This is a genomic window from Bradyrhizobium sp. KBS0727, assembly GCF_005937885.2.
Taxonomy (GTDB): domain Bacteria; phylum Pseudomonadota; class Alphaproteobacteria; order Rhizobiales; family Xanthobacteraceae; genus Bradyrhizobium.
Window position 1 is genome coordinate 3,497,514 of record NZ_CP042176.1, and the last position, 55,313, is coordinate 3,552,826.

General features: G+C 63.1%; 56 protein-coding genes (2 of these 56 cut by a window edge). 36 read left to right on the forward strand and 20 right to left on the reverse strand.

The genetic code is table 11. The features are described from left to right. Window positions 1-206 carry the start of a DUF1501 domain-containing protein gene (locus FFI89_RS16115; RefSeq protein ID WP_138838135.1) on the reverse strand. 985 nt of this gene lie to the left of the window's left edge, so 206 of the gene's 1,191 nt are visible here — the first part of the coding sequence; the start codon lies at window positions 204-206; its stop codon lies off the left edge, out of view. 34 nt (window positions 207-240) lie between these two features. Then, a complete protein-coding gene (locus FFI89_RS16120) occupies window positions 241-1,776 on the reverse strand; it encodes a DUF1800 domain-containing protein (RefSeq protein ID WP_138838137.1) in 1,536 nt (511 codons plus the stop codon). Window positions 1,777-1,985: 209 nt separating this feature from the next. Here FFI89_RS16120 and FFI89_RS16125 point away from each other — a divergent pair, with 209 nt between their 5' ends. After that, the gene (locus FFI89_RS16125; protein ID WP_138838139.1) at window positions 1,986-2,333 is read left to right on the forward strand and encodes a hypothetical protein; all 348 of its coding nucleotides are present in this window, start codon (window positions 1,986-1,988) and stop codon (window positions 2,331-2,333) included. Here the strand turns inward: FFI89_RS16125 and FFI89_RS16130 are convergent, their stop codons facing one another. Next, window positions 2,334-2,741 carry a globin gene (locus FFI89_RS16130; RefSeq protein ID WP_138838142.1) on the reverse strand — a complete coding sequence of 136 codons (408 nt, stop codon included), beginning with the start codon at window positions 2,739-2,741 and terminating at the stop codon, window positions 2,334-2,336. It lies immediately after the preceding gene. A gap of 499 nt (window positions 2,742-3,240) precedes the next feature. On the opposite strand from FFI89_RS16130, the gene FFI89_RS16135 reads away from it, so the two are divergent. From FFI89_RS16135 to FFI89_RS16190, 12 genes are all read left to right on the forward strand, one after another. Beyond that, window positions 3,241-3,609: a DUF2946 family protein gene (locus FFI89_RS16135; protein WP_138838144.1), complete on the forward strand. Its 369-nt coding sequence runs from the start codon at window positions 3,241-3,243 to the stop codon at window positions 3,607-3,609. A 63-nt stretch (window positions 3,610-3,672) separates the two neighbouring features. Then, complete coding sequence (locus FFI89_RS16140) at window positions 3,673-4,671, forward strand: hypothetical protein (RefSeq protein ID WP_138838146.1); 999 nt, start codon at window positions 3,673-3,675, stop codon at window positions 4,669-4,671. Window positions 4,672-4,673: 2 nt separating this feature from the next. After that, window positions 4,674-5,066 carry a copper resistance CopC family protein gene (locus tag FFI89_RS16145; RefSeq protein WP_246669505.1) on the forward strand — a complete coding sequence of 131 codons (393 nt, stop codon included), beginning with the start codon at window positions 4,674-4,676 and terminating at the stop codon, window positions 5,064-5,066. A gap of 16 nt (window positions 5,067-5,082) precedes the next feature. After that, a complete protein-coding gene (gene copD / locus FFI89_RS16150; protein WP_138838148.1) occupies window positions 5,083-6,042 on the forward strand; it encodes a copper homeostasis membrane protein CopD in 960 nt (319 codons plus the stop codon). Window positions 6,043-6,144: 102 nt separating this feature from the next. Beyond that, complete coding sequence (locus tag FFI89_RS16155) at window positions 6,145-6,519, forward strand: DUF2946 family protein (RefSeq protein WP_138838151.1); 375 nt, start codon at window positions 6,145-6,147, stop codon at window positions 6,517-6,519. 84 nt (window positions 6,520-6,603) lie between these two features. Further along, window positions 6,604-9,108: a TonB-dependent receptor gene (locus FFI89_RS16160; protein WP_138838153.1), complete on the forward strand. Its 2,505-nt coding sequence runs from the start codon at window positions 6,604-6,606 to the stop codon at window positions 9,106-9,108. A gap of 49 nt (window positions 9,109-9,157) precedes the next feature. Further along, window positions 9,158-9,667 carry a copper chaperone PCu(A)C gene (locus FFI89_RS16165; protein ID WP_138838155.1) on the forward strand — a complete coding sequence of 170 codons (510 nt, stop codon included), beginning with the start codon at window positions 9,158-9,160 and terminating at the stop codon, window positions 9,665-9,667. Further along, the gene (locus FFI89_RS16170) at window positions 9,664-10,185 is read left to right on the forward strand and encodes a YcnI family protein (RefSeq protein ID WP_138838157.1); all 522 of its coding nucleotides are present in this window, start codon (window positions 9,664-9,666) and stop codon (window positions 10,183-10,185) included. The genes FFI89_RS16165 and FFI89_RS16170 overlap by 4 nt, the downstream gene beginning before the upstream one ends. Window positions 10,186-10,192: 7 nt before the next feature. Next, a complete protein-coding gene (locus tag FFI89_RS16175; RefSeq protein ID WP_138838160.1) occupies window positions 10,193-11,770 on the forward strand; it encodes a copper resistance CopC/CopD family protein in 1,578 nt (525 codons plus the stop codon). A 328-nt stretch (window positions 11,771-12,098) separates the two neighbouring features. Further along, window positions 12,099-13,427 (forward strand): proline--tRNA ligase, encoded by a 1,329-nt coding sequence (gene proS / locus FFI89_RS16180; protein WP_138838162.1) that lies wholly within the window; start codon window positions 12,099-12,101, stop codon window positions 13,425-13,427. Window positions 13,428-13,505: 78 nt separating this feature from the next. After that, window positions 13,506-14,786 (forward strand): lipoprotein-releasing ABC transporter permease subunit, encoded by a 1,281-nt coding sequence (locus FFI89_RS16185; RefSeq protein WP_138838164.1) that lies wholly within the window; start codon window positions 13,506-13,508, stop codon window positions 14,784-14,786. 7 nt (window positions 14,787-14,793) lie between these two features. Then, complete coding sequence (locus tag FFI89_RS16190) at window positions 14,794-15,492, forward strand: ABC transporter ATP-binding protein (RefSeq protein ID WP_138838166.1); 699 nt, start codon at window positions 14,794-14,796, stop codon at window positions 15,490-15,492. Window positions 15,493-15,573: 81 nt separating this feature from the next. Here the strand turns inward: FFI89_RS16190 and FFI89_RS16195 are convergent, their stop codons facing one another. From FFI89_RS16195 to FFI89_RS16205, 3 genes are all read right to left on the reverse strand, one after another. After that, a complete protein-coding gene (locus FFI89_RS16195) occupies window positions 15,574-15,834 on the reverse strand; it encodes a DUF3551 domain-containing protein (protein ID WP_138838168.1) in 261 nt (86 codons plus the stop codon). Continuing rightward, on the reverse strand, window positions 15,834-16,118 hold the full coding sequence (locus FFI89_RS16200) for a DUF3551 domain-containing protein (RefSeq protein WP_138838170.1): 285 nt from the start codon (window positions 16,116-16,118) through the stop codon (window positions 15,834-15,836). Before FFI89_RS16200 ends, FFI89_RS16195 begins: the two co-directional genes overlap by 1 nt. Window positions 16,119-16,263: 145 nt before the next feature. Further along, window positions 16,264-16,557: a DUF3551 domain-containing protein gene (locus tag FFI89_RS16205; protein WP_138838172.1), complete on the reverse strand. Its 294-nt coding sequence runs from the start codon at window positions 16,555-16,557 to the stop codon at window positions 16,264-16,266. 305 nt (window positions 16,558-16,862) lie between these two features. On the opposite strand from FFI89_RS16205, the gene FFI89_RS16210 reads away from it, so the two are divergent. From FFI89_RS16210 to FFI89_RS16225, 4 genes are all read left to right on the forward strand, one after another. Continuing rightward, entirely contained in the window at window positions 16,863-17,609 is a 747-nt protein-coding gene (locus FFI89_RS16210; protein ID WP_138838174.1) for an outer membrane protein, read from the forward strand. 640 nt (window positions 17,610-18,249) lie between these two features. Further along, window positions 18,250-18,492 carry a histone H1 gene (locus FFI89_RS16215; RefSeq protein WP_138838176.1) on the forward strand — a complete coding sequence of 81 codons (243 nt, stop codon included), beginning with the start codon at window positions 18,250-18,252 and terminating at the stop codon, window positions 18,490-18,492. A gap of 84 nt (window positions 18,493-18,576) precedes the next feature. Next, window positions 18,577-19,068, forward strand: coding sequence for a hypothetical protein (locus FFI89_RS16220; protein ID WP_138838178.1), 492 nt, complete (start codon window positions 18,577-18,579; stop codon window positions 19,066-19,068). 276 nt (window positions 19,069-19,344) lie between these two features. Then, window positions 19,345-20,358 carry a helix-turn-helix domain-containing protein gene (locus tag FFI89_RS16225; RefSeq protein ID WP_246669472.1) on the forward strand — a complete coding sequence of 338 codons (1,014 nt, stop codon included), beginning with the start codon at window positions 19,345-19,347 and terminating at the stop codon, window positions 20,356-20,358. 4 nt (window positions 20,359-20,362) lie between these two features. Here the strand turns inward: FFI89_RS16225 and FFI89_RS16230 are convergent, their stop codons facing one another. Then, window positions 20,363-21,310 (reverse strand): hypothetical protein, encoded by a 948-nt coding sequence (locus tag FFI89_RS16230; RefSeq protein ID WP_138838180.1) that lies wholly within the window; start codon window positions 21,308-21,310, stop codon window positions 20,363-20,365. Window positions 21,311-21,481: 171 nt separating this feature from the next. Further along, the gene (locus FFI89_RS34365; protein WP_168212727.1) at window positions 21,482-21,847 is read right to left on the reverse strand and encodes a hypothetical protein; all 366 of its coding nucleotides are present in this window, start codon (window positions 21,845-21,847) and stop codon (window positions 21,482-21,484) included. On the opposite strand from FFI89_RS34365, the gene dnaE reads away from it, so the two are divergent. Together dnaE and FFI89_RS16240 are read left to right on the forward strand one after the other, a co-directional pair. Beyond that, the gene (dnaE, locus tag FFI89_RS16235) at window positions 21,812-25,321 is read left to right on the forward strand and encodes a DNA polymerase III subunit alpha (RefSeq protein ID WP_138838182.1); all 3,510 of its coding nucleotides are present in this window, start codon (window positions 21,812-21,814) and stop codon (window positions 25,319-25,321) included. The genes FFI89_RS34365 and dnaE overlap by 36 nt on opposite strands. Window positions 25,322-25,456: 135 nt before the next feature. After that, window positions 25,457-27,856 carry a caspase domain-containing protein gene (locus FFI89_RS16240; RefSeq protein WP_138838184.1) on the forward strand — a complete coding sequence of 800 codons (2,400 nt, stop codon included), beginning with the start codon at window positions 25,457-25,459 and terminating at the stop codon, window positions 27,854-27,856. A 239-nt stretch (window positions 27,857-28,095) separates the two neighbouring features. On the opposite strand, the gene FFI89_RS16245 is transcribed toward FFI89_RS16240, so the two are convergent. The 5 genes from FFI89_RS16245 to FFI89_RS16265 are packed head-to-tail and all read right to left on the reverse strand — an operon-like array spanning window position 28,096 to window position 32,154. Beyond that, window positions 28,096-29,241: an acyl-CoA dehydrogenase family protein gene (locus tag FFI89_RS16245; RefSeq protein WP_138838186.1), complete on the reverse strand. Its 1,146-nt coding sequence runs from the start codon at window positions 29,239-29,241 to the stop codon at window positions 28,096-28,098. A gap of 11 nt (window positions 29,242-29,252) precedes the next feature. Then, window positions 29,253-30,080 carry an SDR family NAD(P)-dependent oxidoreductase gene (locus FFI89_RS16250; RefSeq protein WP_138838188.1) on the reverse strand — a complete coding sequence of 276 codons (828 nt, stop codon included), beginning with the start codon at window positions 30,078-30,080 and terminating at the stop codon, window positions 29,253-29,255. Window positions 30,081-30,090: 10 nt separating this feature from the next. After that, window positions 30,091-30,507 (reverse strand): MaoC family dehydratase, encoded by a 417-nt coding sequence (locus FFI89_RS16255; RefSeq protein WP_138838190.1) that lies wholly within the window; start codon window positions 30,505-30,507, stop codon window positions 30,091-30,093. 9 nt (window positions 30,508-30,516) lie between these two features. Further along, on the reverse strand, window positions 30,517-30,960 hold the full coding sequence (locus FFI89_RS16260) for a MaoC family dehydratase N-terminal domain-containing protein (RefSeq protein ID WP_138838192.1): 444 nt from the start codon (window positions 30,958-30,960) through the stop codon (window positions 30,517-30,519). 9 nt (window positions 30,961-30,969) lie between these two features. Further along, window positions 30,970-32,154, reverse strand: a complete 1,185-nt coding sequence (locus FFI89_RS16265) for a lipid-transfer protein (RefSeq protein ID WP_138838194.1) — start codon at window positions 32,152-32,154, stop codon at window positions 30,970-30,972. Between the two features lie 110 nt (window positions 32,155-32,264). On the opposite strand from FFI89_RS16265, the gene FFI89_RS16270 reads away from it, so the two are divergent. Together FFI89_RS16270 and FFI89_RS16275 are read left to right on the forward strand one after the other, a co-directional pair. Next, entirely contained in the window at window positions 32,265-32,957 is a 693-nt protein-coding gene (locus tag FFI89_RS16270) for a TetR/AcrR family transcriptional regulator (RefSeq protein ID WP_246669473.1), read from the forward strand. After that, a complete protein-coding gene (locus FFI89_RS16275; protein WP_138838196.1) occupies window positions 32,954-34,510 on the forward strand; it encodes a long-chain fatty acid--CoA ligase in 1,557 nt (518 codons plus the stop codon). The genes FFI89_RS16270 and FFI89_RS16275 overlap by 4 nt, the downstream gene beginning before the upstream one ends. 79 nt (window positions 34,511-34,589) lie before the next feature. Here FFI89_RS16275 and FFI89_RS16280 read toward each other — a convergent pair whose 3' ends face one another. The 3 genes from FFI89_RS16280 to FFI89_RS16290 form a co-directional block, all read right to left on the reverse strand. Beyond that, complete coding sequence (locus tag FFI89_RS16280; RefSeq protein WP_138838198.1) at window positions 34,590-35,018, reverse strand: EVE domain-containing protein; 429 nt, start codon at window positions 35,016-35,018, stop codon at window positions 34,590-34,592. Then, the gene (locus FFI89_RS16285) at window positions 35,015-35,386 is read right to left on the reverse strand and encodes a VOC family protein (protein WP_138838200.1); all 372 of its coding nucleotides are present in this window, start codon (window positions 35,384-35,386) and stop codon (window positions 35,015-35,017) included. The genes FFI89_RS16280 and FFI89_RS16285 overlap by 4 nt, the downstream gene beginning before the upstream one ends. A gap of 135 nt (window positions 35,387-35,521) precedes the next feature. Beyond that, on the reverse strand, window positions 35,522-36,211 hold the full coding sequence (locus tag FFI89_RS16290; RefSeq protein WP_138838202.1) for a YafY family protein: 690 nt from the start codon (window positions 36,209-36,211) through the stop codon (window positions 35,522-35,524). A 123-nt stretch (window positions 36,212-36,334) separates the two neighbouring features. On the opposite strand from FFI89_RS16290, the gene FFI89_RS16295 reads away from it, so the two are divergent. The 12 genes from FFI89_RS16295 to fabZ all read left to right on the forward strand — a co-directional run bounded on the left by FFI89_RS16295 (window position 36,335) and on the right by fabZ (window position 48,784). Continuing rightward, window positions 36,335-36,526 carry a hypothetical protein gene (locus FFI89_RS16295; protein WP_138838204.1) on the forward strand — a complete coding sequence of 64 codons (192 nt, stop codon included), beginning with the start codon at window positions 36,335-36,337 and terminating at the stop codon, window positions 36,524-36,526. Between the two features lie 362 nt (window positions 36,527-36,888). Further along, window positions 36,889-37,887, forward strand: coding sequence for a 30S ribosomal protein S2 (locus tag FFI89_RS16300; protein WP_138838206.1), 999 nt, complete (start codon window positions 36,889-36,891; stop codon window positions 37,885-37,887). Between the two features lie 131 nt (window positions 37,888-38,018). Continuing rightward, entirely contained in the window at window positions 38,019-38,942 is a 924-nt protein-coding gene (gene tsf / locus FFI89_RS16305) for a translation elongation factor Ts (protein WP_138838208.1), read from the forward strand. 71 nt (window positions 38,943-39,013) lie between these two features. Beyond that, complete coding sequence (pyrH, locus tag FFI89_RS16310; protein WP_138838210.1) at window positions 39,014-39,730, forward strand: UMP kinase; 717 nt, start codon at window positions 39,014-39,016, stop codon at window positions 39,728-39,730. A 72-nt stretch (window positions 39,731-39,802) separates the two neighbouring features. Continuing rightward, window positions 39,803-40,366, forward strand: a complete 564-nt coding sequence (frr, locus tag FFI89_RS16315) for a ribosome recycling factor (protein ID WP_138838212.1) — start codon at window positions 39,803-39,805, stop codon at window positions 40,364-40,366. Between the two features lie 69 nt (window positions 40,367-40,435). Continuing rightward, the gene (locus tag FFI89_RS16320) at window positions 40,436-41,191 is read left to right on the forward strand and encodes an isoprenyl transferase (protein ID WP_138838214.1); all 756 of its coding nucleotides are present in this window, start codon (window positions 40,436-40,438) and stop codon (window positions 41,189-41,191) included. Continuing rightward, the gene (locus tag FFI89_RS16325) at window positions 41,188-42,057 is read left to right on the forward strand and encodes a phosphatidate cytidylyltransferase (protein ID WP_138838217.1); all 870 of its coding nucleotides are present in this window, start codon (window positions 41,188-41,190) and stop codon (window positions 42,055-42,057) included. Before FFI89_RS16320 ends, FFI89_RS16325 begins: the two co-directional genes overlap by 4 nt. A 4-nt stretch (window positions 42,058-42,061) precedes the next feature. Further along, a complete protein-coding gene (gene dxr, locus FFI89_RS16330; protein WP_138838219.1) occupies window positions 42,062-43,285 on the forward strand; it encodes a 1-deoxy-D-xylulose-5-phosphate reductoisomerase in 1,224 nt (407 codons plus the stop codon). A 43-nt stretch (window positions 43,286-43,328) separates the two neighbouring features. Then, window positions 43,329-44,483 carry an RIP metalloprotease RseP gene (rseP, locus tag FFI89_RS16335; RefSeq protein ID WP_138838221.1) on the forward strand — a complete coding sequence of 385 codons (1,155 nt, stop codon included), beginning with the start codon at window positions 43,329-43,331 and terminating at the stop codon, window positions 44,481-44,483. Window positions 44,484-44,655: 172 nt separating this feature from the next. Continuing rightward, on the forward strand, window positions 44,656-47,226 hold the full coding sequence (bamA, locus tag FFI89_RS16340) for an outer membrane protein assembly factor BamA (protein WP_138838223.1): 2,571 nt from the start codon (window positions 44,656-44,658) through the stop codon (window positions 47,224-47,226). Window positions 47,227-47,258: 32 nt separating this feature from the next. Then, entirely contained in the window at window positions 47,259-48,326 is a 1,068-nt protein-coding gene (gene lpxD / locus FFI89_RS16345) for a UDP-3-O-(3-hydroxymyristoyl)glucosamine N-acyltransferase (protein ID WP_138838225.1), read from the forward strand. After that, a complete protein-coding gene (fabZ, locus tag FFI89_RS16350; RefSeq protein ID WP_138838227.1) occupies window positions 48,323-48,784 on the forward strand; it encodes a 3-hydroxyacyl-ACP dehydratase FabZ in 462 nt (153 codons plus the stop codon). Before lpxD ends, fabZ begins: the two co-directional genes overlap by 4 nt. A 17-nt stretch (window positions 48,785-48,801) precedes the next feature. Here fabZ and FFI89_RS16355 read toward each other — a convergent pair whose 3' ends face one another. Continuing rightward, window positions 48,802-49,143 carry a KTSC domain-containing protein gene (locus FFI89_RS16355; RefSeq protein WP_138838229.1) on the reverse strand — a complete coding sequence of 114 codons (342 nt, stop codon included), beginning with the start codon at window positions 49,141-49,143 and terminating at the stop codon, window positions 48,802-48,804. A 211-nt stretch (window positions 49,144-49,354) separates the two neighbouring features. Continuing rightward, a complete protein-coding gene (locus tag FFI89_RS16360) occupies window positions 49,355-49,594 on the reverse strand; it encodes a hypothetical protein (protein WP_138838231.1) in 240 nt (79 codons plus the stop codon). Between FFI89_RS16360 and lpxA the strand changes: the two genes are divergently transcribed. The 3 genes from lpxA to lpxB are packed head-to-tail and all read left to right on the forward strand — an operon-like array spanning window position 49,587 to window position 52,451. Then, complete coding sequence (gene lpxA, locus FFI89_RS16365) at window positions 49,587-50,390, forward strand: acyl-ACP--UDP-N-acetylglucosamine O-acyltransferase (protein WP_138838233.1); 804 nt, start codon at window positions 49,587-49,589, stop codon at window positions 50,388-50,390. The genes FFI89_RS16360 and lpxA overlap by 8 nt on opposite strands. A gap of 19 nt (window positions 50,391-50,409) precedes the next feature. Beyond that, window positions 50,410-51,267: an LpxI family protein gene (locus FFI89_RS16370; protein WP_168212909.1), complete on the forward strand. Its 858-nt coding sequence runs from the start codon at window positions 50,410-50,412 to the stop codon at window positions 51,265-51,267. Next, window positions 51,264-52,451 (forward strand): lipid-A-disaccharide synthase, encoded by a 1,188-nt coding sequence (gene lpxB / locus FFI89_RS16375; RefSeq protein WP_138838237.1) that lies wholly within the window; start codon window positions 51,264-51,266, stop codon window positions 52,449-52,451. Before FFI89_RS16370 ends, lpxB begins: the two co-directional genes overlap by 4 nt. A 68-nt stretch (window positions 52,452-52,519) precedes the next feature. Here the strand turns inward: lpxB and gltA are convergent, their stop codons facing one another. Both gltA and gltX read right to left on the reverse strand, forming a co-directional pair. Next, window positions 52,520-53,824, reverse strand: a complete 1,305-nt coding sequence (gene gltA, locus FFI89_RS16380; RefSeq protein ID WP_138838239.1) for a citrate synthase — start codon at window positions 53,822-53,824, stop codon at window positions 52,520-52,522. A 172-nt stretch (window positions 53,825-53,996) separates the two neighbouring features. After that, window positions 53,997-55,313: the 3' portion of a glutamate--tRNA ligase gene (gene gltX / locus FFI89_RS16385; protein ID WP_138838241.1), read on the reverse strand. 108 nt of this gene lie beyond the right edge of the window; 1,317 of the gene's 1,425 nt are visible here — the last part of the coding sequence; its start codon lies off the right edge, out of view; the stop codon is at window positions 53,997-53,999.

Here is a 55,313-nt window from a genome sequence, read left to right on the forward strand (position 1 = left end):
GCATCCGGCCGGGCGATCGCGAGCGTCGGCCGCGAGGCATAATAGAAATCGCTTCCCGTCGGCACCACGACATTGGCGGCGTCATAGGCGCCGCGCAGGAACACCACCAAAAGCCGCGCGTCGGTGGACGGCGCCGCCCAGACTCTTCCGGCGACCGTCAGCGAGGCGGTGGCGGCAAAGGCCTTGATCAGTTCGCGACGATTCATTAGCAGGCTCCTTTTCGCAAACGCGGCGTGCTTCTCAGTGCATGAATTCCGGCGACGACAGGAACAGCGTATTCCAGTCCTGTGGCGACACCGCCTGGTCCAGCGCGGCTTGCGTGGTGGCGCTCAGCGTCTGCCGCAGGCTGCCGAAGAACAGCGCGTTCTGAATCAGCGGAAACGCCGGCTGGTCCGTCGCATTGGGAACATCGGGCTTGAACAGCCCTGATGATCCCGAGCCGATCTGACGGGCGATCTCGAACCGCACCATCATCTGTCCCGGTCCGTTCCAGGTCGCCGAGGTCAGCGGATAGCCGTCCGGCGTCGGACGGTTGAACAGGCCTTCGGCCAAACGATTCAGCCAGTTCTGGATCGGGTTGGTGTTGAGAATGACCTTGTCGTCATAGGCCATGCGCACGGCCGACAACACGTACTGGACGCTGTCCTTGAACTTGGTGCCTGACTTCAGCGATGTCGTGAATTCGGGAGCGTGGACCATGGTCGACAGCACGGCTGCGATGTCGCCGTCGGTCTTCTGAAAGGTCTGTGCCATGCGCTGGACCAGCGGGGCGGGGGGCGTATCGCTGACGAAATAGGTCGCGAGCTTCTGCGCGATCCGGGTTGCCGTAGCCGGCTGCCGGCACAGAATGTCGAGTGCCTCGTCGACCTCGGCGAGGCCGCGGCCCTTGATCGGGTGACCCAAAAACATCTTGTCGCCGTAGTCGTGCCGCGCCGGGTTGAACTCGAACGCGCCTTCGCGGAACAATTGCGGCTGCAGCTCCGGCTTGAGTTTCGGATCCTCGCCCTTGAGGTCGATGCCGACGCCGGTCAGAATCCGCGCCAGTTCCTCGACGTCGGTTTGGGTGTAGCCGGAGCTGACGCCCATGGTGTGCAGTTCCATGATCTCGCGCGCATAGTTCTCGTTGAGATGGCCGGCGGCGTTGTCGGCATTGTCGAGATAGCGCAGCATCGCCGGATGACGCAGCGTCGCCGACAGCAGGTCGCGGAAGCGTCCCATCGCAAACGGCCGGATCGCGCGATCCTCGTAGTCGCCGATCATGACGCGGATGTTGGCCTTGTAGAGATGCACATTGAAGTGGTTGAACCAGAACCAGACCATCCGTTCCCGCAACTGGTCCGGTGCGTACAGCGCCCGCAGGATGCTGCGCGCCGCCGCCTGCCGACCGCGATCGTTCATGGCCTGCTGAAAAGCCTGCTGCGCCGCCTTCTTCTGTTCGGGGTCGGAGAGCTGATTGGCCGTGCGGCTTTGCTTGTCGAAGGCATTGGCGACGTCGAACGGCAACCGGTGCACGTCAGGCATCGCCTCGATCTGCGACTGCACCGATGGCGGCAGCGCCGGCCGTTCCTTCGGGTGCAGTTGCTCGTCGAGCCAGCGGTCGGTTCCAACAGCCCTAAGATGTTCGGCTGCCGTCGTGGTGACGCCCCATGTCAGCCGGTCCATCAAGGCAAAATCGACTGGCTTCAATTCGCCGGCGGCAGCGGATGCCGCCGACAGCGCCAGCGCCGCACCGCATCCGCAAACGGCAATCCGGAATGATCGTTCGGCTCGGCGCATGTCACTGTCCCGGTAACGGCAGGGCGGCAGTAGAGCGAGTTCCTTCTGAACAAATTCTGAATGGTCGCATCGCAAATCAAACGCAGAACTTGCTGGAAACATGACCTGTTGGGAAATGTGGTGTGATGACGGCCGGCCGCATTCCATTCACAACGCGTTCAGGACCGGGGCATTAAGAAAACGCCGCTCAACATCCGGGGATCCCGACCATGAGAATTTTTGCCGCCGCCATCGTCGCCGGTTCGCTCGCGCTCGCGACTGTCGCCACAACGGTTGCGTTGGCCCAAACCACCGGCGCGCCGGCACCCGCCGGTTCCACCGCGGCAATGCCGCCGGCCGCAGCAGCACCTGCAAGTCCGGCGACCGCTGCGGCGCCTGTGCCGGGCGGAAAAAAGCTCGCTTGCCAGACCGCGTCGCAGGCGGTGAAGGGGCAGGCCAGGAACGACCAGATGCAGCTCTGCATGATGCAGGCGCGGCTCGATTGCCTCAAACAGGCGATCGATCAGAATATCGTCGGGCCGCAGCGCAAGGATTTCATGAAGAGCTGCGTCGAGTAATTACGCCGGTACGGTTTGGGCGACCAGCGCCTCGATCTCGCCGAGCAGGCGACGCCACGCCGCATCGATCTCGGGCGACCAATCCTCGCCCAGGATTTCGCGCAGCGTCCGGGCGACGATGCCGAAGAAGGCGATGAACAGGTCGCGCGGCGTGCCGTAGGCGTCGTGCGAGGAGATCTCGCATTCGATCATGCGGAAATGCCCGGTGCGGGCGCCCGCGAAATCCAGGATCGCGTCGATCGTCAGCGCCAGCATCGAACCCTTGACGGGTTCGCTGCCCTCGGTCCGGAACATGGTCAGCGTTTCCGGGTGCTCGCGATGCAGACGGTCATAAACCAGCGGCGTGATGTCCTCGCAGCGCTCGGCGGCAATCTCGAAACTTCGCTCGATCGGATTCGACGCAGGCATGCTTGTTCGGAGCATCTCTCGATTTTTTTAAAGCGTCGTCTTCGCTCGAAAACGTTATCGAAAAAAAAGAGCAGGGCGCTAGCCCTGCTCAAAAATTGTGTCGACCCTTAATTTCCTCGAAGATTTGGATTTGATCTTGATGACCGAGGCGACGCTGCTTGTGCGCGTCAGGGCTCCTCCCGAGACTTGGACCACCAGACTAAGACCTCTCGGCCAGCCTGAGCCCGCACTGTTAGACCATCTCGTTCGTCTTGTCATCATTTTCAGCAACGATTGTTCAAAATTCCAGCAATCTGCGAAATGATTGAGATTTCACCACTATTGGTTGCGGGTCGTCGGCGATACTTCAAAAAGGCGGTAATTCGGTAGGCTGTTTTCATGGGCGCCGCCGACACCAAAGCGGGCCGGTTAATCCCGGGAGGAGGAATTAAAAACCCGGGAACCTGATCTCGACTTCGGACTCCCTAGGTGATTAGGTTCTGCTTCGGATGGGCTGGTGATGCGCGCACGGCTGAAGAATTTTCTGCCAATCGTTCTATTGGCGCTGGTGGTGCAGATTTTCGCACCGATCGGTGCTTGCTGGGCTGCCAGCATCGCCGCGTCCGATCCGCTTGCCGCCGCCGTAATCTGCCACGGCAATGGCGCTGCCCCGAGCGGGCAGTCCGACCAGACCGGCCATCGCGCCCACGACGGGTGCTGTTCGGTTTGCAGTGTCTTGCAGACCGGGGCGCCGGTCGATGTGCCGCAAATCGCGGCAGCGATCACTTTTGCTCCCCTGGCCGCGCATGTGGTCTGGACCGAGTTTACGCCCGCGCGGTTTGCTTCCCGGGCCGGCTCGCATGCGCAGGCGCGCGCGCCCCCCTGTTGACGTGAACCTGCCGGCCGATAGGCCGTTCCGATGCGTTCACGCCTCAGATTGCGGAGAATTCTCATGTTTATGCGCTTCCTGCGCGCGGGCCTGCCCGGGCTCGTGGTTGCACTCGTTCCAGTTGGGGAAGGTGTTGCTCACGAAATCGTCGGCAATCGTTTTTTTCCGGCGACGCTTGAAATCGACGATCCCGGCGTCAACGACGAATTGTCCATCCCCACCGTCTCGTCTTTCAAGACCGGCGACGATCCTTCCTTCCGGCAACGCGATATCTCGGGGGAGTTCTCAAAGCGCATTACCGAGGCGTTCGCAGTTTCGTTCGGCGTCACGCACAGCCATCTCAGCGCGCCAAGCGGGCCGACCGGGATGGGAGCGGACGGATTTCAAAATCTGGAGACGACCTTCAAATACCGCCTGTTCAAGGACCCGGTGCACGAGTTCGTCATGTCGGTCGGCCTCAACGTCGAATGGGGCAGGACCGGCGCGCAACGCGTGGGCGCGGAACAGTTCAACACCTACACGCCGACCCTGTATTTCGGCAAAGGGTTCGGCGATCTTCCGGACACACTGTCGTGGATACGGCCGGTAGCCGTCACCGGTCAGGTCGGCTACGCGATTCCGGGCAGAAATTCGACCACGACCTTTGGAATCGACCCCGACAGCGGGGATCCAACCGTAGATACCGAATTTCATCCGCGCGTGCTGAATTGGGGTGGGACGATCCAGTACAGCATGCCCTATCTGAAATCGGCCGTGATCGATCTCGGCCTGCCGGATTTTCTCAACCGCTTCATTCCGCTGGTTGAAGCAACCATGCAAACCCCCGTCTCGAATACGTTTACGTCCGGCACGTTGACGACGGGCACCATCAACCCGGGCTTCCTCTGGATCGGAAGCGGTTTTCAGATCGGTGTCGAGGCGCTGATACCCATCAACCGGCAGAGCGGCACCAATGTAGGCGTCATCGGCCAATTGCACTTCTATCTCGATGACCTCGATCCACGCGGGATCGGCAGGCCGATATTCGGCAACGCCGTGTCGCCTTCCTTGGTTCGAAATTGACGATGAAACAGGAACCCGCCATGCCCATAAAATCGACAACGCGTCGCGCGATGCTCGCCGCGATCACCCCAATGCTGCTTCTGCTGGCAACGAACAATGCCACCGCACATGCGCTTCTCGATCGCGCCGAACCGCGCGTTGGTAACACCGTTGCGACGGCGCCGAGCGAGGTGACGCTCTGGTTCACCCAAAAACTTGAGGCTTCATTCAGTTCCGTCACCGTGACCAACGCCGCGGGAAAACGGGTTGATACCGGCAAGCCCCGCGTCAGCGGCAACCAGATGTCGATTTCGCTGACAGCGGGGGGCACCGGGACCTATCGTGTCATCTGGCGCGTGCTCTCGGTGGACGCGCACCGGACCGACGGCAGTTACTCGTTCCGGGTCGGCCAGTAGAGCCGCGGGCAAACCAATGGATGGGCTGGGCGCGGAGATCGACGATCCCCTGGTTGTGATTCGTGCGCTGCACTTCGCGGTGACCGCGATGACAACGGGGATTTTGGTTTTCCGCGCGATGGCAGTCGACACGGCCTTTTGCCTGCAGACGCCGTCCGGGCCGAGGGTCAGGGTGCAACTCCTGCGCCTGGCCCGGATCGGTCTTGCGCTATCGGTGGCCTCGGGCCTGATTTGGCTGCCGCTGGTGGCGGCCAGCATGAGCGGTCTTTCGCTTGAGGACGCCGCGACCTCCGAGGTTATGCTGGCCGTGTTGAACCAGACGCAATTCGGGCAGGTCGCGGAAATCCGCTTTGCACTGGCGATCATTCTGGCCGGCTGTCTGAGGTATGACCGGGTTCCGTCGGCGCGCTGGCTTGGGTTGGCGATGTCCCTATGCCTGACTGCGGCCATCGCGTGGACCGGACATGCGGGATCGACCGCCGGCTCCATGGGGATTGTGCATTTGGCAGCCGATACCCTCCATCTGGGCGCCGCAGCCATCTGGATCGGGGGCCTTGTTTCGCTGGTGGTGCTGTTATCGGCGAGCACGCAGGACCGCACGGTCGCAAGCGCTTCGTTTGCGTCTGAGGCCACCCGGCGTTTTTCAACCCTCGGCGTCGCGGCTGTCCTGGCGATATTCGTGACGGGTTTCGTCGACTCGTGGATTTTGGTCGGCTCTCTTCACGCCTTGACCGCTACCGGCTACGGGAAGCTGCTGTTGCTGAAGATCGCGCTGTTTGTTGCCATGCTTTCGGTTGCGGCGGTAAATCGGTTTTGGTGGACGCCCCGGCTCGCCTTGCCGCTATCGCCTGCGACCGAGGGCGATGCGCGTCGCAAACTTGCACGCAACAGCGTGATCGAGATCGCTCTGGCGTTGATGATTTTTACGATTGTCGGGGTACTGGGTACGCTGCATCCCGCAATCCATTCTTCGTAGGTACTGAGATTTGTTGGCGCTGAGGAATGAGAGAGATAGCTCGGCCTCGATCTGGACTGGGAGCTTGCGCGGTGATTGGGTGGGGATCGGAATAGGTTTGTGATGCGCAAGCGGCTGAAGAATTTTCTGCCAATCGCTCTATTGGCGCTGGTGGTGCAGATTTTCGCACCGATCGGCGCTTGCTGGGCTGCCAGCATCGCCGCGTCCGATCCGCTTGCCGCCGCCGTGATCTGCCACGGCAATGGCGCTGCCCCGAACGGGCAGTCCGACCAGACCGGCCATCGCGCCCACGACGGGTGCTGTTCAGTTTGCAGCGTGCTGCAGACCGGCGCGCCGGTCGATGTGCCGCAAATCGCGGCAGCGATCACTTTTGCCCCCCCGGCCGCGCATGTGGTCTGGACCGAGTTCACGCCCACGCGGTTTGCTTCCCGCGCCGGCTCGCATGCGCAGGCGCGCGCCCCCCCGATCGTTTCCTGACGACCTCGCGACCGGAGCGATCTTTCGCGCCGGTCAATGCCATTGAGTGGGCCGGCTTAACTGCGCCGGTGTCAGGACAATTCCATGTTTCGTTATCATGCCCTCGCCGGTGTGAGCGCGATTGCAATTCAGGCGGCGCTGCTGGCGTCCGCCGGCGTTGCACGTGCGCAAAGCGGTGACGCCAAAGTGTTGCCGCCCGTCACGGTCGACGCGCCGCGGACGCAGGCCCGGCGCGCCGTCGTTAATCCCGCCACGCGCGCTGCGACCCGACGGCCGTCGCAGGCAGTTGCGGCACCGGAGCGGCAGCGGCCGGTGGTCGTCGTCGATACCACGGGCGCCGGCGCCAATGCGTCGCTGGGGCCGCCGGCCGCGGTCGCGCGGTTTCAGCTTCCGCAACAGTCCTACAGCGTCACCGCCAAGCAGATCGATGAAACCATCAATCTCAAGGACCCTGAGGATGCCGTCAAATACATGCCGAGCCTGTTCGTGCGGAAACGCAACGACGGCGACAACCAGGCGGTGCTGGCAACCCGGAGCTGGGGCCTCAATTCGAGTGCGCGCACGCTGATCTACTACGATGATCTCCTGATTTCCGCGCTGATCGGCAACAACAATTCCGGCGCCTCGCCGAAGTGGAACCTGATCTCGCCGGAAGCGATCGGCCGCGTCGATTTCCTCAACGGGCCGTTCGCGGCTGCCTATCCCGGCAATTCGATCGGTGGGGTGCTGCTGATCACCTCGAAGATGCCGGACAAGCCGTTAGCGGTCGCCAAGGAGACGGTGTCGGTCATGCCGTGGAACCAATACGGCACCAAGGACACCTATGTGACCAGCCAGACCAGCGCGGCGGCGGGCGACCGCAAGGGGCCGCTATCGTGGCTCGTCAGCGCCAACTATCTCGATTCCTATCAGCAACCGTTGACCTACACGACCAACGGTACGATTCCGGCAGGGACCAGCGGAACGTTTCCGGCGCTGAACAAACAGGGGATCCCTGCAAACGTGGTCGGCACCGGCACGCTCGCCCATTCCCAGCAGACCTCAGCCAATCTGCGGCTGGCCTACGATGTCTCGCCGCTGGTGCAGGCGACGTATTCGCTGGGGGTCTGGAATAACCACCAGACGTCGGACCCGCAGACCTATCTGCGATCGACGGCGACGGGTGCGCCGACCTTTGCCGGCATCGTGGGCTTTGCCGGCAGCAAATACACTTGGGACCAGACCCATCTCAGCAACGCCGTTTCGCTCAAGAGCGACACCAAGGGTGTGTTCGATTTCGACCTGTCGGCGTCGACCTACAATTATTTGCAAGACATCATGCTCAACCCGTTCACGGTCGCCCCAGCGGGCGTTGGCTATTCGCTGAACGGCAAGATCACGCGCAACGACGGCACCAACTGGCAGAACGCCGACGCCAAGGGCATCTGGCGGCCGTTCGGCGTCGATGGTCCGCACCAGGTCAGCTTCGGCGTCCATGGTGACCGCTATCGTTTCGAAAATCCGGTCTACCTGTCGTCGGTCTGGTACGCGACATCCTCGACCGGCACCGGCCAAATATTCTCCACCGGGGTCGGCGAAACTCGCACCGGCGCACTGTGGGTGCAGGACGCCTGGAAAATCGCTCCCAATTTGAAACTGACATTGGGCGGGCGGCTGGAGGACTGGCGGGCGCTCGATGGTTTCAACATCAACCCCAACACCGCGGCGGGCACCGGGACGCCGGCTGTGCCGATTCCCCAGTTGACGCTGGTACCCAAAAATCAACCGGAACTGAGTTCGACGAACTTCTCGCCAAAGGCATCGCTCTCGTTCGATCCGAACAAGGATTGGAATGTCACCGCGAGCTTCGGCGAGGCCTATCGCTATCCGACCGTCACCGAACTCTATCAGAACGTCACGGTTGGCGGCGTCGCGACCTTCGCCAATCCGTTTCTGGCACCAGAGCACGATTTCACAGGCGAATTGAACGTCGAGCGCAAATGGAGTGACGGGCGGGTCCGGCTGACGTTGTTCAAGGAAAAAACCTACGACGCGATCATCTCGCAGACCAACCTCGTGACCAATCCGATGACGCAGGCGCAGACGCCAACCACCACAATCAGCAATGTCGATGCGATCCGGATGCAGGGCGTCGAACTGTCGGCCGAAAAGGACAATGTCGGGATCAAGGGACTGCAACTGTTCGGCAGCGTTACCTATGTCGATTCACGGATCCTGTCCGACCCGAGCTGGGCCGGCCTCGATCCCCTGACGAACAAGCCGACGACGGTGGTCGGCAAACGGGTTCCGTTCGTTCCGGACTGGCGGTCCAAGTTCGGGGTGACTTACCGGCCGAATGAAAGCTGGGCCTATACGGTCGCGGCGCGCTACAGCGGCAAGCAGTATTCGACGCTCGATAACACCGACAGGATTCCCCACGTCTACGGCGCCTTCGACAACTTCTTTGTGGTGGACATGAAGGTCCACTACAATGCGACGAAGAATTTCGCCTTCGATTTCGGGATCGATAATCTCTTCAATCAGCAGTACTTCCTGTTCCACCCGTTCCCGGGCAGGACGTTCGTTCTCGCCGGGAAATACACGTTCTAGTATTTAATCTGCCGTCCGACGCCACCAACAAGAAACCTAAGGAAACTCGATGAACGCATTCTCACGCACCTTCACTTTCGCGGCACTCGCGGTGGCGCTGCTTGCCGTTCCCGCCCGTGCCGAAGAGGTCAAGGCCGGTGACCTCGTGATCTCGCAGGTCTGGAGCCGCGCTACGCCGAACGGCGCCAAGATCGCCGGCGGTTATCTCACCATCGAGAACAAGGGCGCCGCGCCGGACCGGCTGATCGGGGGCAGAGGCGACATCGCCGGCAAGGTCGAAGTCCACGAGATGACGATGAACAACGGTGTCATGACCATGCGTCCGCTCGACAAGGGGCTGGTGATTGAGCCGGGCAAGACCGTGAAGCTGGCGCCGGGCGGCTATCATCTGATGATGTTCGACCTGAAGGGCCCGCTCAAGCAGGGCGAGAAGGTGCCGGTGACGCTCGAGTTCGAAAAGGCCGGCAACGTGAATTTGACGCTGGACGTGCAGGGCGTCGGCGCCCAGGGACCCGGCGGCATGGATCATTCCGGCGGTCACATGGAGATGAAAAAGTGAGGACGGGAAGGGCCGTTTTAGGCATTGTCGCAGCGCTGGTCGTGTCGCCGGCCGGTGCACATGTTTCGCTCGAAGGCAAACAGGCGACGATCGGATCGTCCTACAAGGCGGTGTTCGCGGTGCCGCATGGCTGCGCGGGATCGGCGACGACAAAGATCCGCGTGCAGATTCCGGAAGGGGTGATTGCTGCGAAGCCGATGCCGAAAGCCGGCTGGAACGTCGAGGCGATCAACGGCAAGTATGCCGCCGAATACGACTTTCACGGCAGCAAACTGTCCGAGGGCGTCAAGGAAGTGGTGTGGAGCGGCGGCAAACTGCCGGATCACCAATACGATGAGTTCGTGGTCTCGACGTTTCTCACCGATGGCCTGAAGCCGAACACCACACTGTATTTTCCGGTGGTGCAGGAATGCGAGCAGGGGGTGAGCCGCTGGATCGACATTCCCAAGGAAGGCGAGGCTCACGGTCACGGCAGCAAGTCGCCGGCGCCCGGCGTCAAGCTGATGCCAAAACCGTAGCGCGCCGATGACGCGCTTTATCGCCGGCCTTGCGGCGCTGCTGGTGGCGCTCTGTCTTGCGACCGGAGCGTCGGCGCACGCGTCGTTGATCTCCGCGGAGCCGGCCGATGGCAGCGTGCTGGCTGAGGCGCCGAAGGCCATGCAGCTGCGCTTCAATGAGAGCGTGGTGCCGGCGGTAGCGAGCCTGATCGATGCTGACGGCAAGGCGCACGACGTCACCATGCGTGCCGTCGACCAGGCGGTCGAGATCGTCTTGCCCGAGAAGTTGCCGCGCGGCACGCAAGTCCTGAGCTATCGCGTGGTGTCGCAGGATGGGCATCCGGTGGCGGGGGCGGTGGTGTTTTCGATCGGCGCGGCGACCGGCAATGCGGCTTCGGCCAACGCCGGTTCGATCTCTGTCACCACAGCAAGCCTGATCTGGCTGGCGCGGATCGGCGTCTATCTCGGATTGTTTGTTGGTGTCGGCGGCGTGTTCTTCGCCGCCTGGATCGGGTTTGGGCCGTACGGCGCGAAGACCATCCTTGGTTCGCTCGCGATCGGCTTGGCCTGCGCGGTGGCATCGCTGGGCCTGCAGGGCCTCGACCTGCTCAACCTTCCACTCTTGGCACTGGTGACCCTGGCGCCATGGAAGGGCGCGCTCGGCACCAGCCTTGGACCGTCGATGCTGATAGCGATCGCCGCGATGGCCGTCGCGCGGCTCGCTTGGCAAAGCCCGACCATGACGATGGCCTGGATGCTGACCTCGCTGGCGATGATCGGCGTCGGGTTTTCGCTGGCGACCTCCGGCCATGCCGCGACCGCGCCGCCGGAGTGGTTGACGCCGACGCTGGTGTTCGTTCACGGCATCGCGGTCGCCTATTGGGTCGGCGCCCTGGCGCCGCTGGTGGTGATGGCGCGGCGGCGGCACAACGACTTGCCGCGGGTGCTCCGGCAATTCTCGACCGTGGCGGTGCCGCTGGTGGGTCTGTTGGTGTTGACCGGCCTCGTGCTCGCGATCATTCAACTGGAGAGTTTTCGCGCGCTGATCGACACTTGGTACGGCATCATCCTCTTGGTCAAGCTCGTGCTGGTGGTGCTGCTGCTTGCGCTGGCGGCGCTGAACCGGTTTTTTCTCACGCCGGCGGTCGTGCTGGATGGAAAGAATACGCGGACCTTCGGCGGATCGGTATTTCTGGAATTCCTGCTGGTGGTCGGCATTCTCATCGCGGTCGCAGGCTGGCGTTTCACGACGCCGCCGCGGGCGCTGGCCGATTCCGCCGACGCGCCGCTTGCGGTTCACATCCATACCGAGACGGCGATGTTCCAGGTGCTGATATCGCCGGGCAAGGTAGGCGCCGACGATTTCGTGTTGCAACTGATGACGGGCGACGGCAGCCAGCTCGCGGCCAAGGAAGCGACGTTGACGCTGAGCCTGCCCGAGCGCGGCATCGAACCGATCGAACGCAACGCCGTGCGCGGGCCGGACGGTTATTGGCATGTGCGCGGCGTGCCGTTGCCGCAGCCCGGCCGCTGGCACATGCAGATCGATGCGCTGGTGTCCGATTTCGAGAAGGTCACGCTGGAAGACGATTTCGAGGTGCGGTGATTGGAGTCCTCCGTCATTGCGTAGCCCGGATGAGCGAAGCGACGTCCGGGACAACTCTCGCACCGCCCCGGATATCGCTACGCTCATCCGGGCTACAAGATGGATTGCTTCCGCCTTCGCTCGTTGAGCTTCGGCGGACACGTCGCTCCGCTCGCAATGACGGAGCGGCGGCGGGGCACTTCATGCCAATGCCTTAATTCATCGGCGAAATCGGCCGGAAATCCGCATTTCCTGCGGCTTTTTCATAGCCTCCGGCCTTGTCTTTTCACACCCGATCCGGTTTCACTGCTTCTCCCTCGTGTCCCCAACTGATTCCCAGAGTTTGTCCATGCGATTGTCGCGGTTTTTCCTGCCCATCCTGAAAGAGAATCCGAAAGAAGCGGAGATCGTCTCGCACCGGCTGATGCTGCGCGCGGGCATGATGCGGCAGGAAGCGGCCGGCATCTATGCGTGGTTGCCGCTGGGATTTCGGGTGCTGAAGAAGATCGAGCAGATCGTCCGCGAGGAACAGGACCGCGCCGGCGCGCTTGAACTTCTGATGCCGACGCTGCAGCTCGCCGACCTCTGGCGCGAGAGCGGCCGTTACGACGCCTATGGTCCGGAGATGCTGCGCATCAACGACCGCCACAAGCGCGAATTGCTGTACGGGCCGACCAACGAGGAAATGATCACCGAGATCTTCCGCGCCTATGTCAAATCCTACAAGAGCCTGCCGCTCAACCTCTACCACATCCAGTGGAAGTTCCGCGACGAGCAGCGTCCGCGCTTCGGCGTGATGCGCGGCCGCGAATTCCTGATGAAGGATGCCTATTCGTTCGACATCGACGAAGCCGCGGCGCGGCGTTCCTATAACCGGATGTTCGTCGCTTATCTCAGAACCTTCGCGCGGATGGGGTTGAAGGCGATCCCGATGCGCGCCGAGACCGGCCCAATCGGCGGCGATCTCAGCCACGAGTTCATCGTGCTCGCCGAAACCGGCGAGTCAGGCGTCTATTGCGACAGCGACGTGCTCAACCTGCTGATCCCGGGCGACGACGTCGACTATGACGGCGATCTCACGGCGATCATCAAGCAGTGGACCTCGGTCTATGCCGCGACCGAGGACGTTCATGACGCCGCGCGCTTCGACAGCGAAGTGCCGGCCGAGAAGAAGGTCCACACCCGCGGTATCGAGGTCGGCCAGATCTTCTATTTCGGCACCAAGTATTCCGACGCCATGAAGGCCATGGTCGCCGGCCCCGACGGCATCGACGTGCCGATCCATGGCGGCTCCTACGGTGTCGGCGTGTCGCGCCTGGTCGGTGCCATTATCGAGGCCTGCCACGACGATGCCGGCATCAAATGGCCGGAAGCCGTGGCGCCGTTCACCGCCGTGATCCTGAACCTGAAGCAGGGCTCGGAAGATACCGATGCGGCCTGCGAGAAGCTCTACCGCGAACTCGAGGCCAAGGGCGTCGATGTGCTGTACGACGACACCGACCAGCGCGCGGGCGCGAAATTCGCCGCCGCCGACCTGATCGGCATTCCCTGGCAGATTCTGGTCGGTCCCAAGGGGCTTGCCGAGGGCAAACTGGAGATCAAGCGGCGCAGCGACGGGTCGCGCGAGAATCTCAGCCCGGCGGACGTGGTGGCCAAGATAACGGGCAAACACGGGTAAATAAGATTATCCACGAAGTGGCCGTTAATGTTGGCCAGTCCGGCCACATTTGGCCCCGAATCATGGGATTATCGAAAGATGGATGAGACCATGAGCGAAACAATCCGAACCCCGCCCTTTGCGGCCTTCGAATGGCTGCTGTCCGGGCGTTACTTGCGGGCGCGTCGCAAGGAAGGCTTCATCTCCGTCATCGCCGGCTTTTCGTTCCTCGGCATCATGCTCGGCGTCGCCACGCTGATCATCGTGATGGCCGTCATGAACGGCTTCCGCAAGGAACTCTTGGACAAGATCCTCGGCCTCAACGGCCATTTGCTGGTGCAGCCCTTGGAATCGCCGCTGACCGACTGGAAGGACGTCGCCGAGCGGATCAGCGGGGTTCAGGGCATCCGGCTGGCGGCGCCGGTCGTCGACGGCCAGGCGCTGGCATCCTCGGCCTTCAACGCCTCCGGCGTGCTGGTGCGCGGCATGCGCGCCGACGACCTCAACAATCTCACCTCGATCGCCTCGAACATCAAGCAGGGCACGCTGGAAGGCTTCGACGAGGGCCAGGGCGTCGCCATCGGGCGGCGGCTCGCCGATCAATTGTCGCTGCATGCCGGCGACAGCATCACGCTGGTGGCCCCGAAGGGGGCCGTGACCCCGATGGGCACGACTCCGCGCATCAAGCCCTACAAGATCGCGGCGGTGTTCGAGATCGGCATGTCGGAATACGATTCGAGCTTCGTGTTCATGCCGCTGCCGGAGTCGCAGGCCTATTTCAACCGCAAGGACGACGTCACCGCGATCGAGGTGTTCACCGACAACCCCGACAAGATCGACGCCTACCGCAAGAGCGTGACCGAGGCCGCGGGACGGCCGGTGTTCCTGGTCGACTGGCGGCAGCGCAATTCGACCTTCTTCAACGCGCTGCAGGTCGAGCGCAACGTGATGTTCCTGATCCTGACCATGATCGTGCTGGTCGCAGCCCTCAATATCGTCTCCGGCCTGATCATGCTGGTAAAAGACAAGGGCCAGGACATCGCGATCCTGCGCACCATGGGCGCCTCGCAGGGTTCGATCATGCGGATATTCCTGATCACCGGCGCCTCGATCGGCGTCGTCGGGACGTTCGTCGGCTTCATGGTCGGACTGCTGATCTGCCTCAATATCGAATCGATCCGGCAGTTCCTGTCGTGGCTCACCAACACGCCGTTGTTCGATCCGACGCTGTATTTCCTTTCCCGCCTGCCGGCGGAGATCGATTTCGGCGAGACCGCCGCGGTCGTGATCATGGCGCTGACGCTGTCGTTCCTGGCAACGCTCTATCCCGCCTGGCGCGCGGCGCGGCTCGATCCCGTCGACGCGCTCAGGTACGAGTGAGGACGAGATGGCCGAGGGGGCGGAAGACGTACCGGTTATCTATCTCCACGAGATAAAACGCGAGTACAGGCAGGGCGAAGCGACGCTGACCATTCTCAACGGTGCCAAGCTGGCGCTGTGGGCGGGGCAGTCGGTGGCGCTGGTGGCGCCGTCGGGTTCGGGCAAATCGACGCTGCTGCATATCGCGGGGCTGCTGGAGACCCCCGATGACGGCGAGGTCTATGTCGCGGGCGCGCCGACCTCGCAACTATCCGATATCGACCGCACCCATATCCGGCGCAGCGATATCGGCTTCGTCTATCAGTCACACCGGCTGCTGCCGGAATTCACCGCGCTGGAAAATGTCATGCTGCCGCAGATGATTCGCGGCCTCAAGCGCGCCGAGACTGTGTCGCGCGCGACGGAAATCCTGGCCTATCTGGGGCTCGGCGACCGCATCACGCACCGGCCGGCCGAACTTTCCGGCGGCGAGCAGCAGCGGGTGGCGATCGCGCGCGCGGTCGCCAATGCGCCGCGGGCGCTGTTGGCGGACGAGCCGACCGGCAACCTCGATCCGCACACGGCCGATCACGTCTTTAATGCGCTGATGCAACTGGTGAAGGCGACGCGGGTCGCGATGCTGATCGCAACCCACAATATGGAACTGGCCGGCCGGATGGACCGGCGGGTGTCGCTGGTCGACGGCCAGGTCGTCGAACTCGACTGACCCGGTCGTCGAATTTCGACTGACCCGGTCGTCGAGTTCGACTGACCGGCTCATGGCGCTGCTTCGTCGCGGCGTTGCGTCTCAGTAGACGCTGCGATGCCGCCTGCGCACCGGTTGGTATTCGGTGGCGCTCGCGAGATAAGGGTTGACGATGCATTGCGCGGCACGCCCAGAGGCCGACATGTTGCATTGAGGCAGCGAGGTATAGCTGCACTCATAATAATTGATCGGGCCGTAAACATGGAGACAGACCGGGTAGTTCGAACCGTAGGTCTGAGCATGCGCCGGCGCGGCGAGCGAGATGGCTCCCAGTGCGAGAACGGTCGAAGCTGCAATGCGCATCAGAAGTTCCTTCGTGACAGGCGGTTGTGATTGGTCGGCAGTTCAGCGGTTGGCAGCTTTGACAATTCAGCCTTGGCGCCGAAATAGGGATTCGAGACGCAGGTCGCATCGCGGCCGGAGGCTGTCGCCTGACATTGCGCGAGCGACGAGAAGCTGCAATCGCCGGTACCTCCGCCGAAATCGCAGCCCTTGATGCAGAAGGCCATCTCGCGCGCCGCAGCCGGCGTCGCAACGGCCGCCGCGACGGCACCGCACGCCATCAACGTCCGCAATGCGCTCCGCATGCTTTCCTCCGTCACGGCTTGTCGAATTTCTGATGGACAGCAGACAATCCGCCCGCGTCCGCGTCAAATCACGTTAGCGCGCAAGCATTTCGGCGCGCGCACTGCAAAATGTGATCGCGTGTCGGGAATATCTACGCGGAGACGCTCAGTAACGTGGATAGCCGTAGGCCGGCGGCAGCGTGCGGCCGGGCAGGGGCCGATAGCCGGCTGTTGGAGCGTCGCTGGTACCGACATAATAGGGATTGGCGATGCACCACAGCCGCCGCCCCGATGCCGTCGCCTGGCACTGTTCGTAGCTCGTGAAGGTGCAGTTGCTGAGACCCGGCTGGTCGTCGCCCTGGATGCAGAACGGATAGCGGGTGCCGACGGCTGCAGCGGGGGCCGCGCCGAGTGCGGCCAATCCGCTTGCGGCCAGCAACACAAGAATCGCTCTACACATATTTGTATCTCCTCGAGTCCATCGATGCATCTTCGGTTCCATGACGCCGACAGAACAGCCACGTTCGCCTTTTCGTCAACACATTCTCCAGCGGAATACCGCGCCGAAATTCAAATGTGAAATTTTTGCGGCAAGGTTGCGGCACAAAATTTCGAAAAGTGCCCGCAACGCATCATTAACTTACACCTTCAGCGAACTCGTTTCGCATTCGCTGTTGCCGTGAGGTTACAGCAATTTGGTCTGAGAATGCTATCAGACTGCGCACGGCCTTGGGGGCTGTACAACTTGGAACGGGAATAAAAAGAATGAAGAAGGTTTTGCTTGTTACGGCCAGTCTGATCGCGCTCGGCGCGGCAGCGCCGGCAGTCGCTGCGGATCTCGCTGCGCGTCCTTACACCAAGGCGCCCGCGATGATCGCCGCTGTGTATGACTGGAGCGGTTTCTACATCGGTGCCAACGGTGGTTGGGGTTCGAGCCACAACAGCTGGAATTCGGTCGCGCCGTTCGCGGTGGGCGCCGAGGGCTCCCACGATGCAACCGGTGGCACCATCGGTGGTCAGGTCGGCTATCGCTGGCAGGCGGGCACCTGGGTGTTCGGCTTGGAAGCGCAGGGCAACTGGGCTGACTTCAAGGGCAGCAACGCCAGCACGCTCTTCGGCCCCGGTTTCGTGAACAACTCGAAGACCGACGCGTTCGGCCTGTTCACCGGTCAGGTTGGCTACGCTGCCAACAACTTCCTGCTCTACGTCAAGGGCGGTGCGGCTGTGACCTCGAACACCTACCGCATCAATACGGCGGCAGGCGCGCAGTTTGGAACCACCAACGATGACACCCGCTGGGGTGGCACGATCGGCGTCGGCGCCGAGTACGCCTTCGCTCCGAACTGGTCGCTCGGTCTCGAATACGACCATCTGTTCATGCAGGACAAGACCTACAACTTCACCAACGGTGCCGGCGTGTTGGTCGGCAGCGATCGCGTCCGTCAGGACGTCGATCTCGTCACCGCTCGCCTGAACTACAAGTTCGGCGGCCCGGTCGTCGCAAGGTACTGATTTCGCGCGCTTCGGCGCACGATCGAGACAGAAGGCCCCGGGCATTGCCCGGGGCTTTTTTGTTGGGCCGGAGTGGCCATTAACCATCGGGAATTGTCGCCCCGCACCCGCTCAACGGCACCCTTGGGTAGTGGGTCAGTTTGATTGTGGCAGCGGAACTGGCTTGAACCGGCTCGCCGTAGGCGCATATTCACTGGATGGCACAAGGCTTGTCTGCACCACCATTAACCCGCGAGGAGTTCGCCTCGTTGCAGCACTGCGCTAAGGGTCCGATGCACCGCACAATCCCGCCCGAACATAAAGACCGACTGATCCATCTAGGATACATACTGGAATTGCCGGGCGAGCTTCGACTAACGAACGCTGGCAGGCAAAGAATTGCGGAAGGCGAATGATAGATAACAGTTTGGTTGTGGCGCGCGCTGGAAAATGGGCGAGTGCGGGCGCATATTTCGAGAATGGAAACAACAGTCGTCCAGTGCCGGTGCGGCGCTGAATATAAGCGCGTCGAACCAATGTGCTTAATGCCGCATAGCGGCCACGTATCCTGTGAAGTCTGCGGGGCGGTATTAGAGTCTTGGGCGGAAGACACTCACGTTGCCACATTCGAACTGGTCAAGCGTCCAGACGGAAAGCCTGCATGACTAGCCATCCCAAACGCCCTAGGGACCCCAACCAGCTCGCCAAGTCGATTATCGACATAGCGACCGGCCAGAAGCCTGACCGCGACCCCACGCCAGAAGAGCAGGGCAAGGACCCGGCTGCGGTGGCGTTGGGCCGCAAGGGTGGTTTAAAGGGTGGCGCTGCGCGTTCGGCCTCACTTACGCCGGAACAGCGCGCAGATATCGCCAAGAAGGCGGCCGCGGCCCGCTGGAAGAAATAGCCCACCGTCACCTTTTGTTCACTATAGACTTGAACATATCAATCCTTCGGTCTATATGGTCTCTGCAACGCAGCCGAGGCCCATATGAACAACTCCACTCAAGTCCTTCTTACGACTGATCAAATTGATCAGTGGGAGCGCGAATCCGCCGACGCGGCCCGCATCATTGCGGAACAGCAAGCGCGATTGGAGGATTTGCGGACCAAGCTCAAGGCCGCTGAAATCTTCCGGCCCAAGCCAATTCCGGAGCGGGATCGGCAGCTATTCGTTGAGCCGCCATTGCTCGCGAACGACGACACCTTCTTCCAGCATACAATTACTTCGGAGCCGCCGCCGAGCAGTCGGGATGGCGACAACATGGTCGCCGCCATAGAGAAGATCGCCAACGAAGCTCCTAGGCCGATCTCAAAGAAGCAACTCAAGAAGACGCTGGCTGAACAGGGCTTCGCGCCAGAACGGCTCGCGAACTACTTCTACACCGCAATTCACCGCCTCAAGGCTAAGGAGCGGATTACGGTAATGCCCGACGGGAGCGTCTGGAAAGACCCCCTGACGTTGGAGGCGCACAGCAATTAAGGCTCCGGCGGTGAATCCTGGACGAGGGACCGCGCGGAGCCTTGGTAGAACTGCCCCGTGAAGTCGGGGAGGAGGTGGAACATGACAATATAGTTGCCATGGTTGCGGCCCCCGCGAAAGCGGGGGCTTGCACCGTTTGTATATAACTCCTTGAAAAGATTGTCAAATCCTTAAAAACGCGAGTCCCTTCAAAGACTTATGCGAACGATAGGCTATTGCCCATCTAATTGACCTTTATGCTTGACCGGTCATGTATGGGAGTGTATATACATGCCCATGAACAAGCTGGACCGAAAGACCCGCGCCCAAATCCTCCACCTTCTTTGTGAGGGGCAATCGCTCCGTGCCATTACCCGGCTGACCGGCTGCAGCAAGAACACGGTCGCCAAGCTGCTTGTTTCCGCCGGTCACGCCTGCGCGGCCTATCAAGACAAGACGCTGCGCAAGCTGCCCTGCAGGCGCGTCCAGATGGATGAAATCTGGAGCTTCGTTTACGCCAAGGCCGCCAACGTGAAGGGTGCCAAAGCCGCTCCGGAGACCGCTGGCGACGTTTGGACTTGGACCGCGATCTGCGCCGACACGAAGCTGATTGTTAGTTGGCTGCTCGGCGCTCGCGATCTAGACGCCGCCGTAGCCTTCACCCAAGATTTGGAAAGCCGTCTTGCGAACCGCGTGCAGCTAACCAGCGACGGCCACGCGCCGTATCTGCTCGCCGTCCCCGGCGCGTTTGGCGATCAAGTCGACTACGCGATGCTAATTAAGCAGTACGGTGCGGACCCGCAGGCAGAGAAGCGATACAGCCCGGCCAAGTGCATCGGTGCGAAGAAGAAGCCAATCGAGGGCAACCCGGACCCGAAGCATATCAGCACGTCATATGTCGAGCGCAGCAACCTGACCATGCGCATGCATATGCGCCGGTTCACGCGGTTGACCAATGCATTCTCAAAGAAGGTTGAGAACCACGCCGCCGCGATTGCGCTTCATACGATGTACTACAACTTCGTTCGCATTCATCAGACGCTCAAGGTAACGCCCGCAATGGCCGCTGGCGTGTCCGATAAGCTCTGGGAAGTGTCCGATATCGTCGAAATGCTTGAGCAATGGGAGCTTGCGAACTTCAAGCCGGAATATCAGCTCGTCGTCCGGCAGTATGCCATCGACAAGGGCCATTCGGTTAGCGTCATGTGGCGCGGCGGGGAAGTGGATAGCGTCTTTGGGTTTGCAAGTGAGAATGATGCTTTGGCGTGGATCAGGGAGAAGTCGCAGGCATGGCTTCTAGAGAATAAGTAGCGGACTATTTCGGAGCAATCTTCTTTTGCTTGGGCTTGGGTGGATTTACAATTCGCAGCAAGTGAAATTCGGAAGGCGTTCTGACCCCTTCGCTATCGATATCAAAAAGGATCAAAACATCTCCCCAAATTTCGGTTTTTGTGAAAAGTGATTCTGGATTAATCTTCTTGTCGAGTTTCATTGGCACCCGATCATCAAAAAACTCCGGAATATGGCCCGCCCAACCATACTTGCCACGGTCGCGATCCATCGCGTGGATGATAATTTTTTGGCCGTTTTCCATTTGAGACTCGGTGGCGCTCTTTGTCGCTACCACCTCGGCCGTGTTGAAGTCGGGAATCTGAGCAATGGCGCTTGCGCCTATCGTGGTGCCGGCGCCAGCGATAGTCGAACCTGGATGCCCAGCGGTCGGCGCAAAGAAACTTCGTATCGCGGAAGTTAGTTGCCCTTGCTTCTTGTCTGCCAACCTTGCTCGTACCGCCGTCTCAATCTGCTCGGGCTGCATTTGGATCAAGTCACCGGCGACTAGGGTTAGACTTTTGAAGCTTTCATCAATTTGATCTGTCTTTTTGGTTGGGAACAGGCGCTCAATAGTTTTGCTTACCCCGTAGACGGCAATCATCATAACAATGACCGTGAGCAGGTTATGGTAACGATCCGGGACAACAAGGCCGGTCAGGTCGGTTACAATTGCTGGCATGTCGGTCTGCAAACCAGCTTGGAAGGCGGCAACAATCGCAACGGCAAAAACTTCGCGAAGTGGGGACTCGTGCACAACGCGACGGACCGAAACTTCCGCTCGCTCGATAACCAACCCCGGGATAAGCGCTTCAAGAAGGAAGGCGGCTTCTGCGACCAACTTCCCGTTGGCCACCAAACTCTCCGCAATGACAGAAACAGGAATATATCCGTCAACGTCATACCGGACTTGGTGTGGTAATAATGCATCCATCGGAGCTTCCCCCCAAAGATGCATACAACGGGCGGAACTACCCTGACGCAACTAGCCATTAGTGATCTCCAAAATTAACCAAGCGATTTATTTCAGGGTCACTTTTCAAACTGACCCACTACCCACCCTTGACTCCTGGAACAAAAAAGGAACAATGTTCCCCGTATGTTCTCACATCGGAGTCGGGTTCATGTTGAGGTTGTTCGTGGAAGAAGCGGCGGCGCTGGCATCGATTTCATTGTTTATCGGGATGATTGCGGTCTGGGCGCAGGTGATTCCCCAGCTCTGACGTAAGTGGCGGGAACCGGGTCTTTTGCGGTCTGGAAATGCCTGCTGGGGAAAAGCCGGATGGCGGGCGCGAAGGTCGCGTTCCGCGTGGACTCTGCAAGGCCAAGGCATCACCATTGCGGGATTGCGAGTCGGGATTTCGCGGAAGGCCGTTGCTTTCCTGGGAGCCTGACGAACGCTGCCATCCACCTTGCCAGAGCCCGTTAAGCAGCCATGCCCAGCGCCGGATTCGTCCATCTTCATGTTCATTCGGCCTATTCGCTGCTGAAGGGTTCGATCAAGATCGCCAAGCTCGGCGAACTGGCCAAAGCGGACCATCAGCCGGCGCTGGCGCTGACCGACACCGACAACATGTTCGGGGCGCTGGAATTCTCCGACAAGATGGCGGGCTACGGCATCCAGCCGATCGTCGGCCTCGAACTCGCGGTCGATTTCGGCGACCAGGACCCCAATGCGCGCAACGTGCTGTCGGCGGCGCCGTCGCGCATCGTGTTGCTGGCCTCGCGCGAGCGCGGCTATCGCAGCCTGATGCGGCTGAACTCGCGGGCGTTCCTGGAGACCCCAATCCATCAATCGCCGCATATCAAGCTCGAATGGCTCGAGGGTGATTCGGAAGACCTGATCGCCCTGACCGGCGGTCCCGAGGGGCCTATTTCGCTGGCGCTGCATGCCGATCAGGCCGGTCTCGCCGCGACGCGCTGCGACCGGCTCGCGAACCTGTTCGGCGATCGCCTCTATGTCGAATTGCAGCGCCACGGCATCGACAGGGAACGCCGCGTCGAAAGCGGCCTGATCGACCTCGCTTATGCCAAGGGCCTGCCGCTGGTCGCGACCAACGAGCCTTACTTCGCCAGCAATGACGATTACGAAGCCCACGACGCACTGCTCTGCATCGCCGGCGGGAAACTGATCGCCGAGACCGATCGCGACCAGCTGACGCCCGATCATCGCTTCAAGACCCGCGCCGAGATGGCGGTGCTGTTTGCCGACATTCCGGAGGCGCTGGCCTCCACCGTCGAGATCGCCGAACGCTGCTCGTTCCGGCCGATGACGCGCAAGCCGATTTTGCCGCGCTTCACCGTCGGCGCCGGCTCGGGATCCGACGCGGTGAGCGAGGAGGCCGCCGAACTGAAGCGTCAGGCCGAGGAGGGGCTCGCACGGCGGCTTGCGGTCCATGGCCTGTCGCAAGGCACCACGGAAGAGGATTATCAGAAGCGTCTCGCCTTCGAGATCGACGTTATCAACCGCATGAACTATGCGGGCTACTTCCTGATCGTTTCCGACTTCATCAAATGGGCCAAGGCCCAGGGCATTCCGGTCGGGCCGGGCCGCGGCTCCGGTGCCGGATCGCTGGTCGCCTATGCGCTGACCATTACCGACCTCGATCCGATCCAGTTTGGCCTGCTGTTCGAGCGCTTTCTCAATCCGGAACGCGTTTCGATGCCGGACTTCGACATCGACTTCTGCCAGGACCGCCGCGGCGAGGTCATCGACTACGTGCAGCAACGCTATGGCCGCGACCAGGTGGCCCAGATCATCACGTTCGGTACGCTGCAGGCGCGCGGTGTGCTGCGCGACGTCGGCCGCGTGCTGCAGATGCCCTACGGGCAGGTCGACAAGCTGACCAAACTCGTCCCGCAGAATCCCGCGGCACCCGTCACATTGGCGGCGGCGATTGCCAGCGAACCGAAGCTGCAGGCATTCCGCGACGAGGACGCGGTGGTGGCGCGCGCCTTCGACATCGCCCAGCGCCTTGAGGGCCTGACGCGGCATGCTTCGACGCACGCCGCCGGCATCGTGATCGGCGACCGCCCCCTGAGCGAACTGGTGCCGCTCTACCGCGATCCCAAATCCGACATGCCGGTAACCCAGTTCAACATGAAATGGGTCGAGCCGGCGGGGCTCGTCAAATTCGACTTCCTCGGCCTGAAGACGCTGACCGTGCTCGACGTCGCGGTCAAACTGCTCAAGCAGCGCGACATCCACATCGATCTCGCGACGTTGCCGATCACCGATGCCGCGAGTTACCAGATGCTGGCCAAGGGCGATGTGGTCGGCGTGTTCCAGGTGGAAAGCCAGGGCATGCGGCGGGCGCTGGTCGACATGCGCCCCGACCGCTTCGAGGACATCATCGCGCTGGTGGCGCTCTATCGCCCCGGCCCGATGGCGAACATTCCGACCTATTGCGCGCGCAAGCATGGCGACGAGGAGCCGGAATATCTGCACCCGATGCTCGAGCCGATCCTGAAGGAAACCTTCGGCGTCATCATCTACCAGGAACAGGTGATGCAGATCGCCCAGGTGATGGCCGGCTATTCGCTCGGCGACGCCGACCTGTTGCGGCGCGCGATGGGCAAGAAGATCCGCGCCGAGATGGAAAAGCAGCGCGCGATCTTCATCGCCGGCGCGGTGAAGAACGGCGTGCCGAAGGGACAGGCCGATACGATCTTCGAGCTGCTGGCGAAATTCGCCGACTACGGCTTCAACAAGAGCCATGCCGCGGCCTATGCGCTGGTGTCCTATCACACCGCCTATATGAAGGCGCATTACCCGGTGGAGTTTTTGGCGGCGTCGATGACGCTCGAACTCAACAACACCGACAAGCTCTCGGAATTTCGCGCCGAGGCGCAGCGGCTCGGCATCAAGGTCGAGGCGCCCAACATCAATCGCTCGGGCGCGACCTTCGAGGTCGGCGACAACACGATCTATTACGCGCTCGCCGCGCTGAAGGGCGTTGGCCCGGCGGCAGTCGAACTCATTGTCGAGACCCGGCGGGAAGGCGCGTTCACCTCGTTGGCGGATTTCGCCGCGCGCGCCAACCCGCGCGCGATCAACAAGCGGGTGATCGAAAGCCTCGCCGCCGCCGGCGCCTTCGATACGCTGGATGCCAATCGGGCGCGGGTGTTTGCCGGCGCGGAAGCGATCCTGGCCGCCTGCCAGCGCAGCCACTCGGCCGCGACGCTCGGCCAGAACGACATGTTCGGCGGCGCGTCCGACGCGCCGACCATCATGTTGCCGCAGGTCGAGCCGTGGCTGCCGGCCGAGAAGCTGCGCCGCGAATACGACGCCGTCGGCTTCTTCCTGTCCGGCCACCCGCTCGACGACTACGTGACCGTCCTGAAGCGGCTGCGGGTGCAGTCCTGGGCGGAATTCTCGCGCGCCGTCAAAACCGGCGCCACCGCGGGCAAGGTCGCAGCGACGGTGGTCTCGCGCATGGAACGGCGCACCAAGACCGGCAACAAGATGGGCATCATGGGGTTGTCAGACCCGACCGGCCATTTCGAAGCCGTGCTGTTTTCCGAAGGCCTCGCGCAGTATCGCGACGTGCTGGAACCGGGAGCGGCGGTGCTGCTGCAGCTTGGCGCCGAACTGCAGGGCGAAGACGTGCGGGCGCGGGTGCTGCATGCCGAACCGCTCGATGATGCCGCGGCCAAGACGCAAAAGGGCCTGCGGATTTTCGTTCGCGACACCAAGCCGCTGGATTCGATCGCGCGGCGGCTGAACATGCCGGAAGCGGCGCCGCCCGGCGGCCTGTCGAAGACTCCATCGGCGAAGCCTGCGCCGGCGCCGTCAGGCGGAGCCGATGGCGACGTCTCGCTCGTCATCATGCTCGACCTCGAAACCGAGGTGGAGATGAAGCTGCCCGGCCGCTTCAAGGTCTCGCCGCAGATCGCCGGCGCGATCAAGGCGGTGTCGGGCGTGGTGGACGTCCAGACGCTTTAATGGAACTTTTCGACTGTCGGCCCAATTACGGTCCAGGGGCGCGTTGTCCTTCTGGTACCCTATTTCATTCAAGAACGGTTCAGGTGGGCGCGCGCTCCATGTGCGGGTGTTGAATCGCGGCGGGGACATAGGATCATGCGACTGACAGCAAGGGTGTCGATTTTTACGGTGTGTCTGCTTGTGGCGTCCGGGTTTCCGGCGCTCCTGCATTCCGCCTTGGCCCAGCAGCCGGAAAAGCGCATCGCACTCGTGGTCGGCGACGGCGCGTATGCGAAATCGCCGCTGGCCACCGCGGCCAATGACGCCGGCCTGATCGCGCAAACCTTGCAGGCGGCGGGTTTCGATGTGATCGGCGCCCGCGATCTCGATGGCGACACCCTGCGCAAGAGTTTCCGCGATTTCGTCCAGAAGGCCCAAGGTGCTGGGCCGGGCACCGTGGCGATGGTTTATCTCGCGGGCTACGGGCTGCAGCTTGCCGGTGAGAACTATTTCGTGCCGGTCGACTCCGCGATCAACCGCGAGACCGACATTCCGATCGAAGCCTTGCGGATCAGCGACTATGTCCGGCAGCTCGCATCGCTTCCACTCAAGGCCAGCATCGTCGTGCTGGATGCGGCACGGCAGCAACCCTTCGTCGAGGGGCAGATCGCAAGCGGCCTGGCGCTGGTCGAGGCGGATCCGCATATGCTGATCGCCTATAACGCGGCGCCGGGCACGGTCGCACCGCCGGAGCAGGGACCCTACGGCGCCTACGCCCAGTCGCTCGCCGAGATGATCCGCGCCGGCGGATTGCCGCTGCAGGATGTTTTCGACCGCGTGCGGTTGCGCGTCAACGAAGCGACCAAGGGCGCGCAGGTGCCGTGGGATACCCACAAGCTCGACGCCCAGTTCATGTTCTTCGAGCGCGCGCCGGATGCGCCGGCGCAGGCGCCGCCGGATCAGGTCGCCGCGCTCCGCAACAAGCCGATCCGCGATATGGGCGTGCAGGACGCCTATACCGCAGCGCTCGAGCGCGACACGCTGCAAGGCTATGAGGATTTCCTGATCGCCTATCCCGGCGATCCACTGGCTAGGCGAGTGCGCGCGATCGTCGCCGCGCGGCGCGAAGCGATCACCTGGCGCCGCAGCTACCAGGCCGACACGCCCAATGCCTATTGGTCCTATCTGCGGCGCTATCCGCGCGGGCCACACGCCGGCGACGCGCGCCGCCGCCTTGCCATCCTCACCGCACCGCTGGAACCGCCACCGGCATTCGCGGTCATGGACTACGACGTCCCGCCGCCGCCTCCCGAAGAGATCGTCTATGTCGATCGCCCCGTGCTGGTGTTCAGCGATCCCGAGTTTGATTTTGTGCCACCGCCACCGCCGCCGTTCTACTATTTGCCGCCGCCGCCGCCGGACTTCATCGTGTTGGAGCCGCCGCCGCCACCGATCGGGCTATTCATCCTGCCGCAGCCGCTGTTCGTGCCGATTCCGGTCTATGTTGTAGCGCCGATCTATGTAACGCCGCCGCCGAACAACATCATCTACGCCAACATCCACAATACGACGGTCATCAACAACGTCATCAACCAACCGCCTCAGCCGGTGCCGACCGGGCCGGGCACTGCCGGTGCGCTACCCACCGCCAAGGGCGCCGCGCCGTCATCGGCCGCGGCCATACCCGGGTCCGCCGCTACGACCGCGCTGCCTCTCGCGGTCGCGCAGAAGGCCTCGCTGATCCAGCAAGGCAAACTGCCAATGCCGCCGAGCGCATTGATGAACCGTGCCGCGAAGGCGGGCGCGCCGGGCGGACCGGTTGGCCAGATGGCGCCGGCGAATGCGCCGCAGCCCGCGAATGCGGCTCCGAATGCGCTGCCGCAAGGCAAGGCGTTGCCGAAGGCCAATTCGCTGCCGGTGCCACCGCCGGCTGCCGCAGCTCCGCCCCCGAATGCGACCAGTCCCAGTGTGAAGCTCACGCCGCAGCAACCGGGAGCGGCGCCGCCGGCAGGGGTTTCGAATGCACCGGCTGCCGCCGCCGGCACACCGAAGGCACCGGCAGGGATGGCAGCGCCATCGAAGCCGAGCAGCCTGGCGCCCGCTCCGGGGCCGAACGCAAAGCCGACGGTGGTGCCGGAATCCGCCAGCAAGCCGGCGGGCGTTCAACCGTCACCCAATCCCACGACAGCGCTCCCTCCGAAGCCGGCAACCCAGGCGGCGCCGAAACCTCCAATTCAGCCGGAAGCACGCCGGCCGCCGCCGCCGCCGGCTCCGCCGCGTCCGGCTCCGCAGATGGCGAAGCCCGCACCGCCGCCGCCACCACGGATCGCAGCGCCGCCTCCGCCCCCGCGGGTAGCTTCGCCGCCGCCTCCGCCACCTCGGATGGCAGCGCCACCGCCGCCGCCGCCGCGGGCAGCTGCGCCGCCGCCGCCACCACCTCGGATGGCAGCGCCGCCGCCGCCGCCGCCCCGGGTGGCTGCGCCACCGCCACCGCGTCCGGCGCCGCCGCCAGCAGCGGCAGCCAAAAAATGCCCGCCGAACGTTCCGCGGTGCTGAGGCAAAGCGGTGTCGGTCAGAGCCGGATCTGACGGGAGCGGAGCAGGGGTGCCGAACCGGAACAGGGTGTCCGTGAAAGGGCCGCGAAGCTTCCCGGCCGCTTCAAGGTCGCGCCGCAGATTGCCGGCGCGATCAAGGCGGTGTCGGGCGTGGCGGACGCGCAGACGCTGTGAGGAAGAGCGCTCACCCACGGTCGGCTGGCGGGGGCACTATTCGGCTGGTGCCCCGGCTCATAAAGGTTACAGCGACCGCGCGATCAGGAGCTTCATGATCTCGTTGGTCCCGCCGTAGATCTTCTGGATGCGCGCATCGACGAACATCCGCGCGATCGGATATTCCTCCATGTAGCCGTAGCCGCCGTGCAGCTGCAGGCACTCGTCGGCGGTCTCCACCTGCTTCTGCGAACACCAGTATTTCGCCATCGAGGCGGTGACGGTATCGAGATTGCCGGCGACGAGCTGCTCCACGCACCAGTCGACGAAGACGCGCGCGATCATGGCCTCGGTCTTGCGCTCGGCAAGCTTGAAAGCCGTGTTCTGGAACTCAAGCAGCGGCTTGCCGAACGCCTTGCGCTCTTTGGTGTAATCGACCGTCAGCTTGACCGCACGTTCCATCGAAGCCACGGCGCCGACGGCGAGCGAGAGCCGCTCCTGCGGCAACTGCTGCATCAACTGGACGAAGCCGTTGCCTTCCTCAGCTCCGAGCAAATTGTCCGCCGGCGCGAAGGCATTGTCGAAAAACAGTTCGGAGGTGTCGGAAGCGTGCAGGCCGATCTTGTCGAGGTTGCGTCCGCGGCGGTAGCCTTCATTGCCTTCGGTCTCGACCACGATCAACGAAAGGCCCTTGGCGCCGGGCTCGCCGGTTCTCGCCACCACGATCACGAGATCGGCGGCCTGGCCGTTGGTGATGAAGGTCTTCTGGCCGTTGATGACATAGCCATTACCCTGCTTGCGCGCCGTCGTTCGCACCGCCTGCAGGTCGGAACCCGTACCGGGCTCGGTCATGGCGATGGCGCCGACGAACTCGCCCGAGGCCATCTTCGGCAGCCAGCGAAGCTTCTGCTCCTCCGTGCCGTAGTTGAGAATGTAGTGCGCGACGATGCAGCTATGCACCGAAACCCCGGTGGTGACTTCCGGTACCACGGTCTCGATGTCCTCGATCACGGCAGCGTCATAGGCGAAGCTGGCGCCGAGACCGCCATAGGCTTCCGGCACGCTGGGCAGCAGCGCGCCCATCTCACCCAGCGCGCGCCAGCCCGATCGATCGACCATCTTCTGGTCGCGCCAGCTCTGCGCGTGCGGCGCCAGATCCTTGGCGAGAAATTTTCGGAATTGCTCGCGAAAGACGTCGAGTTCTTCCGTCATCCACGATGAGCGATAGGCCATGTGTCCTCGCGTCAGATGATGAGACCGCCGCCGGCGACGATCACTTGTCCGCTGATATAGTTCGATTCCGGGCTGCAGAACAGATAAACGGCGTCGGCGGCTTCTTCCGGTGTGCCGCCACGTCCGAGCGGAATCATTCTCGCCATCGCGTCGAGCATCTGCGGCTGCACCCCGACCTTGATGTCGCGCCCGCCGACGTCGATGGTCTTCTGCTGGGCTTCGATCGGCTGGGTCAGGCGGGTATTGATCAGGCCGAAGGCCACGCAATTGACGTTGACCTTGTAGCGTCCCCATTCCTTGCACATCGTTCGCGTCAGGCCGACCAGCGAAGCCTTGGCCGACGAATAGCTGGCTTGTCCGGCATTGCCGTAGAGCCCGGCGATCGAGGAGATGTTGACGACCTTGCGAAAGACCTCGCGGCCGGCCTCGGCTTCCTTCTTCGCCATGATCCGGATCGGCTCGGACGCCGCGCGCAACAGGCGGAACGGGGCCACCAGATGCACGTCGAGCATGGCCTGAAACTGCTCGTCGCTCATCTTCTGGATCGTGGAGTCCCAAGTGTAGCCGGCGTTGTTGACGATGATGTCGAGGCCGCCAAAAGTCTCCATGGCGGCGGCGACGAAGCGGTCGGAGAAACCGGGCTCGGTGACGCTGCCGTTGACGGCGATCGCTTCGCCGCCCGCGGCCACGATTTCGGCGGCGACGGCGTCGCCCGGCGCCGCATCGAGATCGTTGACCACGACCTTCGCGCCTTCGCTGGCGAGTTTCAGCGCAATGGCGCGGCCGATGCCGCGTCCCGATCCGGTGATGAGCGCGACCTTGCCCTTGAGCTTCGACATTTGTTTTCCCTTAGAGCGTGATGATGGCTTCACCGGCGAGCTTGATCTCGCCGTGTTCATCTTTGGTCGTCAGCGCCAGCCGGACACGGCTTTCGCCGTTGTCCGCGAACAATTCGGTGACGTGGCCTTCGCCGGTGAGGCGGGCGCCGAGCTGGGTGATGGCGGCAAAACGCGTGGCGAACGAGCGGATGCGCTGTGGTGCGACCGCATCGGTCAGCGCCTGGCCGAGATAGGCCATCACCAGCATGCCGTGCGAGAACACGTCCGGGAAGCCCGCCGCCTTGGCGAAATCGATGTCGACATGGATCGGATTGTGGTCGCCAGATGCGCCGCAATAGAGCGCCAGGGTGTGACGCGTGATCGGCGGGAAGGTCTTGTGGACGATGCGGTCGCCGACCGCGGGTAACATGCTTGCTGTCTCGCTCATGACACCGTCCTAGTTCCGCACGACAATGGTGCGCGCGGTATCGGCGACATGCGCGCCATGCTGGTTGGTAACAGCGGTTTCCACCACCACCATGGTCATCGCGCCGCCCTTCTTGTCGGTGACGTCGGTGACACGCGACTGGAAGGTCAGGGTGTCGCCCACAACCACCGGGGCGTGATAGCTGAACCGCTGTTCGCCGTGCAGGACGCGGGCAAGGTCGATGTTCAATTCGGTCAGGAACTCGAACGGTCGCTCGGCATCCATCAGTTCGAGACAGAACAGATAGGTCGGCGGCGCCGGCGTCGCCGAATAGCCCGCGGCGCGCGCGACCGTCTCATCGCGATAGACCGGGTTCCGTTCCCCGAGCGTGTTGAGGAAATACCGCAGTCGTCCCGGCTCGACGCGCGCGGTAACCGGCGTAAAGCTGCGCCCGATGGCTGATCGATCGACCATGTTGCTGCCTCACGCCCGTTCGTACAAGGTGACCACGCAGGCACCGCCGAGGCCGAGATTGTGTTGCAGCCCCAGCCGCGCGCCGTCGACCTGGGTCGCGGCGGCATTGCCGCGCAGTTGACGCGTCAGCTCGTAGCATTGCGCGAGGCCGGTGGCCCCGAGCGGGTGGCCCTTCGATAGCAGGCCGCCGGAGGGATTGGTCACCGTCTTGCCGCCATAGGTGTTGTCGCCATCGTCGATGAAGCGCGCCGCGCCGCCCTCGGGACAGAGGCCGAGCGCTTCATAGGTGATCAGTTCGTTGTGCGCGAAACAGTCGTGCAGCTCGACGACATCGATATCTTCGGGGCCGACGCCGGCCGCCGCGTAAACACGCTTCGCCGCCGCCTGCGTCATGTCAAAGCCGACCACCTGCATCATGTCGCCGGCCTTGAAGGTCGAGGCGGTATCGGTGGTCATGGCCTGGGCGGCGATCCGCACGTCCTTGCGCAAGCCGTGCTTGATCGCGAACTTCTCCGAGACCAGCACGGCGGCCGCACCGCCGCAGGTCGGCGGACAGGCCATCAGCCGCGTCATCACGCCCGGCCAGATCACCTGATCGTTCAAGACGTCGTCGGCGCTGACCTCCTTGCGGAACAGCGCCAGCGGATTGTTCTTGGCGTGCCGGCTCGCCTTGGCGCGGATCTTGGCGAATGCCGCCAGCGGCGTTCCGTATTTCTTCATATGGCTGAGACCGGCGCCGCCGAAGTACCGCAGTGCCAGCGGGATATTGCGGGCGTCGACCAGTTCGTCGGTCACCGCGTCGAATTCCTCAAACGCACTCGGCCGGTCGGTGAAGACGGCGCCGAGCGCGCCGGGTTTCATCTGTTCGAAACCGAGCGCCAGCACGCAATCGAGCGCGCCGGATTCGATCGCCTGCCGCGCCATGAACAGCGCGGTCGAGCCGGTGGAGCAGTTGTTGTTGACGTTGATGATGGGAATTCCGGTCATGCCGACCTGGTACAGCGCGCGCTGGCCGCAGGTTGAGTCGCCGTAGACGTAACCGGCATAGGCCTGCTGGATCAGGTCGTAGCCGATCCCGGCATCGGCGAGCGCCAGCGCGGTCGCTTCCGCGCCCATCACGGGGTAGGGCGCGTTGGCGCCGGGTTTGACAAAGGGGATCATGCCGACGCCGGCAACATAGACGCGAGAGGTCATGGCGCGCTCCGTAAATTACCCGTTGGACTTTTTCTTACCCATGGGTAATATATTGATCAATGCGGCCCGTCAATGCAATGCAGGCGACAATCGAGCAGGCGACAACCAATATGGATGCACCGTCACCTTCAGCCGACCCGTCGCCGTGGATGCCGTTCGAGAACAGGCGTCGCGCGCGCGACGAGAAACGCGAGGCGGTGTTGCGGACCGCCGTGCAGCTGTTCCTCGAGCAGGGCTATCACCGTGTCACGCTGAACGATGTCGCGGAGCGGCTGAACATCACCAAACCCGCGCTCTACAATTACTTCCGCGGCAAGGACGAGATCCTGTTCGAATGCTGGGCGCTCGGGCAGGAGAGCGTCGATAAATTGATCGTCGAGATCAACAGCGGCGGCGGCACGGCGCTCGTCAAATTGCGCAAGCTGATCCATGCCTATGCCGAGGTGATGACGACGGACTACGGCGCCAGCCTGGTGCGGTTCGATCCGCGCGACCTGACCGAAGAAAACCGCAACACCGTCCGCGCCGCGAAGAAGCGGATCGACCGCACGTTTCGCAGATACCTCGCCGATGGCGTCACCGACGGTTCGATCAAGCCATGCGACCCCAAGCTCGCGGCCTTTGCGATTGCAGGTTCGCTGAACTGGATCGGTCACTGGTACCAGCGGGACGGGGCCTGGACGGCAGAAGCCGTCGCCACCCAATTTACGGCTCAGTTGACCAAAGGGCTCGCCGCATCGCCGGCGCGGAAGCGCAGCCCGGCGACAGCAAAAAGCAGGCCGGCGAAGGGAGGGCCGAAATGAACATTACCCACGGGCTGCGGCGGGCGTTGCAGGTCAACCCCGACGGACTGGCGACGGTTTTTGGCGGCCGGCGCCGGAACTGGCGCGAGATCGGCGACCGCGTGGCGCGGCTGGCGTCGGGCTTTCACGCGCTCGGCGTCAAATCGGGCGACCGTGTCGCGATCCTGTCGCTGAATTCGGATCGTTATCTCGAAGTCTATCTCGCCACCGGCTGGGCCGGCGCCGTCGTGGTGCCGCTCAACATCCGCTGGAGCCCGCTCGAGAATGAAGACGCGATGCGCGACTGCCGGGCCAACGTGCTGCTGGTCGACAAGGCTTTTGCGGCGATCGGCGTAGCGCTGACCACAGCCATCGACGGCCTGACCCTGATCTATGCCGACGATGGCGACGTGCCGGCGGGCATGCTCGATTACGAAGCGCTGCTGGAGAAGCACGATCCGGTGCCGGATGCGATGGCCAGTGCGTCCGATCTCGCCGGGATTTTCTACACCGGCGGCACCACCGGCCGGTCCAAGGGGGTGATGCTCAGCCACGGCAACCTGATGGCCAATGCGATGAACGCGCTGGCCGAGGGCCTGTTTGGGGGAGGCGCGGTCTATCTGCATGCCGCGCCGATGTTTCATCTCGCCAATGGCGCCGCGATGTATTCGATCCTGCTGAGCGGCGGCTCCAACGTCATCGTCTCCGGCTTCACGCCGGAGGGCGTGATGGCGGCGTTCCAGAACGAGCGCGTCACCGACGTGCTGCTGGTGCCGACCATGATCCAGATCATGGCCGATCATCCCGCACTCGGCTCCTGGGACACATCGAGCGTGAAGAACATCGTCTATGGCGCATCGCCGATCAGCGAAGCCGTGCTCGACCGGGCGATGAAAGGTTTTCCGAACGTCCAGTTCACCCAGGCCTATGGCATGACCGAACTGTCGCCGATCGCCACGCTGCTGCACTGGAACGAGCATATCGGCGACGGCCGCGCCAAAAACCGTCATCGCTCGGCGGGCCGGGCCTCGCTCGGTTGCGAGGTGCGGATTTTCGATGCCGAGAACAAGGAGGTCGCCACGGGGACGGTCGGCGAAATCATCGTCCGCGGCGACAATGTCATGATGGGCTATTGGGAACGCCCCGAGGAAACTGCGCGCGCCGTCGTCGATGGCTGGATGCATACCGGTGACGGCGGTTACATCGACGAGCACGGCTTTGTCTTCGTGGTCGATCGCGTCAAGGACATGATCATTTCCGGCGGCGAGAATGTCTATTCGACCGAGGTCGAGAACGCGCTGGCGCAGCATGCCGCGGTCGCGCAGTGCGCGGTGTTCGGCATTCCGAGCGAGCAATGGGGCGAACAGGTTCATGCCGTCGTGGTCAGGAAGCCGGGCGCCGATGTCGAGGCCGCAACCTTGATCGCCTTCTGCAAGGAGCGGATCGCCGGATACAAATGCCCGCGTTCGGTCGAAATCCGCGACGAGCCGCTGCCGCTGTCCGGTGCGGGAAAAATCCTCAAACGCGAATTGCGCAAGCCGTTCTGGGAAAACCGCCAGCGCATGGTGAGCTGAACCCCGGCGCGATCAAGGCGGTGGCCGACGTGGTCGACGTCCAGACGCTGTAAATCGCGGGGCCGGAATGATCCCGCTGTCACGGCGGTGACAGCGACGCCGCCATCGCGGCCGCGATCATCGCCATATCGTGTTCGGAAATTTCGAACAGCCCGAAACGCAACTGATAGCCCCAATTGCGTTTCGCGGTGGTGAATTGCAGCCGGCCGAGCAGGGGTTTGATCGGGACTTTCCCGCCCGGGCGCCAGTCGATGTCGCGGCGGAACGGCGAGAAGCCTTCCATCTCCGCTTGGTAAGGGCTGCCGTCGCGCACGACGCCGATCGCCGTAAACGACTGCAGTTGATCCTTGCCGCGAAACACTGATGTCGGCGAGTAGTAAACCACGCCGTCGCCGGGCTGGATCCGCCGCAGCGGCGCTGCCTTGCCGTGACAGACCTGCATGAAACCCTTGCTCCGGCCGATACGAACGTGTTCGGCCGAAGCTACCGCAACCCAGTTCCTGGTCATGCGGCCTCCGGAGCAAACACGCGCAGCCGGTGCCCATCGGGATCGACGGCCACGAAGGTGTGGCCGAAATCCAGGTGCAGGGGTTGCTGGATGATGGTCAGGCCGCGCCGCTTCCAGTCGGCAAACGTCGCCTCGACCGCGGCGGCGTCTGCAACCGTAAAAGCGACCTCGCCGGCGCCGGCCTGCGACGTGGCGGCGGGCTCGACGGTTTGGCGCGACCACAGTCCGAGCATCACACCGTCTGTCAACGGCAGCATCGCAAAGGTAGGCGAGGTCTCGATGACGGGGTGGCCGAGCAGATCGGCATAGAAGCCGGCGCTGGCCGGCGGGCTCTCGACATAGAGCAGGACAAAACTGAAGTTCGGCATGTGGCAGGTCCTTGGTTGAACATCCGTGGCCGGGGCCGCTGGGCGCGTCCGGCACGCGCTCAATCTAGGTGACGATACTGCCAAAAAGTGTCAGTAGTGAATTCTTGCAAGAAGAGCGCTTCAGATCGAACGCTTCTAGCGCTCCGGGATTCCTTCGGCTGCGCGCCATTCCCTGAGCAGCGCCTGGCGGCGACGGGGATAGCGCTTGTCGACGACCTGCACCTTGCTGATGCGGTCGGTGCGGAAATGCCGAAAGCCATCGCGCAACTCGCACCACGCCACGACCACGCGCACCCGCTCGAAGAATCCCAGCGCGAACGGCCAGACGGTCCGCTTGGTGTCGCGCCCGTTACCGTCGAGATAGCTGATGCGCAATTTGCGCTCGGAGCGGATGGCCGAGCGAATGACCGGCAACTCGGCATCGCCGGCGGCCGTCGCCTGGCCGGGCCCGATCAAAAGGCTCGACGTATCGATGTTGGTCTTCAGATCCGGCGGCAGCACGGCCGCGATCTTGGCCAAGGCGCTGCGCGCGGCCGTGCTCAGGGCGGCGTCGGCCCGGTCCGCGACCCATCGCGAGCCGAGCACGATCGCCTCGATCTCCTCTTCGGAAAACATCAGCGGCGGTAGCATGAAGCCCGGACGAAGCACGTAGCCGACGCCGGGCTCGCCATCGATATGCGCACCCTGCGCGTTCAGTGTTTCGATGTCGCGATAGAGCGTTCGCAGGGAAATTCCGAGCGCCTCGGCCAGCACCGCGCCGCTGACCGGGCGGCGATAACCGCGAAGGGCCTGAATGAGATCGAGTAGACGCTGCGCGCGGGACATCGGAGCTATCAGTCGTTGAAGCAGGACCAGACTATCACGGCATGCTGCCACTTTGTGTCAGCATAAGCGGCAGTAATTTATCGAAGAAGCGCGAATCCATTTGTCGCCTCGCAGGGATCGCGCTTGGCACGGCGTTCACCACCCATTGCGCCTACTGCATTCGATACCCACACCAGGCACGGCTGCGTACATGGCGCGAGCAGGGAGGAAATCGCGGAGGCCGCGCTTGTGGCAGTCGCCGTCAAGACCGGCAGCGCGCGCTGGCATTCGCTGCTGGCGTTGCGGATCTTCGACGACGAGAAGGGCGGGGCATGAGTGTCAGCTCCGAGCTCGTGAGGTAATTTAATACCTCATGTCGGGCGAGTGGATGCCCAAGTCCTTTGGATTCATGGATTTGGAGCGCAATCCTGATATTTTGATGCAGAAAGCCCATCATCACCCCCGGCTACTTTGCATGGGGTTGATTTCGATATTTGGATGGTCCCGGCACAGCCTTACCGAACCCCCGCCGATCGGCCGGAAAAGCGGCCGTATTTCCTTGCTTATCGGCAGAATCCGGCTATATACCGCGCCATCTCACACGGAAGCATGGCTCTCACAGGCCGTCCGGTGGCAACCGGGCCATAAGGCTCGTCTGCTCACACGCTTCCGGAGGAACCAACCGGAGAATTGAAACGATGTCGGTACCCGATTTTTCTATGCGCCAGCTGCTTGAAGCCGGCGTTCACTTTGGCCACCAATCCCACCGCTGGAATCCGAAAATGGCAGAGTTCATTTTCGGCGCCCGCAACAACATCCACATCATCGATCTCGCCCAGACCGTGCCGATGCTGCATCGCGCGCTGACGGCGGTCTCGGACACCGTCGCCAAGGGCGGCCGTATCCTGTTCGTCGGCACCAAGCGCCAGGCGCAGGACGGCGTAGCCGAGGCTGCGAAGCGTTCGGCGCAGTACTTCGTCAATTCGCGCTGGCTCGGCGGCACGCTGACCAACTGGAAGACGATTTCGGGTTCGATCAAGCGCCTGCGTCACCTCGATGAGGTGCTCTCCTCGGGCGAAGCCAACTCCTACACCAAGAAGGAGCGGCTGACGCTGCAGCGCGAACGCGACAAGCTCGACCGTTCGCTCGGTGGCATCAAGGACATGGGCGGACTTCCCGACATGATCTTCGTGATCGACACCAACAAGGAAGACATCGCGATCCAGGAAGCGCAGCGGCTCAACATTCCCGTTGCCGCGATCGTCGACACCAATTCCGATCCCAAGGGCATCACCTATGTGGTGCCGGGCAATGACGACGCCGGCCGCGCCATCTCGCTGTATTGCGACCTGGTGGCTCGCGCCGCCATCGATGGCATTTCGCGCGCCCAGGGCGAGTCCGGGATTGACACCGGCGCCTTCACCAAGCCGGTGCAGGAAGAAGTTGCGGCAGCAGCCCAGCCGACCGGCTTCCAGGGTCTGGCCGGCCCGCGCGGCACCGCCGACAACCTCAAGAAGCTCACCGGCGTGTCGGGTGCGATCGAGAAGAAGTTCAACGATCTCGGCATCTTCCATTACTGGCAGCTCGCCGAGCTCGATCACGACACCGCGCACAAGATCGGCGAAGAGGTCGGACTTCCGAGCCGCGCCGATGGCTGGGTCGCCCAAGCCAAGACGCTGACCGCGGAAGCGGAATAACGGTAGCACCGGGTGGCCGGCTCCGTCGGCCACCGGTTCATTTTCCCGATACGGCATCCCGGTAGCTGATGGCGGCACGGCGCAAGGCGTGCGCCGCGCCCGCGGCTAACAGGCAAGAAGGATTTCCAACGATGGCAACGATCTCTGCTGGCATGGTCAAGGAACTGCGCGAGTCGACCGGCGCAGGCATGATGGACTGCAAGGCAGCCCTCACCGAAACCGACGGCGACATGACGGCGGCGCAGGATTGGCTTCGCAAGAAGGGCCTGTCGAAGGCTGCCAAGAAGGCCGGCCGTGTTGCGGCTGAGGGCCTGATCGGCGCGGTGACCTCGGGCACCAAGGGCGTGGTCGTCGAAGTCAACTCCGAGACCGACTTCGTTGCCCGCAACGAGCAGTTCCAGGGCCTCGTCAAGATGGTCGCCCAGGTCGCGCTCAAGACCGGCGCTGACGTCGAGGCGATCAAGGCCGCCAAGGTCGGCGACGTCACGGTCGAAAGAGCGATTTCGGACGCGATCGCGACCATCGGCGAAAACATGACGCTGCGCCGCGCGGCCTTGCTCGAAGTCGGCAAGGGCGTGGTGTCGAGCTACGTCCACGGTGCGGTCATCGACGGCGCCGGCAAGATGGGCGTGCTGGTGGCGCTGGAGTCCACCGGCAAGGCCGATGAGCTCGCGGTCCTCGGCCGCCAGTTGGCCATGCATGTCGCCGCCACCAATCCGCAGGCGCTGGATCCGGCCGGGCTCGATCCCGCGACCGTGAAGCGCGAAAAGGACGTGCTGGCCGACAAGTACCGCCAGCAGGGCAAGCCCGACAACGTGATCGAGAAGATCGTCGAGTCCGGCCTGAAGACCTATTACAAGGAAGTCTGCCTGCTCGAGCAGGCCTTCATCCACGACACCGGCAAGTCGGTCGCGCAGGCGGTCAAGGAAGCCGAAGGCAAAGTCGGCGGACCTGTGAAGATTACCGGCTTTGTGCGCTATGCTCTCGGCGAGGGAATCGAAAAGCAGGAATCCGATTTCGCAGCCGAAGTCGCGGCGGCCAGCGGCAAGAAGTAACCGCTGTCAGAATAGGCTTCCGGCGCTTTCGCGCCGGGAGTTGTCTGCGCGGGACAAGGAAGCGAGCAGCAATGGCTGAGCCGGTCTATCGTCGCGTCGTGATCAAGCTCTCGGGCGAGTATCTCGCCGGCAGCCAGTCCTTCGGCATCGACCAGCCCACCATCGACCGTATCGCCGACGACCTGATCGCGGCCCAAAAGCTCGGTATCGAGATCGCCGTCGTGATCGGCGGCGGCAACATCTTTCGCGGCGTCGAAGTCTCCGCCCGCGGCGTGTCGCGCCCCACCGGCGACACCATGGGCATGCTCGCCACCATGATGAACTGCCTGGCCCTCGAGGCCGCCATCGAGCGCAAGGGGACGCCGGCGCGCACCCTGTCGGCGTTCGTGATGCCGGAGATCTCCGAGCTGTTCACCCGCAGTGCAGCGCACAAATACCTGTCCGAGGGGCGAATCGTGCTGCTCGGCGGCGGAACCGGCAATCCATTCTTCACCACCGACACCACGGCGGTGCTGCGGGCGGCCGAAATCGGCGCCGAAGCGGTGCTGAAGGCCACCAATGTCGACGGCGTTTACAGCGCCGATCCCAAAAAAGACCCGTCGGCCAAGCGTTTCGACCGCCTGACGCATTCCCAGGCAATCGAAGGTGGCTACAAGGTGATGGATGCAACCGCATTCGCGCTTGCCCGCGAGACGTCGCTGCCTATCATCGTATTCTCGATCGCCGAGCCGGGTTCGGTCGATGCGATCCTGTGCGGTACCGGCCGCGGCACGGTCGTTGCCGGCTGAAGTGCCGGTACTGCTTCTACCCGCCGGCGCAGCGATGCCGGCGGCTGGTTTTCTTGAGGACGGGAGAGCGTTATGCCCACGCCAGGTTTTGACATCAACGAAGTGAAGCGCCGCATGCAAGGCGCCACCCAGTCGCTCAAGCACGAACTGGGCGGCTTGCGTACCGGCCGCGCGGCGGCATCCATGCTGGAGCCGGTGCAGGTGGAAGCGTACGGCTCGCATATGCCGCTCAACCAGCTTGCGACCGTCAGCGTGCCGGAGCCGCGGCTGCTGTCGGTACAGGTTTGGGACAAGTCGATGGTCAAGGCCGTGGAGAAGGCGATCGTCGATTCCAACCTCGGCCTGAGCCCGGCCACCGAAGGGCAGGTACTGCGCCTGCGGATTCCGGAACTCAACGAGGAGCGCCGCAAGGAACTGGTGAAGGTCGCGCATAAATACGCCGAAGCGGCCAAGGTCGCGGTTCGCCATGTCCGTCGCGACGGGCTCGACACCGTCAAGAAGCTCGAGAAGAATCACGAGATTTCCGAGGACGATCAGGAGCGCCTCGCCAACGACGTGCAGAAGGCGACCGACGGCTCGATCGCCGAAATCGACCAGTTGCTTGCGGCCAAGGAAAAGGAAATCCTGACTGTTTGATAACTGGAAACCAGACTTCGCATCGAGGCTTTGAGATCAAGACTTTGGGACTGATCCTGGAATTGAATGATGTCTAACGCCGCGGCCCCAGCAACAGAAGGATCGGATCGAACCGTTCCGTTGCATGTGGCGATCATCATGGATGGAAACGGGCGCTGGGCGGCGGCGCGCGGCTTGCCGCGTGCAGAAGGCCACCGCCGCGGCGTCGAAGCCTTGCGCCGCGTGGTCCGGGCCTCCCATGAACTCGGCGTGCTCTATCTGACGATCTTTTCGTTCAGTTCGGAGAACTGGTCGCGGCCGGCGACTGAAATCGGCGATCTGTTCGGCTTGCTGCGCCGCTTCATCCGCAACGATCTGGCGACGCTGCATCGCGACGGCGTGCGCGTGCGCGTGATCGGCGAGCGCGAAGGGCTCGATTCCGATATCTGCGCGCTGCTCAACGAAGCCGAAGAGCTGACCAAGGCCAATACCAAGCTCAACCTGGTGGTCGCGTTCAATTACGGATCACGCCAGGAGATCGCCAAGGCGGCCCAGCGGCTGGCGCGCGAAGTCGCCGAGGGCAAGCGCGATCCCGCATCGATCGACGCCGATGCGCTCGGCCAGTATCTCGATGCGCCCGATATTCCGGATCCCGACCTGATCATTCGCACCAGCGGCGAACAGCGGCTGTCGAACTTCTTGATGTGGCAGGCGGCCTACAGCGAACTCGTGTTCGTGCCGATCCACTGGCCGGACTTCGACAAGGCCGCGCTTGAAAGCGCGATTGCCGAATACGCCAGACGGGAACGCCGTTTCGGCGGTCTGGCCGCGAAAACCGGCTCGTGACCGAGGGCGACGCCGCGCCGGCGGCAGCGGAAGCCGCGCCCGAGGCAGCAAGCGAATCCAGTTCGCGCAATCTCCTGATGCGGGTTCTCGTGGCCGCGGTGCTGATCCCGCTTGCGGTAGCAATCGCCTACGCCGGCGGCTGGCTGTGGACCGCGCTGGTCACGGCCGCCGCGTGCGGCCTGTTCGTGGAATGGCTGGCGGTGGTCGGCCTTGGGGGCGTCACCCGCGTTGTGGCGTCCGGCGTGGTTGCGCTGGTCGTTGCCGGGCTCTGTTTTGCGATCGGCCGGATCGATGCCGCGCTGATTGTGCTTGGTACTGGCCTGATCGCGGTCGGATCGATCGCGCCGGAGCGGCGAAATTGGGCGGCGGCCGGATTTATCTATGCAGCAGCGGCCGAGATCGCCTCGGTGCTGCTGCGTCTCGATCCCGTCAAGGGTTTTGCCGCGCTGATGTTCGTGCTGGTTATCGTGTGGGTAACCGACAGCGGCGGTTATTTCGCCGGCCGCGGCATCGGCGGCCCCAAACTCTGGCCGCGGGTCAGCCCGAAAAAGACCTGGGCGGGGGCGGTTGGCGGTTTCGTCGCCAGCCTGGCCGTGGCGTGCGGATTTGCGGCGTTCGATCTTGGCCGCACCGCGCCGCTGCTGCTCTCGGCTGCTATTCTCTCGATCGCCTCGCAACTCGGCGATCTCTTCGAATCCGCCGTGAAGCGGCGTTTCGGCGTAAAGGATTCCAGCCACATCATTCCCGGCCATGGCGGGTTGATGGACCGGCTGGATGGGTTTGTCGCAGCCGTCGCCCTGGCGGCACTTTTCGGGTTCCTGCGCGGCGGCGCCGATGGCGTCGGCCGCGGTCTTATGGTTTGGTGAAACGATGAGCGCAGTTCCATTGCGTAACAACAAGGCCGCGGCTTCCGCCGTGCGTACCGTCACGGTTCTGGGCGCTACCGGTTCCATCGGCGACAGCACCATGGATTTGCTGCGGGGAGCGCGCGACCGCTATCAGGTCGAGGCGCTGACGGCGAATTCCAACGTCGAGGGGCTTGCCAAGCTCGCGAAGGAATTCGGGGCGAAGTTTGCGGCGGTGGCTGATCCGGCGCGGCTCGGTGAACTCAAGGCCGCACTGGCCGGCACCCGCACCGAATGCGGCGCCGGCGAAAGCGCGATCATCGAGGCCGCCGCGCGTCCCGCCGACTGGGTGATGGCGGCCGTGAGCGGCGCCGCGGGGTTGAAGCCCGCGCTGGCGGCGGTCGATCGGGGGGCTTCGGTCGCCCTCGCCAACAAGGAATGCCTGGTTTGCGCCGGCGATTTCTTCATGCAGCGCGCCGCCAAGGCAGGGGCCTGCATCCTGCCCGCGGATTCCGAGCATAACGCGCTGTTTCAGGCGCTTTCGTCCGGCAACCGCGAGGAGCTGGTGCGCGTGATCATCACCGCGTCCGGTGGGCCGTTCCGCACCTGGGCCGCCGCCGACATCGAGCAGGCGACGCTGGCTCAGGCGCTGAAGCATCCGAACTGGAGCATGGGCCAGAAGATCACCATCGATTCGGCCTCGATGATGAACAAGGGCCTCGAGGTCATCGAAGCCTCGTATCTGTTCTCGCTGAGCGCCGATGAAATCGACGTTCTCGTGCATCCGCAGTCGATCATCCACGGCATGGTTGAATTCTCCGACCGCTCGGTGGTCGCCCAGCTCGGCGCGCCCGACATGCGGATTCCGATCGCGCACTGCCTCGGATGGCCGGATCGAATCGTCGGTCCGTCGGCGCGGCTGGATCTGGCCAAGATCGGACAGCTGACGTTCGAGGCGCCGGATTTCGAGCGGTTCCCGGGGTTGCGGCTGGCATATGATGCGCTGCGCACCGGCCGCGGCGCGACCACGGTGTTCAACGCCGCGAACGAAGTTGCGGTGGCGGCGTTTATCGCCGGCCAGATCAAATTCGGGGCGATCGCCCGCCTCGTCGAGGCCACCATGAACGACTGGGTTCGCTCCGGGAATCTTGCGCCTTTGACCTCGGCGGACGACGCGATTTCCGTTGACCATAACGCGAGAAATAAAGCTGCCTCCCTATTGCCTCAAATTGCCTTAAAGGCATCCTAGATGGTTAAGGACGGGGCTGCCGGCTCACGTCGAGGGGAATCGAATGTCTGAGTTTTTTCTGCATAGTTTCAATACGTTGGGCCATGGGCTCATCGGCTACATCATTCCCTTCCTGTTCGTCCTGACCATCGTCGTTTTCTTCCATGAACTTGGCCATTTCCTGGTCGCCCGTTGGGCGGGCGTGAAGGTGTTGACGTTCTCGCTCGGTTTCGGGCCGGAACTCGTAGGCTTCAACGACCGCCACGGTACCCGTTGGAAGATCTCGGCGATCCCGCTCGGCGGCTATGTGAAGTTCTTCGGTGACGAGTCGGAAGCCTCGACGCCGGCCTCGGCCGAGGCCCTCGCCAGCATGACCGAAGAGGAGCGGGCGGGCTCATTCCATCACAAGAAGGTTGGCCCGCGCGCCGCGATCGTCGCCGCCGGTCCGATTGCGAATTTCATCCTTGCGATCGTGATCTTCACCTGCCTGTTCACCTTCTTCGGCAAGCCGAGCACGACCGCGCGCGTCGACAAGGTCGAAGCCAGCAGCGCGGCTGCGGCGGCAGGCTTCCAGGTCGGCGACGTCGTCACGGCAATCGACGGCAAGATCATCGGCAGCTTCTCCGACATGCAGCGCATCGTCGGCATTCATGCCGGCGACAAGCTGAACTTCACCATCAAGCGCGGCGATTCCTCGCTGCAATTGCTGGGCACTCCGGAACTGCGCGAAGTGAAGGATTCGTTCGGGAACGTGCATCGGCTCGGCGTTTTGGGCATCACCCGCGCGACCAATCCCGGCGACGTCGTGACCGAGCGGGTCGATCCCGCGACCGCGCTGTGGCTCGGCGTCAAGGAGACCTGGTTCGTGGTCGACCGCACGCTGGCCTATATCGGCGGCGTCTTCACCGGCCGCGAAGCCGCCGACCAGGTCGGCGGTCCGTTGCGGATCGCCCAGATCTCGGGGCAGGTCGCCACCATCGGCCTCGCTGCTCTGATTCACCTCGCCGCGGTGCTGTCGATCTCGATTGGCCTGTTGAACCTGTTTCCGGTGCCTTTGCTGGATGGAGGTCACCTTTTGTTCTATGCGGTGGAGGCCATCCGCGGGCGCCCGCTGTCGGAACGAGCCCAGGAGATGGGCTTCCGAATCGGACTAGGGCTGGTACTGATGTTGATGGTGTTTGCGACCTATAACGACATCCTGCATCTGGCGGCATCGTGAAGCGGCTTTTTTGTGACGTTGCCCATCGGCAACGTCTTGGAATGAAAATGGAATCGTACGGCGATGCCCCGTTTGCCGCTCCGGTGAAATTAGCTACAAGCAGTGCAGCAAATGGGAATCTGCCGGTTCGTAGGGGTGCGGGCCGGCACGGAATGACAAGGGCGCGTTGCGCATGATGTTTGGAATGCGAGTGCGGGGGGCCTTGTTGGCCACCCTGATCATGTTCGCCGTGCCGGCGGCAGCGACGCTGACAGGCGTGCTGGTGTCTGCGCCGGCTGCGGCCCAGAGCGTGGCGTCGATCACCGTCGAGGGGAACCGGCGGGTCGAGGTCGAAACTATCAGATCCTATTTCAAGCCGGGCCCCGGTGGCCGGCTGACCCAGGCCGAGATCGACGATGGCCTGAAGGCGCTGATCGAGACCGGCCTGTTCCAGGACGTCAGGATCAACCAGGCCGGCGGCCGGATCGTGGTGGTCGTGGTCGAAAACGCCGTGATCGGGCGCATCGCTTTCGAAGGCAACAAGAAGGTCAAGGACGAGCAGCTTTCGGCGGAAATCCAGTCCAAGCCGCGCGGCACGTTTTCGCGGCCGACGGTTCAGTCGGATGCCCAGCGTATCGCCGAAATCTACCGGCGTTCGGGCCGCTATGACGTGCGCGTCACGCCTGAAATCATCGAGCAGCCCAATAACCGCGTCGATCTCATCTTCACGATCAACGAAGGCGGCAAGACCGGCGTCAAATCGATCGAATTCATCGGCAACGTGGCCTATTCGGCCTATCGCCTCAAGGACATCATCAAGACGCACGAATCCAACCTGCTGAGCTTCCTCGGCGGCGCCGACGTCTACGATCCCGACCGGGTCGAGGCCGATCGCGACCTGATTCGCCGCTTCTATCTCAAGCACGGCTTTGCCGACGTGCAGGTGGTGGCCGCGCTGACCGAATACGATCCGGAAAGGAAGGGCTTCCTCGTTACCTTCAAGATCGAGGAAGGCCAGCAGTACCGCGTCGCTTCCGTCGATTTCCAGACCAGCATCGGTACGCTCGATGCGACCTCGATGCGCGGCTTCAGCCGCGTTAGCGTCGGCTCGCTTTACAACGCCGAAGCGCTGGAAAAATCGGTCGAGGAGATGCAGATCGAAGCCTCGCGGCGCGGCTATGCGTTCGCAGTGGTGCGCCCGCGCGGCGACCGCAATTTCGAGCAGCACACCGTCTCGATCGTGTTCTCCATCGACGAAGGCCCGCGTACCTATATCGAGCGCATCAATATTCGCGGCAATACCCGCACCCGCGACTACGTGATTCGCCGCGAATTCGACCTTTCCGAAGGCGACGCCTACAACCGCGCGCTGGTCGATCGCGCCGAGCGCAGGCTGAAGAATCTCGACTTCTTCAAGAGCGTGAAGATCGTGACCGAGCCCGGCTCGTCGACCGATCGCATCATCCTGATCGTCGACCTGGAAGAAAAGTCGACCGGCGACTTCTCGGTATCGGGCGGCTATTCCACGACCGACGGTGCGCTCGCCGAAGTCAGTATTTCCGAACGCAACTTCCTCGGCCGCGGCCTGTTTGCCAAGGCATCGGTAACCTACGGCCAGTATGCGCGCGGCTATGCGCTGTCGTTCGTCGACCCCTATCTGCTGGATTACCGCGTCGCCCTCGGCCTCGATCTGTTCCAGCGCCAGCAACTCGCCAACAGCTACATCGCCTACGGCACCAAGACGCTGGGCTTCAGCCCGCGGCTCGGCTTCAGCCTGCGCGAAGATCTCGCTTTGCAACTGCGCTATTCGATCTACTCGCAGCAAATCCAGCTGCCGAGCAATCTCGCAAACTGTAACAACAATCCGAACAACGGCCTGCTCGCCTTCAATCCGTCGCCGGCCTATGCGAACTTGAACGGAATTCCTAACGGAGGCACCGCATCAGCAGGGGGCCAGACCGCCACCGACACTTCGGGCGCGGGCCTGTGGTGCTACAGCGATGGCGAAGCGTCGCTGCCGGTCCGCAAGGAACTGCAGAGCGGCAAGACCCTGACCTCGTCGGTCGGTTACTCGCTGAACTACAACACGCTCGACAACAACAAGAACCCGACCGACGGTCTGTTGATCGACTGGAAGCAGGACTTTGCCGGCCTCGGCGGCGACGTGAAGTACATCAAGTCGGCGATCGACGCGAAGTACTACACGCCGCTGGTTGCCGACGTCGTCGGCTTGATCCACCTCCAGGCCGGCATGCTCAACCAGTTCGGCAACACCGAACTGCGGATGCTCGATCACTTCCAGATGGGCCCGAACCTCGTCCGCGGCTTTGCCCCGAACGGTATCGGTCCGCGCGATATCAATCCCTTCGGGACGGGTGATGCGCTCGGCGGCACCAAATACTGGGGCGTGTCGGCGGAGTTGCAGATGCCGTTCTGGTTCCTGCCGAAGGAAGTCGGGCTCAAAGGCTCGGTCTATGCCGACGCCGGCGGACTGTATGACTACAAGGGCCCGACGGCGTGGGCGCAGACCGGTGAAGTCAATACCCCGGGCTGCCGGCCGGCGCGGACGCTCTCGCCGACCGACGCGGGTACCTGTCTCGGTCTCCAGTATGACAGCGGCAACGTGGTCCGCACCTCGGTGGGCGTCGGCCTGATCTGGGCCTCGCCGTTCGGTCCGCTGCGCTTCGACTACGCGGTGCCGCTTACCAAGGGTCAGTTTGACCGCGTGCAGCAATTCAAGTTTGGCGGCGGAACATCGTTCTAACTCCGATTACCGGCCGGACTGCGACGGGTGGAATGGCGCAGCCGATATTCTTCAAACAACCCCCTTCGTCGACGCTGGCCGAGATTGCCGCGCTGACGAAGGCGGTATTGGTTGACCCTGCGCTGGGCGACCGGAAGATCAAGGGACTGGCTTCGCTGGACGAAGCCGGCCCCATGCATCTGGCGTTCTTCGACAACCTCAAATATGTCGATCAGCTCGCAGCCACCAAGGCCGGTGCCTGCCTGGTCAGCCCGCGTTTCGAAGCCAGGGTGCCGGCCCATGTCGCGGTGCTGCGGGCCGCGCAACCGTTCCGCGCCTTCGTCAACCTCGCGCGCGAATGGCACGCCGACGCGCTGCGGCCGCAGACCTGGTTCGACAATGACGGCATCGCGCCGTCAGCCATCATCGACGCGTCGGCCCATTTGGAAGACGGCGTGATTGTCGATCCGCTGGCCGTGATCGGCCCGCGGGTCGAGATCGGCGCCGGCACCGTGATCGGCGCGGGCGCCGTGATCGGCGCCGATGTGAGAATCGGCCGGGATTGCAATGTCGGCGCGCGTACCGCGATCCAGTTTGCACTGATCGGCAATAACGTCCTGATCCATCCTGGCTGCAACATCGGACAGGACGGCTTCGGCTTCATTTTCTTCGGTCCCGACGGCCATCAGAAGGTGCCGCAGACCGGCCGCGTCCTGATCCAGAACAATGTCGAGGTCGGCGCCGGCACCAGCATCGACCGCGGCAGCCTGCGCGATACCGTGATCGGCGAGGGCACCAAAATCGACAATCAGGTCCAGATCGGCCACAATGTCACCATCGGCAGGCACTGCCTGCTGGCGGCCCAGATCGGGCTCGCAGGCAGCCTGACGATCGGCGACAACGTCGCGCTCGGTGCCAAGGTGGGCATCAACAACCACCTCAAGATCGGCGACGGCGCCCAGGTTACCGCGATGAGCGCGGTCAAGGACGACATCCCGCCCAACGGTCGCTGGGGCGGCCACTTTGCCAAACCGACCAAACAATGGTTTAGGGAGATCATTGCGGTGGAGCGGCTGGTGCGCGACGCCACGGCCGACACGAAGGACGAGGGACGGGAATGATGGAGGAGGCACCGGTCAGGTTTGAGCTCGTGGACATCAACGAGATCCTCAAGACGCTGCCGCACCGTTATCCGATGCTGCTGATCGACCGGGTGAAGAATATCCGGACCGATTACAGCGGTATCGGCATCAAGAACGTCACCTTCAACGAGCCGCCGTTTCTCGGGCATTTTCCGGAACGGCCGGTCTATCCCGGCGTGATGATGATCGAGGCGATGGCGCAGACCGCCGGCGTCATCGGCATCAAATCGGTCGAGGGCACCGAGAAGCCGCGCGCGGTTTATTTCCTCACCATCGACAAGTGCAAGTTTCGCAAGCCCGTGATGCCAGGCGACACCGTCGAGTACCACATGCGCTCGATCGGCCGCCGCAAGAGCATGTGGTGGTTTCACGGCGATGCCAAGGTGGAAGGCACCGTCGTCGCCGAGGCCGACGTCGGCGCGATGCTGACGGACTAAACAGGCGCGCGCGAACGCTAGCGGCCCGGAGGCCGCTTTGTCCGGCAGTCATAACGTCGGTCCGGTGCCGATCCGCTCAAGTTCTGATTGAAGAACTGGCCCATCGACGGAGCTGTCATGAAGCCGTCGAATGTTTCAGGCGGAAGTTCGCAAAATCGATCGTAGCCGCCCTTGATGCCGACGATCATGGCGCGTTGCGCGCGATCGTAGCAGACGCGCTGGATGATGGTGCTGCGGTTGATATCGCGGCACTCGAATGTTGCGAGATCGACCGGGCCGCTATCGCGCACGTCCACCGCCTCCGTGCCGACCGGCGCGGTTAACAGAAGCAGGATAAAGCTCGTTGCCGCCCGGATCATGATGCTGCGCGAATATCGACACCGAATTTCGTGCCAGCCTACCGCGTTTTCGAGCGAAGCGGTGCCGGTCCGCGTCAGCAAAACGCGTCAAAACGAAAAAGGAGCCCTGACTCCGATTCGATCAGCACCGGACTCCGGTCAAATCTGATTTTGTTCTCCTGGAACGAACAGGGGGTGTGTTTTCACGCTCCCATGCCCGCTTAACATTCTCTTACTGAAGTGCTGCTTCGGCTTCGATGTTGACGATCGATTTTGCCGAGGTGGCGAGGGTGGTGCGGTGTGCTTTTTCTTCTCGGCTGCTGATGCCGATCGGTGCGCATTCAAGGCGGCTTCGCAACACGGCGTAACCATACGTCACTGGACAGCGTCGGAATGTCACGCTAACCAGCGGAAAATACGGCATATTCCCCGGACCCTTACTCGCTTGAGCGGACTTTTGGTTAATGAGCATGATCGATCCCACCGCGCGGATTGAAGCTGGCGCCGTGATCGGCGAGGGCACCTCGGTCGGTCCCTATTGCATCATCGGACCCAACGTCGTCATCGGCGCGAACTGCCGGCTGATCGCGCATGTTCATATCACCGCGCAGACCACCATCGGCGACGGCTGCATCATCTATCCGTTCGCCTCGCTCGGTACCCCGCCGCAAAGCCTGGGCTATCGCGGCGAACTGACCCGGCTCGAGATCGGTGCCGGCTGCACCATCCGCGAATCCGTCACCATGAATGCGGGCACGGTGGCCGGCGGCGGCGTGACGCGGGTCGGGGAGCGCGGCTACTTCATGAACTGCAGCCATGTCGGGCATGATTGCCAGGTCGGCAATGACGTGATCTTCGCGACCTCGGCGACGTTGGGCGGTCACTGCGAGATCGGCGACTTCGTCTTCATCGGCGGGCTGTCGGCGGTGCATCAGTTCACGCGGATCGGGCCGCAGGTGATGGTCGGCGGCGTCTGCGGCGTGCGCGGCGACATCATTCCGTTCGGGCTCGTCAACGGCCAGTATGCGAGCCTCGAAGGCCTCAACATCATCGGCATGAAGCGCCGCAAGTTCACCAAGGAGCGCCTTGCCAAGGTGCGGTCGTTCTATCAAAAGCTGTTTCACGGCCCCGGTATCTTCGCCGAGCGTCTGACCTCGGTGCAGCCGCAGGCCGCAGAGGATCCTGCGATCGCGGAAATCCTCGCCTTTATCGGCGAGGGCAAGCATCGCGCGCTCTGTCTTCCGGCCGACGACGGCAACAAGCATTGATGATGGGATCGCCGCAGCCATGACGTCAGCGGCCCCGGAAATTTCTTCGCCGGTCGGCGTCATTGCAGGCGGAGGCGCCATGCCGTTCGCGGTCGCGGACTCGCTGCAAAAGCGCGGCATCGCGCCTGTCTTGTTTGCCTTGCGCGGCGCCTGCGATCCCGTAGCCGTGGAACGCTTCCGGCATCACTGGATTTCGGTAGGACAACTCGGCCGCGCCATAAAACTGTTTCGCAGCGAGGGCTGCCGCGACCTGATCTTCATCGGCTCGCTGCTGCGGCCGGCGCTGTCGGAGATCAGGCTGGACCTCGGCACCGTCCGCCGCATCGGCCACATCATGTCGGCGTTTCGCGGCGGCGACGATCACCTGTTGTCGGGGATCGGCCGCATCTTCGAACAGGATGGTTTTCGGATGGTCGGCATCAGGGACGTCGCCCCCGATATTCTGATGCCGGAGGGCGCCATTGCCCGCGCAACGCCCGATCCGGCGGCCACCGCCGACATTGAAAGGGGACGCGAGGTGCTCCGCGCCCTCGGTCCCTTCGACATCGGCCAGGCCGTCGTTGTAATCGACGGGCACGTGGTGGCGGTCGAGGATATCGAAGGCACGGATGGCCTGCTGGCGCGCGTGGCGCGGCTGCGCGAAGCCGGACGCATCCGCGCCAGCCGTGGCCGTGGCGTGCTGGTGAAGGCGCCCAAGAGCGGCCAGGATCTGCGCTTCGATTTGCCGACGGTGGGTCCCACAACCGTCGAAGGCGTGGCCAAAGCGGGTCTCGCCGGCATGGCCGTCATCGCCGGCAATACCATTGCCGCGGAATCGCAGGAAATGATCGCGGTCGCCGACAAGGCCGGCCTTTTCATCCAGGGCCTGCCCGCGTGACGCCGGGACGCGCGACCGCCGAGACCGGGCGGAAGGTCTTCCTGATCGCGACGGAGGAATCCGGCGACCGTCTCGGCGCCCACCTGATGAAGATCCTGCGCCAGCGGCTTGGCGGCGCGGTGCGGTTCGAGGGGGTCGGCGGCCGCGCGATGGCGGGCGAAGGCCTGGATTCGCTGTTTCCGATCGAGGAGCTCTCGATCATCGGGCTCGCCGCCGTCGCCAAGCAACTGCCGAAGATCCTGCGGCTGATCCGGCAAACCGCCGCCGCCGTGACCGAGGCCGCGCCGGATATCCTCGTCATCATCGATAGTCCCGACTTTACCCACCGCGTCGCCCGGCGCGTTCGCGCCCGCGATGCCAGGATCCCGATCGTCGATTACGTCTCGCCTTCGGTCTGGGCTTGGCGGCCGGGCCGGGCACGGGCGATGCGGACCTATATCGATCATGTGCTGGCCCTGCTGCCGTTCGAGCCCGAGGCCTATCGCAGGCTTCAGGGGCCGCCTTGCAGCTATGTCGGGCATCCCCTGACCGAGCAATTGGCCTCGCTGCGGCCGAATGCCGAGGAGGCGAAGCGGCGCGACGAGCAACCGCCGGTGCTGCTGGTGTTGCCGGGAAGCCGCCGCAGCGAAATTCGTCACCACATGGCCTACTTCGGCGCGACGCTCGGACGGCTGGTAGAGCAGGGCGTGGCGTTCGAACCCGTGCTGGCGACCATGCCGCATCTGCAGGAGGCGGTTGCCGAGGGCATCAAGGGCTGGCCGGTGCAACCCCGCGTCGTGGTCGGCGAGCAGGAGAAGCGGGCGGCGTTCCGGATCGCGCATGCGGCGCTGGCGAAGTCCGGCACGGTGACGCTCGAGCTGGCGCTATCGGGCGTGCCGATGGTCACCGCCTACCGGACCGGCGCGATCGAGGCCTGGATTTTGCGGCGGGCGATCAAGGTGAATTCGGTGATCCTGGCCAATCTCGTCGTCGGCGAGAACGTCGTGCCCGAATTCCTGCAGGAAGACTGCACGCCCGAAAAGCTCGCTGCGGCAGTGCGCGACTTGCTTGGCGATTCAGCGCTGCGGCGGAAGCAGCTCGAGGCTTTTGCCAAAATCGACCGGATCATGTCGACCGGCAACGCGCCGCCCAGCGTGCGCGCCGCCGACATTGTGCTGGCGACGATGCGGAGGTCGCGGCCGTAGCGGATCAAACACGAAAGCCGGACGCGACGAGCGCATCCGGCTTTCAAAATCTCGTCTGCGTGACGCCCTTACTTCCGCTTGGGGATCTCGACGTAATCGCGGCGAGCGACGCCGGTGTAAAGCTGGCGCGGACGGCCGATCTTCTGCTGCGGATCCTCGATCATCTCGCTCCACTGGCTGATCCAGCCGACGGTGCGGGCGACCGCGAACAGCACGGTGAACATCGAGGTCGGGAAACCCATCGCCTTCAGCGTGATGCCCGAATAGAAGTCGACGTTCGGGTAGAGCTTGCGGTCGATGAAGTAGGGATCGCTCAGCGCGATCTTTTCCAGTTCCAGCGCCACCTTCAGCATCGGGTCGTCGCCATGGCCGGTTTCGGCCAGCACGGCGTGACACATCTTCTGCATGATCTTGGCGCGCGGATCGTAGTTCTTGTAGACGCGATGTCCGAAGCCCATCAGGCGGACTTCGCTGTTCTTGTCCTTCACCTTGGCGATGAATTCCGGGATATTGTCGACCGTGCCGATGTCGGCCAGCATTGCCAGAGCGGCTTCGTTGGCGCCGCCATGCGCCGGGCCCCACAGGCAGGCGATGCCGGCGGCGATGCAGGCGAAGGGGTTGGCGCCGGAGGAGCCGGCGATCCGCACCGTCGAGGTCGATGCGTTTTGTTCGTGGTCGGCGTGCAGGATGAAGATCTTGTCGAGCGCGTCAGCCAGCACCGGATTGATCTTGTAGTCCTCGCAAGGCACCGCGAAGCACATGTGCAGGAAGTTCTCGGCAAAGGTGAGCGAGTTCTTCGGGTACATGAAGGGCTGGCCGATGGTGTATTTGAAGGCCATCGCGGCCAGCGTCGGCACCTTCGCGATCATGCGCATCGAGGCGATCATGCGCTGCTTCGGATCGTTGATGTCGGTGGAGTCATGGTAGAACGCGGCCAGTGCGCCGACTGCGGCGACCATGATCGCCATCGGATGGGCGTCGCGGCGGAAGCCCTGGAAGAAGCGGGCCATCTGCTCGTGAACCATGGTGTGATGGATCACGCGGCTGTCGAAATCCTGCTTCTGGGCGGCGGTCGGGAGTTCCCCGTAAAGCAACAGGTAGCAGGTCTCGAGGAAGTCGCCCTTTTCGGCGAGCTGCTCGATCGGATAGCCACGGTATTCCAGAATGCCTGCGTCACCGTCGATATAGGTGATCTTCGACTGGCAGCTCCCAGTCGAGGTGAAGCCGGGGTCGTAGGTGAACATCCCGGCCTGGCTGTAGAGCTTGGCGATGTCGATGACATCTGGCCCCACCGTGCCGCTGAGGATCGGAAAATCGTAGGTCTTGTTACCTACCGTTAGCGTTGCAGTCTTGTTGCTGGATTTTGCGTCCATCGTGAAGTCCCCGATGAAATCGTTGCGAAAACCGGGCCGACTTGGGTGCCATTCTCAAGGCAGATAACAAGGCGAGCCGGATTGTCTAGAAGGCGGCGTGAAATGGGTAGCTTATTGCCCTGTGCACTGCAAGATGGACCCTGGCAGCCCGCCATCAGTCCTTCGCAGGGGCTTATCCGGCCGCCTGATCGCCAAGCCGAGCCAGGCATTGATCCCGTCCCAGCACCGCCAGAACATCGAAAATACCCGGTGAAGTCGTGCGTCCGGTCAAGGCCACCCGAAGTGGCTGGGCGACGGCGCCCAGCTTGAGATTGTTTTGCTCGGCGAAATTCCGCATGGCGGCTTCGGTGGTCTGCGCGCTCCAGTCGGTGACCGCTTCCAGCGCGGTGCGGAGTTGGCTGATCAGGGCGCGGGTCTCCGGCGTCAGCAGGGCTAAGGCCTTCGGCTCGATCTCGAGCGGCCGGTCGGCAAAGATGAAATAGGAGCCGGCGATCAGTTCGAGCAGCGTCTTGGCGCGCTCTTTCAGGCTCGGCATCGCCCGCAGCAATTGCGCGCGGGTGGTGTCGTTGAGCTTCGCCTTCAGCTCGGCGCCGTCGGGGACGTAGTCCAGCACGTTCTCGAACTGGGTCACCAGCGCCTTGTCGTCGGCGTGGCGGATGTAATGGCCGTTGAGGTTTTCCAGCTTGGCGAAATCGAACCGCGCGGCGGACCGGCCGATCGCCGGCAGGTCGAACGCGTCGATCATCTCCTGCGTCGAGAAAATCTCCTGGTCGCCATGGCTCCAGCCGAGTCGGACGAGGTAATTGCGCAGCGCCGCCGGCAGGTAACCCATGGCGCGGTAGGCCTCGACGCCGAGCGCACCGTGGCGCTTCGACAGTTTTGCGCCGTCGGGGCCGTGGATCAGCGGGATATGCGACATGTTCGGCAGGTCCCATCCCAGCGCGTCGTAGATCTGCTTCTGGCGGGCCGCGTTGATCAGGTGATCGTCGCCCCGGATCACATGGGTCACGCCCATGTCGTGGTCGTCGACCACCACCGCCAGCATGTAGGTCGGGTTGCCGTCGCCGCGCAGCAGCACGAGATCGTCGAGATTCTCGTTCTGCCAGACCACGCGGCCCTGCACCTGGTCCTCGATCACGGTCTCGCCGGTCTGCGGTGCCTTGAGGCGGATGGTGGGCTTCATGCCATCAGGCGCCTCGGACGGGTCGCGGTCGCGCCACAGCCCGTCATAGAGGCGGGTGCGGCCCTCGGCGCGGGCCTTCTCGCGCATCGCGGTCAGTTCCTCTGCCGTCGCATAGCAGCGATAGGCCTTGCCGCTGGCGAGCAGTTGCTCGGCGACCTCGCGGTGCCTGATGGCGCGGCTGAACTGGTAGATGACGTCGCCGTCCCAATCGAGCTCGAGCCACTTCAAACCGTCGAGAATCGCGGCAATGGCCGGTTCGGTCGAACGCTCGCGATCGGTGTCCTCGATCCGCAGCAGCATCTTGCC

Excerpts from the sequence above, each read along its gene's own strand:
- FFI89_RS16120 (WP_138838137.1), bottom strand. The coding sequence starts at position 1,776 with ATGCGCCGAGCCGAACGATCATTCCGGATTGCCGTTTGCGGATGCGGT.
- FFI89_RS16125 (WP_138838139.1), top strand. The coding sequence starts at position 1,986 with ATGAGAATTTTTGCCGCCGCCATCGTCGCCGGTTCGCTCGCGCTCGCG.
- FFI89_RS16130 (WP_138838142.1), bottom strand. The coding sequence starts at position 2,741 with ATGCCTGCGTCGAATCCGATCGAGCGAAGTTTCGAGATTGCCGCCGAG.
- FFI89_RS16135 (WP_138838144.1), top strand. The coding sequence starts at position 3,241 with ATGCGCGCACGGCTGAAGAATTTTCTGCCAATCGTTCTATTGGCGCTG.
- FFI89_RS16140 (WP_138838146.1), top strand. The coding sequence starts at position 3,673 with ATGTTTATGCGCTTCCTGCGCGCGGGCCTGCCCGGGCTCGTGGTTGCA.
- FFI89_RS16145 (WP_246669505.1), top strand. The coding sequence starts at position 4,674 with ATGAAACAGGAACCCGCCATGCCCATAAAATCGACAACGCGTCGCGCG.
- copD (WP_138838148.1), top strand. The coding sequence starts at position 5,083 with ATGGATGGGCTGGGCGCGGAGATCGACGATCCCCTGGTTGTGATTCGT.
- FFI89_RS16155 (WP_138838151.1), top strand. The coding sequence starts at position 6,145 with ATGCGCAAGCGGCTGAAGAATTTTCTGCCAATCGCTCTATTGGCGCTG.
- FFI89_RS16160 (WP_138838153.1), top strand. The coding sequence starts at position 6,604 with ATGTTTCGTTATCATGCCCTCGCCGGTGTGAGCGCGATTGCAATTCAG.
- FFI89_RS16165 (WP_138838155.1), top strand. The coding sequence starts at position 9,158 with ATGAACGCATTCTCACGCACCTTCACTTTCGCGGCACTCGCGGTGGCG.
- FFI89_RS16175 (WP_138838160.1), top strand. The coding sequence starts at position 10,193 with ATGACGCGCTTTATCGCCGGCCTTGCGGCGCTGCTGGTGGCGCTCTGT.
- proS (WP_138838162.1), top strand. The coding sequence starts at position 12,099 with ATGCGATTGTCGCGGTTTTTCCTGCCCATCCTGAAAGAGAATCCGAAA.
- FFI89_RS16185 (WP_138838164.1), top strand. The coding sequence starts at position 13,506 with ATGGATGAGACCATGAGCGAAACAATCCGAACCCCGCCCTTTGCGGCC.
- FFI89_RS16190 (WP_138838166.1), top strand. The coding sequence starts at position 14,794 with ATGGCCGAGGGGGCGGAAGACGTACCGGTTATCTATCTCCACGAGATA.
- FFI89_RS16195 (WP_138838168.1), bottom strand. The coding sequence starts at position 15,834 with ATGCGCATTGCAGCTTCGACCGTTCTCGCACTGGGAGCCATCTCGCTC.
- FFI89_RS16200 (WP_138838170.1), bottom strand. The coding sequence starts at position 16,118 with ATGCGGAGCGCATTGCGGACGTTGATGGCGTGCGGTGCCGTCGCGGCG.
- FFI89_RS16205 (WP_138838172.1), bottom strand. The coding sequence starts at position 16,557 with ATGTGTAGAGCGATTCTTGTGTTGCTGGCCGCAAGCGGATTGGCCGCA.
- FFI89_RS16210 (WP_138838174.1), top strand. The coding sequence starts at position 16,863 with ATGAAGAAGGTTTTGCTTGTTACGGCCAGTCTGATCGCGCTCGGCGCG.
- FFI89_RS16215 (WP_138838176.1), top strand. The coding sequence starts at position 18,250 with ATGACTAGCCATCCCAAACGCCCTAGGGACCCCAACCAGCTCGCCAAG.
- FFI89_RS16220 (WP_138838178.1), top strand. The coding sequence starts at position 18,577 with ATGAACAACTCCACTCAAGTCCTTCTTACGACTGATCAAATTGATCAG.
- FFI89_RS16225 (WP_246669472.1), top strand. The coding sequence starts at position 19,345 with ATGAACAAGCTGGACCGAAAGACCCGCGCCCAAATCCTCCACCTTCTT.
- FFI89_RS16230 (WP_138838180.1), bottom strand. The coding sequence starts at position 21,310 with ATGGATGCATTATTACCACACCAAGTCCGGTATGACGTTGACGGATAT.
- dnaE (WP_138838182.1), top strand. The coding sequence starts at position 21,812 with ATGCCCAGCGCCGGATTCGTCCATCTTCATGTTCATTCGGCCTATTCG.
- FFI89_RS34365 (WP_168212727.1), bottom strand. The coding sequence starts at position 21,847 with ATGAACATGAAGATGGACGAATCCGGCGCTGGGCATGGCTGCTTAACG.
- FFI89_RS16240 (WP_138838184.1), top strand. The coding sequence starts at position 25,457 with ATGCGACTGACAGCAAGGGTGTCGATTTTTACGGTGTGTCTGCTTGTG.
- FFI89_RS16245 (WP_138838186.1), bottom strand. The coding sequence starts at position 29,241 with ATGGCCTATCGCTCATCGTGGATGACGGAAGAACTCGACGTCTTTCGC.
- FFI89_RS16250 (WP_138838188.1), bottom strand. The coding sequence starts at position 30,080 with ATGTCGAAGCTCAAGGGCAAGGTCGCGCTCATCACCGGATCGGGACGC.
- FFI89_RS16255 (WP_138838190.1), bottom strand. The coding sequence starts at position 30,507 with ATGAGCGAGACAGCAAGCATGTTACCCGCGGTCGGCGACCGCATCGTC.
- FFI89_RS16260 (WP_138838192.1), bottom strand. The coding sequence starts at position 30,960 with ATGGTCGATCGATCAGCCATCGGGCGCAGCTTTACGCCGGTTACCGCG.
- FFI89_RS16265 (WP_138838194.1), bottom strand. The coding sequence starts at position 32,154 with ATGACCTCTCGCGTCTATGTTGCCGGCGTCGGCATGATCCCCTTTGTC.
- FFI89_RS16270 (WP_246669473.1), top strand. The coding sequence starts at position 32,265 with ATGGATGCACCGTCACCTTCAGCCGACCCGTCGCCGTGGATGCCGTTC.
- FFI89_RS16275 (WP_138838196.1), top strand. The coding sequence starts at position 32,954 with ATGAACATTACCCACGGGCTGCGGCGGGCGTTGCAGGTCAACCCCGAC.
- FFI89_RS16280 (WP_138838198.1), bottom strand. The coding sequence starts at position 35,018 with ATGACCAGGAACTGGGTTGCGGTAGCTTCGGCCGAACACGTTCGTATC.
- FFI89_RS16285 (WP_138838200.1), bottom strand. The coding sequence starts at position 35,386 with ATGCCGAACTTCAGTTTTGTCCTGCTCTATGTCGAGAGCCCGCCGGCC.
- FFI89_RS16290 (WP_138838202.1), bottom strand. The coding sequence starts at position 36,211 with ATGTCCCGCGCGCAGCGTCTACTCGATCTCATTCAGGCCCTTCGCGGT.
- FFI89_RS16300 (WP_138838206.1), top strand. The coding sequence starts at position 36,889 with ATGTCGGTACCCGATTTTTCTATGCGCCAGCTGCTTGAAGCCGGCGTT.
- tsf (WP_138838208.1), top strand. The coding sequence starts at position 38,019 with ATGGCAACGATCTCTGCTGGCATGGTCAAGGAACTGCGCGAGTCGACC.
- pyrH (WP_138838210.1), top strand. The coding sequence starts at position 39,014 with ATGGCTGAGCCGGTCTATCGTCGCGTCGTGATCAAGCTCTCGGGCGAG.
- frr (WP_138838212.1), top strand. The coding sequence starts at position 39,803 with ATGCCCACGCCAGGTTTTGACATCAACGAAGTGAAGCGCCGCATGCAA.
- FFI89_RS16320 (WP_138838214.1), top strand. The coding sequence starts at position 40,436 with ATGTCTAACGCCGCGGCCCCAGCAACAGAAGGATCGGATCGAACCGTT.
- dxr (WP_138838219.1), top strand. The coding sequence starts at position 42,062 with ATGAGCGCAGTTCCATTGCGTAACAACAAGGCCGCGGCTTCCGCCGTG.
- rseP (WP_138838221.1), top strand. The coding sequence starts at position 43,329 with ATGTCTGAGTTTTTTCTGCATAGTTTCAATACGTTGGGCCATGGGCTC.
- bamA (WP_138838223.1), top strand. The coding sequence starts at position 44,656 with ATGATGTTTGGAATGCGAGTGCGGGGGGCCTTGTTGGCCACCCTGATC.
- lpxD (WP_138838225.1), top strand. The coding sequence starts at position 47,259 with ATGGCGCAGCCGATATTCTTCAAACAACCCCCTTCGTCGACGCTGGCC.
- fabZ (WP_138838227.1), top strand. The coding sequence starts at position 48,323 with ATGATGGAGGAGGCACCGGTCAGGTTTGAGCTCGTGGACATCAACGAG.
- FFI89_RS16355 (WP_138838229.1), bottom strand. The coding sequence starts at position 49,143 with ATGATCCGGGCGGCAACGAGCTTTATCCTGCTTCTGTTAACCGCGCCG.
- lpxA (WP_138838233.1), top strand. The coding sequence starts at position 49,587 with ATGAGCATGATCGATCCCACCGCGCGGATTGAAGCTGGCGCCGTGATC.
- FFI89_RS16360 (WP_138838231.1), bottom strand. The coding sequence starts at position 49,594 with ATGCTCATTAACCAAAAGTCCGCTCAAGCGAGTAAGGGTCCGGGGAAT.
- FFI89_RS16370 (WP_168212909.1), top strand. The coding sequence starts at position 50,410 with ATGACGTCAGCGGCCCCGGAAATTTCTTCGCCGGTCGGCGTCATTGCA.
- gltA (WP_138838239.1), bottom strand. The coding sequence starts at position 53,824 with ATGGACGCAAAATCCAGCAACAAGACTGCAACGCTAACGGTAGGTAAC.